Below are 57,671 nucleotides of genomic sequence, written 5' to 3' on the forward strand. Positions count from 1 at the left end.
TTTAATGTCGCCCTAATCAAGCCGATTCAGCATCGGCGGATTTCCCGTGGAGTATCCCATGTCACCCACCCTCTCCCGCTGGTTGCCCGGTTTGCTGCTGACCGCTGCGCTGCCGGTCATCGCTCATGCCGAGAGCCCGGCCTATGGCCCTGAGCTGCAAGGTTTCGAGTACCCCTACACGGTCAAACACTTCGCCTTCGAGTCCCAGGGCCAAACCCTGCAAATGGGCTACATGGACGTCGCCGCCCATGGCAAGGCCAATGGCCGCAGTGTCGTGCTGATGCACGGCAAGAATTTCTGCGGTGCGACCTGGAACACTTCGATCAAAGCCCTGAGCGACGCTGGTTATCGGGTCATTGCCCCCGACCAGATCGGTTTCTGTACCTCCAGCAAGCCCGAGCACTATCAGTACAGTTTCCAGCAACTGGCCAGTAACACCCAGCAATTGCTCAAGGCCCTTGGCATCCAGAAGGCCAGCCTCCTGGGCCACTCGACCGGCGGCATGCTCGCTACCCGCTACGCGCTGCAATACCCCGAACAGGTCGAACAACTGGCACTGGTCAACCCTATTGGCCTGGAAGACTGGAAAGCCCTGGGCGTTCCATGGCGCTCCGTTGACCAGTGGTACGAGCGCGAACTCAAGCTCAGCGCCGACGGTATCCGCACCTATGAACGCAACACCTATTACGCCGGGCGCTGGAAGCCCGAGTTCGACCGCTGGGTGGACATGCTGGCCGGCCTGAACAAAGGCCCGGGGCATACGCAGGTCGCGTGGAATTCGGCCTTGATCTACGACATGATCTTCAGCCAACCGGTGTACTACGAATTCCAGAACCTGAAGATGCCCACCCTGCTGCTGATCGGCACGTCCGACACGACCGCCATCGGCAGCGACATCGCGCCACCCGAGGTCAAGGCTAAAATCGGCCATTACGACGTGCTCGGCAAACAAGTGGCACAGCGGATTGCCCATTCGACATTGATCGAGTTCCCAGGCCTGGGCCACGCGCCGCAGATGGAAGAGCCGGAAAAATTCCACCAGGCATTGCTCGCCTGGCTGAGCAAAACCAACCCCGTGCATTGATGAGGTAAGGCTGATGGCGGTGCAGATTGCGGTAATTGACGATTGGCAGGACGTGGCCCGCAACGTGGTCGATTGGTCGGTGCTGGAAAGCATCGGCCAGGTCAGCTTTATTCATGAATACCCCGCCGACAATGCCACCCTGGCGGGTCGCCTGAGCGAGTTTGACGTGATTTGCGTGATGCGTGAGCGCACGCGCTTCGATGAGGCCCTGCTGCGCCAGTTGCCGAAACTCAAGTTGCTGGTCACCGGTGGTATGCGCAACGCCGCGCTCGATTTGAAGGCAGCCGCCGCGCTGGGTATTCAGGTATGTGGCACCGACAGCTACAAACACGCCGCCCCGGAACTGACCTGGGCGCTGATCATGGCCGCCACCCGCAATCTCGTGGCCGAAGCCAATGCCTTGCGCGCCGGCCAATGGCAGCAAGGGCTGGGCGGCGACCTGCACGGCAAGACCCTGGGGATCCTCGGTTTGGGCAGCATCGGCCAACGGGTTGCGCAATTTGGCCAGGTATTCGGCATGCGCGTCATCGCTTGGAGTGAGAACCTCACCGCTGAACGGGCGGCACAAGTTGGCGTGAGTTATGTCAGCAAGCAGGAACTGTTCGAGCAGGCCGATGTGTTGTCGGTGCATCTGGTACTCAGCGATCGCTCCCGAGGCCTGGTGAACGCCGAGGCGCTGGGCTGGATGAAACCCTCGGCGCTGCTGGTCAACACGGCGCGCGGGCCCATCGTCGACGAGGCGGCCTTGATCAAGGCGCTGCAGAAACGTCAGCTGGCAGGCGCGGCACTGGATGTGTTCGACGTCGAGCCGCTGCCACCGCTTCATCCCTTCAGAACCCTGGACAATGTTTTGGCCACGCCCCATGTCGGGTATGTCAGCCAACAGAATTACCAGCTGTTCTTTTCGCAGATGATCGAAGACATTCAGGCCTGGGCCGCTGGTGCGTCCATTCGCTTGATGAACTGAATGTGTGAGCGTGGCTTACCCGCAATAGCGCCCCAACAGCCTCGTCAATCCGGAGCACTGCCTCCCTATCTCGGGCCAGCCCGCTTCCACAGGTTTTGTGAACACCGCAAATCTCTGCGGAAGCGAGCTTGCTCGCAAAGAAGCCAGATCAAACACCACACTGTCCGATTCTGCACCGCAATGGTGCAAACCAACTGTTCACCCACGCACACTGATGTGACATTTGTGCTTCGTTTTCAGCCATTTTCATCAAAAAAACTGCACTTCGTCGGTGCGTTTGCCCTCCAATCCGGCACATCCGTACCTCGTTAAACCGATTGTCGAACAATTTTGCCATCTGAGCTTTACCGCTCTAAGTTCTGGCCTAGACTCACGTTCGCGGGGGAAAACCGGTCGGTCACAAAGTGGAAAAAAAGTCGAAACTTTTGCCTGCCGTGATCGGTCGACTGAAAGGTAGGTGCGTTACGACTGGTGCAATCTTTGCAACGGCCCATTCACCCATTCTGCTTCTGCGCATTTGGGCAGCACTTGCTCAACGATGTGGAGCGCGTTTGCGCCCGGCCACAGGAATTGGCCACGAAATACCGTTTGCCAGACCTAAGAATTAGATCAACAACACGGGAGATGCATATGATCAGTGCGGCTTTGGATATTCAGGGAGAGCGTGCTCGTCAACAGGTCGGCGAATCGAGCGCCGTGAGCGCCCACAGTGCCCAATCGATCAGTGTTCCCGTCACCAAGACGCTGACACCGGTTGCCAGTCAGAACCCGAACAAGAAAAAAGTATTGTTTGTGACCTCCGAGATCGCCGATCTGGTGAAAACCGGGGGCCTGGGCGACGTGTCGGCGGCACTGCCACGGGCGATGTCGCATCTGCACGATGTGCGGGTGCTGATTCCCGGTTACCCGCAGGTGCTGCACAGTGAGAATCCGATTCATATCATCGGTGAGCTCGGGGGCCATGCCGCCCTGCCACCTTGCAAGATCGGGCGCATGGACATGCCCGACGGCCTGGTCATTTATGTTTTGATCTGCCCCGAGTTGTACGAGCGTGAAGGTTCGCCCTATGGCGCCAACAACGGTCGCGACTGGCCGGACAACCACATTCGCTTCGCCCGCCTGGGCCTGGCGGCTGCCGATATCGCTGCCAACCTGGCACAAATCCACTGGTGCCCGGACCTGGTGCACGCCCACGACTGGCCGGCCGGCCTGGCGCCCGCTTATATGCACTGGCGCGGACAACGCACCCCGACCCTGTTCACCATCCACAATCTGGCGTATCAGGGCGTGACCAGCCTCGGCTCCTGCCCGGAACTGGGTATTCCCCTCCATGCGCTGCAACAGGAAGGCATGGAGTTCTACGGCAAGATGTCGTTCCTCAAGGCCGGCATGGCCTATTCGAGCCACATCACCACGGTCAGCGCGACCTACGCCCAGGAAATCACCACCCCGGCCTTCGGCTGCGGTCTCGACGGATTCCTTGCCGCCAAGACCCAGCAAGGCCTGCTCAGCGGCATTCCCAACGGCATCGATGAGAGCTGGGACGCGGCGACCGACACTCACCTGTTCCGCCCGTTCAGCATTGGCGACTGGGAAGGCAAGGCGGTCAACGCCGCCCACGTGCGCCAACTGTTTGGCCTGGAAGACTCTGAAGGCCCGCTGTTCGCCGTGGTCTCGCGACTGGTCTACCAGAAAGGCCTGGACCTGACCGAAGCGGTCTCCGAATACATCGTCAAGTCCGGTGGCCAGATTGCGATCATCGGCCGTGGCGAACCGGAAGAAGAGCAAGCCATGCGCGAACTGGCCTTGCGCTTTCCCGGGCAAATCGGCGTGCGCATCGGCTTCAACGAAACCGACGCCCGGCGCATGTTTGCCGGCAGCGACTTCCTGCTGATGCCTTCGCGTTACGAGCCTTGCGGCTTGAGCCAGATGTACGCCCAGCGTTTCGGGTCGTTACCGGTGGCGCGTAATACCGGCGGCCTGGCCGACACCATTGAAAACGGCGTGACCGGCTTCCTGTTCGATGAATCGACCGTGGAGAGCTATCAGGAAGCCCTGAGCCGCGCCTTCAAGGTATTTGCTTTTCCCGACCTGCTGCATGCCATGCGTTGCCGGGCCATGGCGGCCCCGTTCAACTGGTGCAAGGCCGTCGAACCCTACGCCGAACTCTACGAACAACTGGTGGCCAAGGCTCTGGGGAAATCACACAAACAATAAAGAGGCTTTGAAATGCCGTTACGGACCCCTGAGACCTGGCCCCACGGCGCAATCATGCTGGACGCGGAACACACGCGATTTGCGTTGTGGGCGCCAGATGCGTTTTACGTCAGTGTCGAACTGGAAAATGGACAATCCTTGCCGTTGTTGCCGCAAGACGACGGCTGGTTCGTTAACAACATCCACTGCCCGGCGGGCACGCGATATCGCTACTGCATCGATGGCGAGCTGGAGGTGCCCGACCCGGCCTCCCGCGCCCAGGCCGGTGACATCGACCAGCACAGCGTGGTGGTCGATCCGCATGCCTACCAGTGGCATCACAGCCCCTGGCGTGGCCGCCCCTGGCACGAGGCGGTGATTTACGAGCTGCACGTGGGTGTGCTCGGCGGGTTTGCGGCAGTCGAGCAACAACTGAAGCGGCTGGTTGAACTGGGCGTGACCGCCATCGAACTGATGCCCCTGGCGCAGTTCCCCGGTGAGCGCAATTGGGGTTACGACGGGGTGCTGCCCTACGCACCCCAGGCCTCTTATGGTTCGCCCGATCAACTCAAGCACCTGATCGACACCGCCCATGGCCACGGTCTGGCGGTGATTCTCGACGTGGTCTACAACCACTTCGGCCCGGACGGCAATTACCTGCATCGCTATGCCAAGGGCTTTTTCCGCGAAGACGTGCACACGCCCTGGGGCGCGGCCATCGACTTTCGCCGGCGCGAAGTGCGGGACTTTTTCATCGAAAATGCTTTGATGTGGTTGCTCGAGTACCGTTTCGACGGCTTGCGCCTGGACGCCGTCCACGCCATCGAAGACCCGCACTTTCTTCAGGAACTGGCTCAACGTGTACGCGAGCAGACCGATGACGCTCGCCATGTCTGGCTGATCGTGGAAAACGAGCACAACCGGGCCAGCCTGCTGGAGCAAGGCTACGACGCGCAGTGGAACGATGACGGCCACAACGCCCTGCACGTACTGCTGACCGGCGAAACCGACGCCTACTACGCCGACTATGCGCAAAACCCTACCGAACAACTGGCGCGCTGCCTGAGCCAGGGTTTCGTCTTCCAGGGGCACGTCGACCGCCGCGGCAAGCCTCGGGGCGAGCCCAGCGGCCACCTTCCACCCAGCGCGTTCGTACTGTTCCTGCAAAATCACGACCAGATCGGCAATCGCGCCTTTGGCGAGCGATTGCATCAACTCGCCCCCGCACAAGCGCTGCAGGCTGCCACCGTGCTGCTGTTGTTGTCGCCGATGATCCCGCTGATGTTCATGGGGGATGAGTTTGCCGCCGAACAACCCTTTCTGTTTTTCACCAGCCACCATGGCGAACTGGCGCAACGGGTCCGTGAAGGACGGCGTAACGAGTTTGCAGCGTTCGCCGCGTTTACTGATCCGTACAAACGCGCGCAAATTCCCGACCCGAACGCGCCACAGACCTTCGAATCATCCCGCCCAGTGCTGACAGCCAATGGATCGTCGCAGATGCACGAGCTGTATCACCGCCTGTTGCAGCTCCGCCAGCAACAGATCATTCCGCGCCTGCCCGGTACCCAGGCGCTGGGAGCCGAAGTGCTGGCGGTCGGTGCGGTCAGTGCGTCGTGGCGAATGGGCGATGGCAATCTGTTGCGCATTGACCTGAACCTTAGCGCAGCACCGGTACTCCACACTGCGTCAGTCGGCAGTTCGTTGTTGTTCGAACATCCGCCACATTCGGCCGAGCGCTTGGAAAAAGGCACTCTGGCTCCGTATTGCGCGCTTGTCAGCCTCACGGCCGCAGCCCCTTTGCAACCCCCGATGGAGAGCGCCAATGAGTGATGCGCAACTGGAAATCCTGGCCAGCCGGGCCGGCCTCGCGGTCGACTGGATCGATGCCAATGGTCGCCCGCAAAAAGTTGCACCCTCGGTCTTGCGCAGCGTTCTGACCGGCCTCGGCCACCCGGCCGGCAGTGCTCAGGAAATCGACGCCAGCCTGCAGCAATTGCAGCAGGCGCAGCAAACCCGACAGCTACCGCCGCTGATTACCGCCGACTTCGGCGTCGGGCTCAATTTGGCCCACCACTTCGAACCGCACACACCCTGCGAGATCCACCTCGAAGATGGTTCGCGACTCACCCTCAAACTGGACGCCGAGGCAATTTTGCCTGGGTTGATTCCGGTGGGTTACCAGCACGTCAGCATCGATGGCCAGTCCTTTACCCTGGCCGTGGCGCCCGAACGCTGCTTCAGCGTGGGCGATGCCGTGGACAGCCCGATACCGCGCACCTGGGGCTTGAGCGTGCAGCTCTATGCCTTGCGGCGTGAGGGCGATGGCGGATTCGGTGATACCCAGGCATTGGAAGACCTGGCCCGGGTCGCCGGTGAGCGTGGCGCCGACGCGCTGGCGATCAGCCCGCTGCATGCCATGTTCGCCAACGACACCCGGCGCTATAGCCCTTATTCGCCCTCCAGCCGGTTGTTCCTTAACAGCCTTTACTGCGCGCCAGGGGCGATCCTTGGTGAGCGAGCCATGCGCGCCGCCATCGATGCCACCGGGCTGGGCGCCGAGCTGAAGGATCTACAGGAGCGTGCCTTGATCGACTGGCCGGCCGCGGCCGAAGCCAAACACCGACTGTTGCAGGCGCTGTACGAAGGTTTCGTTCAGGGCGAACACCCGTTGCATGCCGATTTCAGCAGTTTTCGTCATGCCGGTGGCGAAGCCCTGGAAAATCACTGCCGCTTCGAAGCCATTCAAGAGATCCGCGCCGCCAAGGGTGAAAGCCTTGACTGGCGCGAGTGGCCCGAACAATGGCGCAACCCGCGCAGTGCTGCCCTCACCGAATTCGCCGAAGAAAACGCCGGGCGCATCGGTTTCTTCGCCTTCTGCCAGTGGCTGATCACCCGCTGCCTGGAACGCGCCCAAGCGACAGCCCGCAGCAGCGGCATGCGCATTGGCCTGATTAGCGATCTGGCAGTGGGCGCTGATGGCGGTGGCAGTCAGGCCTGGAGTCGCCAGGACGAATTGCTCGCCTCACTCACCGTCGGCGCGCCACCGGATATTCTCAACCGAACCGGCCAAGGCTGGGGGATCTCCGCATTTTCTCCCGAAGGCCTCGTGCGCAATGGCTTTCGCGCTTTCATCGAAATGCTCAGGGCCAATTTTGCCCACGCCGGCGGCCTGCGGATCGACCACGTCATGGGCCTGCAACGTCTGTGGGTCATCCCCAACGGCGCGCCGCCCGCCGACGGTGCGTACCTGTATTACCCGGTGGACGACCTGCTACGGCTGCTGACCCTGGAATCCCATCGCCACCAGGCGATCGTCCTTGGCGAAGACCTCGGCACCGTGCCCGAAGGTCTGCGGGAAAAGCTCATCGCCCGTTCGATGCTGGGCATGCGGGTGCTGCTGTTCGAACAGGACAACACTCATTTCAAACCGATCCTCGACTGGCCGGACAACGCGCTGGCGACCACCAGCACCCATGATTTGCCAACCCTCAACGGTTGGTGGCATGGCCGCGACATCGACTGGAACGCCCGACTCAACCTCATCGACGCCAACGGTGAAATCGAGTGGCGCCAACACCGCGAACGCGAGCGCGAAGGCTTGCGCCGGGCCTTGAGCCAGGACCCGCAGAACTTTCGCGAAGAGTCCCACGAGACTGATCAGGTGCTCGACGCCAGTGTGCGCTTCCTTGGCCATACCCGTGCGCCGCTGGTGTTGCTGCCACTGGAAGATGCGCTGGGCGTCGAACAGCAGGCCAACTTGCCTGGCACCATCGATGCTCATCCCAACTGGTCCCGACGCCTGCGCGGTAACAGCGAAACCCTGCTCGATGACCCGGACGCCTCGCGACGCCTGGAATTGCTCGCCTGCGCGCGACTTCAGGCGGCCGAGCGTGACCAATGAGCGCTCTGCCAATACAGCCGCTGCGGGCCACCCTGCGGCTGCAGTTTCACAAGGGCTTTACCCTGGACGATGCGGTACCGCTGGTGCCGTACTTCGCCGAGCTCGGCATCAGCCATGTCTACGCCTCGCCGCTGCTCAGCGCCCGCGCCGGGTCGATGCATGGCTATGACGTGGTGGACCCGACCACCATCAACCCGGAGTTGGGCGGCGAAGCGGCGTTGCGCCGTCTGGTCAGCGCGTTGCGCGAGCACAGCATGGGGCTGATCCTCGATATCGTCTCCAATCACATGGCGGTCGGTGGGAGTGACAACCCCTGGTGGCTGGACTTGCTTGAGTGGGGGCGCCTGAGCCCCTATAGCGAGTTCTATGATATCCAGTGGCACTCCGCCGACCCGTTGATGGAGGGGAAACTGCTGCTGCCGTTCCTTGGCAGCGACTATGGGGTTGCCCTGCAGGACGGCACCCTGCCCTTGCGTTTCGATGCGCAGCATGGCGCGTTTTTTGTCGAGCATTACGAACACCACTTTCCGATTTGCCCGATGACCTGCGGTGAGTTGCTCACGTCCGACATCGATCAGCTCAAATCCCTGGCCAACCGGTTCAGTACCCTGAGCTACCAGACCGACGCTCACCGCCTGGCCATTCCCTTGCAGGACGAATTGCGCGAACTGGCCACAGATCCCGCCATGCTGCAGGCCATCGAGCAAAACCTGAAAGCCTACGATTCGCTCACCCGTGAAGGTTTCGAGCGCCTGCATAACCTGTTGGAGCGCCAGAGCTATCGCCTCGCCAGTTGGCGTACGGCCGCGGATGACATCAACTGGCGGCGTTTCTTCGATGTCAATGAACTGGGCGGCCTGCGGGTCGAACGCCCGGCGGTGTTCGAAGCGACCCATGCAAAGATTTTCCAGCTGGTGGCGCAAGGACTGGTCGATGGTCTGCGCGTCGACCACATCGACGGCCTCGCCGACCCTCGGGGTTACTGCCGCAAGCTGCGGCGGCGGGTCGACAGCCTGGTCCCTGGCCGGCACCTGCCGATCTATGTGGAAAAGATCCTCGGCGAAGGCGAAACCCTGCACCGCGACTGGTCGGTGGACGGCACCACCGGCTATGAATTCATGAACCAGGTGTCGTTGTTGCAACACGATCCTCAAGGCGAACAGGCCTTGGGCAGACTCTGGCAGCGGCACAGCGAACGTCCCGCCGATTTCCGTCAGGAAGTGCAACTGGCCCGGCAACAGATCCTCAACGGCTCCCTGGCCGGGGATTTCGAAAGTGTCGCTCAGGCGCTGCTGCAAGTGGCCCGGGAAGACCTGATGACCCGCGACCTGACCCTGGGGGCGATCCGCCGGGCATTGCAGGAACTGATCATCCATTTTCCGGTGTACCGCACCTACATCAGCCCCCTCGGGCGGTCGTCCCAGGACAACGTTTTTTTCCAGCAGGCCATGGACGGCGCCCGGCAGACCCTCGGCGAAGCCGACTGGCCGGTGCTCGATTGCCTGGCCCGCTGGCTGGGCGGCGAGCCGTGGCGCAAGGCCCCGGCCGGACGCGTGCGCAAACGGATCAGGCATGCCTGCGTGCGGTTTCAGCAACTGACCTCTCCGGCTGCGGCGAAGGCCGTGGAAGACACCGCGTTCTATCGTTCGGCAGTGCTGCTGTCGCGCAATGACGTCGGTTTCAGCACCGAGCAGTTCAGCGCGCCGGTCGAGGATTTTCATGCCGCGTGCGCGCAACGCCTCGCCGATTTTCCGGACAACCTGCTGGCCACCGCGACCCACGACCACAAGCGCGGCGAAGACACCCGTGCGCGCCTGGCGGTGTTGAGCGAACGCAGTCAGTGGTACGTCGAGCAGATCGGCCTCTGGCGCGCCCTCGCCCGCCCGTTGCGCGACGATGATCAGCAGCCATCGGCGGGTGATGAACTGATTCTGTATCAAGCAATCCTCGGCAGCTGGCCACTGCACCTGCAGGTTGACGATCAACCGGCACTGGCGGCCTATGCCGAACGCCTCTGGCAATGGCAACGCAAAGCGCTGCGTGAAGCCAAGCTACAAAGCAGCTGGAGCGCGCCCAACGATGCCTACGAACAAGCGGTTGAAAGCTTCATCCGGCGCCTGCTGTTGAGCCCGCAGGGCGACTTTCTGCGCACGGCGCTCGGCAAGGCTGTGCACGCGATTGCCGTGCCCGGCGCACTCAACGGATTGGCGCAAACCTTGCTGCGCATGACCGTGCCGGGCGTGCCGGATCTTTATCAGGGCAACGAGTTCTGGGACTTCAGCCTGGTCGATCCGGACAATCGCCGGCCAGTGGACTACGCCAGCCGCCAACAGGCCTTGCAGCAAGCAGTGAATCTGCCGGATCAGCTGGCGAACTGGCGCGACGGGCGCATCAAGCAAACCTTGATTGCGCAGACCTTGAACTTGCGCACCGAGCACGCCGAGCTGTTCCGGCGAGGGACTTACCAGGCCCTCGAAGTCGTCGGCAGCCAGGCCCATCGAGTGCTGGGATTTGTTCGTGAATGGGAGGGTAAACGCGCCATCGTCATCGTGCCGATCCGTTGCTCGGCGCTGCTGGAAAACAGTGCCGTGCCGCAGGTCAACGCGCTGCAGTGGGGCGATACGCGAATCGATTTACCGTTCGCGATCGCTGACGAAAATCTAAAGGGACTTTTTTCAAGCATCACAGTCACAAAAAACAGGGAGCTGATGATCAGCGCCGCACTGGGGGACTTCCCGGTCAATCTATTTATTCAAACTACCGACACTTGAGTTCAGTTCAGGAGCAATGCGATGAGTACCGACGATAAACGCATCCGTGAATTTGCCTATCAGATCTGGGAGTCCGAAGGGAAACCCGAAGGCCAGGAGAGCCGCCACTGGGAGATGGCACGCAAACTCGCCGAAGCTGAAGCACTGGCGCCGAAAAAACCGGCAAAAGCGCCTGTGAGCAAAACCGCCAATGGCAAGGCGGGAGAAGGCAAAGTGGCCGCGCCAAAAGCCAAAGCCAAAGCCAAACCGGCGTCGGCCTCCGCCTTGATCCCGCCCGGGGAAAAAGCCACCGAGAAAAAGCCTCGCGCAGCGCGTAAACCGCCGGCGAACTGATTGGCTCGCACTTTTTCCTGATTGAACGCGTGGCGAGTCCGCTCGCCACCGAGGGACGCTCACCCTCAACAACCCCCTGTGTGAGCGAGCCTGCTCGCGAGGACGGTTTACCTCGACACATGCATTACCTGACACACCGCAATCGCGAGCAGGCTCGCTCCCACAGATTGCGGCGTCTCTGTACCTCACTTTGCAGGAGCACCTATGCCCAGTCCGAAGAAAACCGCGCCAGCCCCTCAAGTCGAGGCCTCGCGAATTCGTGAAGGCCTGCCCTTTCCACTGGGTGCGACCTGGGACGGTCTTGGGGTCAATTTCGCCTTGTTCTCCGCTCACGCCACCAAAGTCGAACTGTGCATTTTCGATGATGCCGGCGAGGTCGAGCTCGAACGCATCGAACTGCCGGAATACACCGACGAGATCTACCACGGCTACTTGCCCGACGCCCATCCCGGGCTGATCTATGGCTATCGGGTCTACGGTCCCTATGACCCCGCCAACGGCCACCGTTTCAACCACAACAAGCTATTGATCGACCCCTACGCCAAGCAATTGGTTGGCAAATTGAAATGGTCCGAAGCATTGTTTGGCTACACCATCGGCCATCCCGACGCCGACCTCAGTTTCGATGAACGGGACAGCGCGCCCTTCGTCCCCAAATGCAAAGTCATCGACCCCGCGCACACCTGGGGCCACGATCACCGGGTCAGCGTGCCGTGGGACAAAACGATCATTTACGAGACCCACGTGCGCGGCATCAGCATGCGTCACCCTTCCGTCCCCGAGAACGTGCGCGGCACTTTCGCCGGGTTGATGGTCGACGATGTCCTGGAACACATCCGCAAGCTCGGCGTGTCGACCGTGGAGCTGCTGCCGATTCATGCCTTCGTCAACGACCAGCATCTGTTGCACAAGGGCATGACCAACTACTGGGGTTACAACAGCATCGCGTTTTTCGCCCCCGACCCGCGTTACCTGGCCAGCGGCAAGATCGCCGAATTCAAGGAAATGGTCGCGCACCTGCACGAAGCCAACCTCGAAGTGATCCTGGACGTGGTCTACAACCACACCGCCGAGGGCAACGAACAAGGCCCGACCCTGTCGATGCGCGGCATCGACAACGCGTCCTACTACCGCTTGATGCCTGACGACAAGCGCTTCTACATCAACGACTCCGGCACCGGCAACACCCTGGACCTGAGCCATCCGTGCGTCCTGCAAATGGTCACCGACTCCCTGCGCTACTGGGCGACGGAGATGCACGTCGACGGCTTCCGCTTCGACCTGGCGACCATTCTGGGGCGCTACCACGACGGCTTTGACGAGCGTCACAGCTTCCTCGTGGCCTGTCGCCAGGACCCGGTGCTGCGTCAGGTGAAGATGATTGCCGAGCCCTGGGATTGCGGCCCCGGCGGCTATCAGGTCGGCAACTTCCCGCCGGGCTGGGTGGAGTGGAACGACAAGTTTCGCGATACCGTGCGTGCGTTCTGGAAAGGCGACGATGGGCAACTGGCGGACTTCGCCAGTCGCATGACCGCGTCCGGCGAAATGTTCAACCAGCGCGGTCGCCGGCCCTATGCTTCGGTGAATTTCGTCACCGCCCACGACGGCTTCACCCTCAACGACCTGGTGTCCTACAACGACAAGCACAACGAAGCCAACGACGAAGACAATCAGGACGGCAGCAACAACAACCTGTCCTGGAACCATGGAGTGGAGGGTCCTACCGACGACCCGGAAATCAACGCTCTGCGTCAGCGACAGATGCGCAATTTCTTCGCCACCCTGTTGCTGTCCCAAGGCACGCCCATGCTGGTAGCCGGTGACGAATTCGCCCGCACCCAGGACGGTAACAACAATGCTTATTGCCAGGACAGCGAGATCGGTTGGGTCAACTGGGACTTGAGTGAAGACGGCAAAGCCCTGCTCAAATTCGTCAAACGCCTGATCAAGCTGCGCCTGGCCTATCCGATCCTGCGCCGCGGGCGCTTCCTGGTCGGCAATTACAACGAGGATATCGGCGTCAAGGACGTCACCTGGCTGGCCGCGGACGGCAGCGAGATGACCACCAAGCACTGGCATGATGCGCACAATCGTTGCCTGGGCATGCTGCTTGACGGACGTGCGCAGGAAACCGGTATTCGCCGCAAAGGGGCCGACGCCACCCTGCTGCTGGTGGTCAATGCCCATCACGACATCGTCAACTTCACGTTGCCGGAAGTCCCCGATGGCGGCTTCTGGACGTGCATGGTCGATACTAACCAACCGTCGGTTCGCGGCCAGGAACGCTTCGAGTTCGGCCACGAGTATTCGGTGACCGGCCGCTCACTGCTGCTGTTCGAATTGCAGCATGAGGAAGAGGATTGAAATGAACCAAAGACTCGTCGGATAAAAATTGTTTCAAATGCCGACGAACTCGCGTCGATGAGCAATACTGGATGCGCGGCGCCCAAGGGTTCGGAGCGCCGCGCATTGCCATCAACCAGCCCTCACGGGTCAGCCTGGCTTGCCGCCCGCAAGCATTGCGCATGACTGAAGGCGAACGGAACAAGGACGTAACCCCATGAAGTCTGCCTCCATCAGTGAAAGCACCCTGGCGGGACAAATCTGGAACAGCGCCGCGCAACTGGACAATATCCCAGTGATCGGCACCCAGTCGTTGGTCCCGGCCGGCGCACGCGCCGTGGTGATCGCCCCGCATCCCGGCGATGAAGTGGTGACCTGCGGTGGCCTGCTGCAATTGCTCAGCGCCAACGGCCATCCCCTGCAACTGATCTCCGTCACTGACGGCAGCGCCAGCCATCCGGGTTCGCAGCAGTGGTCGGAAAAACGCCTCAGCGTGTTTCGCTCTCAGGAGAGTGTCGAAGCCTTGCGTCGCCTCGGTTTGCCCATGCATAGCCTGAAATGGATTCGTGGCGGCTTTACCGACAACGCCCTGGCCGAGCATGAACTGGAACTGACGCAATTCATTGCACGCTACTTGCGCCCCGGCGATGTGGTGTTCAGTACCTGGGGCGCGGATGGCGTCAGCGACCACGACGCCGTCGGCCGCGCCAGCGCCAATGCCGCGACCCTTGCCGGTGCAACCTTCCATGAAATACCGGTCTGGGCCTGGCATTGGCCAGCGCGTGATTACGCCGCGATCCCCTGGCACCGCGCGCGCAAAATACGCCTGGACAGCTGGACGGTCGCACGCAAAAGCCACGCCACCCATGCCTATGCCAGCCAACTCAATGGCGAACCGGCGATCGGCATTGCACCGATGCTGCCTCGGGTACTGCTTGAGCGGATGCGTCTGCCTTATGAAATCGTGTTTGTCTGACGCGAGAAACAGCCGACAAACAGCCAATGCGTGCGTGGAGGCTATCCTTACTTCACTCAAACTGAACTGCCCGCTTGCGTATCAGTCGCATACATAAGTCACCCGGATTCAGAGGAGTGAAAGTGACCCGTAATTCCAAACGCGACACGATTGAATCAAAGCCATTGAACAACCCACCGGCCATCAATCGATTGCGCGTGCTGACGGTCAATACCCACAAGGGGTTTACCGCCCTCAACCGACGTTTCATCCTTCCGGAACTGCGTGAAGCGGTACGCAGTACATCGGCCGATCTGGTGTTTCTGCAAGAAGTGGTCGGCGAACACGAGCGTCACTCCTCGCGCTACCACCAATGGCCGCAAACCTCACAATACGAATTCCTCGCCGACAGCATGTGGAGCGATTTTGCCTACGGGCGCAATGCGGTGTACCCCGATGGCCATCACGGCAACGCCCTGCTGTCGAAATACCCGATTCGCGAACACCGCAACCTCGACGTTTCCATCACCGGACCGGAACGTCGTGGTCTGCTGCATTGCATCCTTGATGTGCCGGGCCACGCCGAAGTGCATGCGATCTGCGTTCATCTGAGCTTGTTGGAAAGCCATCGCCAACTGCAGCTGCAGCTGCTCTGTCAGTTGCTTGAGTCCCTGCCTGACGACGCGCCAGTGATCATTGCCGGCGACTTCAACGATTGGCAGTTACAGGGCAACGTCGCCCTCGCCCGGCGTGACGACTTGCACGAAGCCTTCGAACGTCACCTCGGGCGCCCCGCAAAAACCTATCCGGCGCGGTTCCCCCTGCTGCGCCTGGACCGCATCTACCTGCGCAATGCCAGTAGCCATGATCCGAAAATCCTCGGAAACAAACCCTGGACGCACCTGTCGGATCACCTGCCGTTGGCCGTGGAAGTGCATCTCTGAAGCCTTGTTCCCCCGGAAAAAACCGTTGAGTCAAAGTAAATTCCCCGTCATTTCTGGTATTTCTGACAGTAGAAACCGCTAAACGCTGCTGCTACGTTGCCCATGTCCGTGGGGCTGGCCCTGAGGACCTGCGAACACCGTAGCCGTCGTTGCCGAAGGTTCTGGATGACGGGAGATTGCCTTCCGATGCTGTCTCGCAACTCGCGCTGCCGAGAGTGACTGATGCCTGGCCAATGTTGACGCCGTGGCGGGTCAGTCGCCGATCCCGATGCGGAGACGAGCATGAATCCATGGTCAGAGCTACCCAAGTACCGTTTCAGCGCCTGTGTATTTGCCCTTTGGCTGTGTTCAGCCTGGTCTCCTCCCCTCCACGCCGCCTGCACCCTCATCCCCACCGCCGGTAACGATAACTTCGTGTGTGACAGCGCCAACAATGGACCGCTGACCGATCTGGCCGGCAACAACACCCTGACGTTTCCCGCCAATGGCACCGGTACGATCAATGGCAATGTGACGTTTGGCGCCGGCAACGATACCGTCAACCTGAACTCGGGGCGCATTGTCGGTTCGCTCGATCAGGGGGGCGGCGCCGACACCCTGAACATCAGCGCTGGCCAGATCACCGGGGCCGTCGACCAGGGCAATGGCGTCGACAACTTCACCATAAGCGGCGGGACCATCCAGTCCCTGGCCCAGGGCGACAGTCGCGATTTTTTCCTGATGACCGGCGGCACCATCGTCGGCGCCTTCGAGGATGGCGATACCGCCAAAATGACCGACGGCACCATTGGCCGGGTCGACATGAAGCTCGATAACAATCTGTTCGATCTCTCGGGCGGACAGATCCTGGGCAATCTGGTCACCGGCTTCGACACCGACACCATCATCGTTTCCGGCGGCAGGATTGGCGGCAATATCAGCGTCAGCGGTGGCAACGACAGCATCACCGTGACAGGCGGCGAGGTCGTCGGCGAAATCCGCGCCAGTACGGGTAATGACACCTTTCTATGGGACGGCGGCGGCATTATCCGATCGGCGATCCTGATGGGCGATGACAATGACAAGGCCATTTTGCGCAACCTGACTGAAACCACCCTCGCCCTGACCCCAAGCCTCGACGGTGGCCCGGGCACCGATCAGTTGACCTTTGATCACACCACATCCGCCGGCGCCGCCCGTTACATCAACTGGGAAACCGTTAACCTCAACAACGGTTCGCGGTTCGACCTCACCGGCAACTTCGTGCTCGGCGACAGCGGCAGCCGCACGGGTGTATTCAACATCGATGGCAGCAGCGTACTGACGTCCAGCCAGGGCAGCATCGTGCCCTTCATCCCGGGGCAGCGCGCGACCCTGAATAACGCCGGGGTAATTGACCTGAGCAGCGGTAATACGCGCACCAACGATGTGCTTGCCGTGCAGGGCAATTATTCGGGCAACAACGGGCAACTGTTTTTGCAAAGCGCACTGGGCGACGACAATTCGCCGAGTGACAAGCTGGTGGTCATCGATGGCGCCTTGACCGGCAGCACCTCGATCAGCATCAGTAACCTCGGTGGCGCTGGCGCGTTGACCCAGCAGAATGGCATTCAGGTTGTTCAGGCCCAGGGGGCGGCGATCAGCGACAACGGCGCCTTTACCCTGAAAACCCCAGTGTCGGCGGGCGCCTTCGATTACGTCCTGTACAAGGGCGGTATCACAGCCGGCAGCGAAAACAGTTGGTACCTGCGCTCTTCTGTCGTCGCGGCGCCACTGGTTGCTGTGCCTAATCCCGACCCGGCCCTGCCGCCGATTCTTGTGCCTCTGGTGGCCACGCCGGTCGCCGCTGCCGGTAGTCCGCCGCTGCCCATTGCCCAGCCCGGTGCCGCCGCGATTCCCCTGTACCGCGCGGAAGTCCCGGTCTGGTCCGTATTGCCACCGGCCGCTGCGCAACTGACCCTGACCGCCCTTGGTACATTCCACGATCGCCAGGGCGATCAGCGTCTACTGAACGAAACCCGGGCCTTCGGCGCAGGCTGGGGTCGGGTCTATGGCAAGGATGTAAACCAGACCTGGGCCGGCACCGTCACGCCACGGCTCGATGGCTCGCTGGACGGCTTCCAGGTGGGCAACGACTTGTACAGCTCGCTGACGTCCGGGGGGCATGCCCAACGCAGCGGATTCTTCGTCGGGCATAGCCGCTTGAAGGGCGACGTCGACGGTCTCAACGAAGGGTTCGAAGGCAAGCGTGCGGGCAAGGTTGAATTGCGAGGGGACAGTCTTGGCGCTTACTGGACCCTGACCGACGCCAGAGGCTGGTACGTCGACACGGTGGCGATGTACACCTGGCTCGACGGCGACAGTCATTCCGATCGCGGCCTTAAGCTCGATAACAAAGGACATGTGCTGACGCTGTCGGCAGAGGCCGGTTACCCGTTCCTGCTGGCAAGCCGTTGGGTGATCGAACCCCAGGCGCAGGTGATCCATCAGAACCTTGCCCTCGACACTCAGGACGACGGCATCTCCCGGGTGACGTTCGATTCCGATCCGGCCTGGACCGGTCGGCTCGGTGCCCGGCTCAAGGGCCGTTATCAGGTCAGTGGCCTGCCGCTCGAACCTTACCTGCGCGCTAACCTGTGGCACACGCTTTCGGGCACCGATACGGTCAGATTTGCCGGTGTCACCGATATCGACACGCAACAGAAATCCTCATGGGCCGACCTCGGCGTCGGCGCCATCCTGACGCTCGCCCCCGGCGTCAGTGTGTACGCCAGTGCCGATTACTCCTGCAACATCGACAGTCAGCAACTGCGGGGAATGATCGGTAATGCCGGTATCCGGGTGAGCTGGTAAATACCGAGCAATGGCTCTATTTCAGGGCTTTTTCCTTGTTTTTTCCATTTAACAAGAACTTAGAGAGACGACAAAAATCAGTCACTTATAACCCCTAAAATACCCATACCACTTATCGGCCATTTTCTTGACGCAGTGGCAGGGGTCTCCTTGAATTCACGTTACTACCCCCGGAACCACAATCAGGGGCAAGCCCCCAAGTCACCCGCGAACACGGGCGGGCACCGGCTTGCCCCCATCCATCGGTCGCCCCTCACTCGGGGTAGGAGAGACGGCAAAGCGAGAATGGCATGCGATTGCAAGGTAGACCCCCATGAAAACTTCACTCACCCAACAAGAGATCAAAATCACTTTTTGCACAGTCTCGAGCTCACTCCTGCTGTGCTCTTCCATGGAAGTACAGGCCTCGCCTGTCGAGGAAGATATTTCGCCCTGGTATCGCCAGGACGTCCCGATGCTCTCCATGCCCGCACAAGTCTCCACGTATCCCGGCCGTTTCAGCGCCATGCCCGATCTGCGAAGTTCGCACCTGACGACCGAAGATGCCTCGCCTGCCGCCTGGGATCAGGTGTATGGACAGGCCTCGCGCCAGGCACAAAACGACGTTCTAGCCGAAGGCATCTCCACTTCCGCTGCCGGTGAAGTGAAAGGCCCGGCGATCATGACCCTGGAAAGCGGCAGTGGCCGTACTCAGCGGGTTGGCCTGATCGGTGGCACCAGCCTGATCCAGGGCAACAGCACTGGCTTGTTCACCAATCGCGTCCAATCAGACTCCAACAGCGACACCTTCAGCCTGCAAGGCCAAAACCTCGGCGCCTACTGGAGCCTGATCGGGGCACAAGGCTGGCACGTGGACTTGACGGCCAGCGGCGGCCGGATCAATGGCTATACCCGCAACGAACAGGGTGTGCGGCAAGCCGCCGAGGGCAGCGCGATGACGGTGTCGATGGAAGGTGGCTTCCCCATCAGCCTTGGCGAACACTGGGTGGTTGAACCCCAGGCGCAATTGATCAACCAACGGATCACCCTGGACACCCCTTACGCAGGCTCGGGCACTGCCTCTTCCACTGACTTGTCGTCGTGGAGCGGCCGGGTCGGCGCCAAACTGAAAGGGAGTTACGACTTCAATGGCCTGCCCGTGGAGCCCTATGTGCGGACCAACTTGTGGCACACGGTGAACACCGGCAATACCGTGACCCTGGATCAGGTCGACAAGATCAGCAGCAGCCGGAATTCTTCGACGGTAGAGCTGGGATTGGGCCTGGTGGCCAGAATGACCCCGACAGTAAGCCTTTACGTCAGCGCCGATTACAGCAGTGACGTCGACCAGAATGATTTGAACGGGTTGATCGCCAGCCTGGGTGTGCGGATGCGGTGGTGAGGATCAGACCTCGAAAAGACTGCTGAGCGGGCGACGCCATCGCGAGCAACGCGCTCCAAAAGGGTCACATGGACCCTGTCGAAGCGAGTTCACTCGCGATCTGGCGAGGCCTCTTCGGATCAACCTTCGGGGCGCAACATCAAAACGGCCAACGGCGGCAGATTCAGCACCAATGACAACGCCTGTCCATGACTGGGCGCCTCCTCGGTGTATGCCCCGCCACTGTTGCCGTAATTGGAGCCGGCATAGGTCGCCGAATCACTGTTCATCAACTCGGTCCAGCGCCCGGCAAACGGAACACCGATGCGATAAGACTCACGCGGCACGGGGGTGAAGTTCGCCACCACCAGCACCGGCCTGCCGTCCTTGCTCCAGCGCAACCAGGCATACACGCTGTTGATCGCATCATCGCCAATCAGCCACTGGAAACCTTGCGGTACATCGTCCTGCTCGTACAGCGCCGGCTCTTCGCGGTACAGCCGATTGAGGTCGCTCACCAGTTTCTGAACACCTTTGTGCTCGGAGTACTGCAGCAAGTACCAATCCAGTTGCTGGTCGTGGTTCCACTCGCGCCACTGGCCGAACTCACAGCCCATGAACAACAGTTTCTTGCCCGGATGCGCCCACATGAAGCTCAGGTAAGCCCGCAGGTTGGCAAATTTCTGCCAGCGGTCACCGGGCATCTTGTCGATGAGCGAATGCTTGCCGTGCACCACTTCGTCGTGGGAGATCGGCAGGATGAACCGCTCGGACCAGGCGTAGACCAGGCCGAAACTCAGCTCGTTGTGATGATGGGCGCGGTACACCGGGTCCTGCTGGATGTAATGCAATGAATCGTGCATCCAGCCCATGTTCCATTTGTAAGCGAAGCCCAGGCCACCCTGTTGCGTACTCTGACTGACGCCTGGCCATGCGGTGGACTCCTCGGCGATCACCAGGGCACCCGGTGCTTCCAGAGCCACGACGTCGTTGAGGTGACGCAGGAAGTCGATGGCTTCGAGGTTTTCTCGACCACCATGGCGATTCGGCACCCATTCGCCGGCCTTGCGCGAGTAATCGCGATAGAGCATCGACGCCACGGCATCGACCCGCAGGCCGTCGACGTGGAAATGCTTGAGCCAGTGCAACGCCGACGCCAGCATGTAGCCATGCACTTCGGTGCGACCAAGGTTATAGATCAGCGTGTCCCAATCCTGATGAAAGCCTTCCTGTGGGTTGCCGTACTCGTACAGCGCAGTGCCGTCGAATTGCGCCAGGCCGTGGGTATCAGTCGGGAAATGCGCCGGCACCCAGTCGAGGATCACCCCGATGTCGGCCTGGTGGCAGGCATTGACGAACGCCGCGAACTCATCCCCGGTGCCGTAGCGGGCGCTGGTGGCGAATTGCGAGAGCAGTTGATAGCCCCACGATCCGCCAAACGGGTGCTCCATGATCGGCATCAGTTCGATGTGGGTGAAACCCAGCTCCTTCACATACGGAATCAGCCGTTCGGCCAGTTCCGGCCAGGTGTACTGGCGAGCCACTTCGCCCAGATCATCCAGCTCGCATTGCCACGAGCCGGCGTGCAGTTCGTAAATGGACAACGGCGCGGTCGGGCGCTGACGCTCGCCACGGGACTGCATCCATTCCTGGTCCTGCCAGTCGATCTTCAGCGGTGAGGCCACTTTCGAGGCCGTGTCTGGCGGCAGCGACGTGGCGAGGGCCATGGGGTCGGCCTTCAGCGGTAGTATCCCGTCCTTGCCAAGAATTTCGTACTTGTACGCTTCCCCCGCCTGCAGGCGCGGGATGAACAGCTCCCAGACTCCGGTGGGATGACGCAAACGCATCGGATGGCGGCGACCATCCCAGACGTTGAAATCACCGACCACTGACACCCGCCTGGCATTCGGCGCCCACACGGCGAAACGCACGCCATCGACACCGTCGACCGTCATCAGCTGCGCACCCAAGCAACTGCTCAGGTCGCGGTGATTGCCCTCGGCGAACAGGTAGAGATCCATTTCACCGAGCAGCGGACCGAAACTGTACGGGTCTTCGGCGATCTGTTCGCCGCCAGCCCAGCGAGTGCGCAGCAGATAAGGTTGCGCCCGGTCGAAATGCCCGACAAACAGTCCCGGTGTCTGAGTCAACTCCAGGTGACCGAGTTCTTCTCCCGACTCCTTCGCCACTACCTGCACGCTCAAGGCGTCCGGTAGATAAGCCCGAATGAATTGTCCACCGGCACCATCGCCGTGGGGACCGAGAATTGCAAAAGGGTCGTGATGCTCGGCGCGCACCAGCGCATCGATGTCCCGCGCCCTGGGTAGCAGTGCTTCTTCATACTGACCCTGTTCCTTGTTCGAGAAACCCATGACTACTCTCCACCAAGATCGGAAAAGGGTTTAAGCCCATTCAATAACCCGTACAAACCGTGCAACGGCACGGACAGCCAAGTGGGGCGATTCTCTGCCTCGTAGGCCACTTCGTACGCTGCCTTCTCCAGACCGAACAACGCCAGCGCGGCGTCCTCGCCTTCAGGATCTTGCCATGCATGGCCAAGACTAGCTGCCGCCAGCCGATAAGCGTCAACAAATGCTTGCCGCGCTTCGCTCAAGTAGCGATCGGAAACCCGTTGGCGAGCCGCACGGGCTTCGGCAGTGTTATCAACGTTATGCACGTTGATGGCCATGGCCGCAGCGTAGTCGAAAGATCGCAAAACGCCGCTCACATCTTTAAATGGACTGTGTTTGCCACGACGTTCATGCAACGGTCGCGCCGGTTCGCCTTCGAAGTCGATCAGATACGCATCACCCTTGATCACCAGTACCTGCCCCAGATGCAAGTCGCCATGCACGCGAATCTTCAGTCCTCCCACGGATTTTTTGCCCAGTGCCTGCACATGACTGAGGATGGCTTTTTTGTAGTCCAGTAAACGGCTGACCAGGCCTTTGTCCGCCGGGTTCAGTTCGGTTTGATGGTCTTTAAGCAACTTCAACGCATGCTCGATTTGTGCCACGACATCCTTGGCCGAAGCCTGTGCCTCTTTTTGCGTAGTGACGTGCGGAGCGAAATCCGGATTGTCGCTAGGCGCCGCCAGCACCTGGTGCATTTCCCCCAGGCGCTGCCCCAGCATGGCAGCGAAATCTTTCAATTCACCGAGCGCGTTGTAGTGTTGCTCCTGCTCGGACATGGCGTCCGCCAACTCATCGCGCAGCGCTCGCTCCAGGTTGTTCTGCGTCCACTCCCAGGCGTCGCCCTGATTGCTCAAATAGCCTTGGGCAATCATCAGCAAGTTGTCCTCGCCCCTGGCGTCCTGGCGCACCACGGCACCCAGCAACGGCGAAATATTGCGGAAACCGGCGCGTGTCAGATAGGCACTCATCTCCAGTTCCGGGTGCACACCGGCGGCGACTTTGCGGATCAGCTTCAACACCAGGCTGTTGCCGATCACCACTGAACTGTTCGATTGCTCGGCAGACAGGTAACGCACTTCCGATTCAGCCGTCAGCCCCAGCTTGGCCAGTTCGGCGGTTGGCTCGAAGCGGATCTCGCCACCGTCTGACGGCAGCACCAGATGGTCCTGCATGCCCTGCAGCACGGTGTGGATGAAATTCTCGAGACTGAAGGCATCGGTGATCAAGCCGACCTGCGGCCCTCGACGAACCCGTGACAGTGCCAGCTGCTGCGGCAGTGCCGTCCCGACCTGGTCTTCAGCAATGAAGCCGAACGGCAGTTGGTAACGGCTGGTCTGGCCGCCGCTGGAGACTTCGATTTCACTCAACAGCACCGGGTGCGTGGCATCACCAAAACGCACACCATAGGCCAGGTGGACCTGCTCGATGGCCGCGTCCTTGCCGGCGAACCAGCGGCGGTTTTGCAACCAGTTGGGCAAAATGTCCTGTTCAAGCGTGTCGCGCGCCGGGGCTTCGAGCAGTTCTTCCATGCGTTTTTTCAGGACCAGCGTGGTGAAGTCCGGCAAGCTTTGGGCCGGTTCCACGTGCCAGCTCGGCATCTGGTTTTCCGTGGCCAATACGAACCAGTAGAAGCCGTAAGGCGCCAGGGTCAGGAGAAAATTCAGCTGGCCGATCGGCGGAAACGCGTTACCGCCGAGCATCTCCACCGGCACCATGCCGACGTAGGCCGACAGGTCCAGCTCCGCCGCCTGCGCACTGCGCGACACGTTGGCCACACACAGAATGATTTCGTGCCTGCCGTCCGCCCCGGTGAATTCGCGGGTATAGGCCAGGATCCTGCGGTTGCTCGGCGCAAGCATTTTCAAGGTGCCGCGCCCGAACGCCTTGGATTGCTTGCGCACCGCGAGCATGCGCCGGGTCCAGTTCAACAGCGAATGCGGGTCGCCGGCCTGGGTTTCGACGTTGACCGAGAGATAGCCGTATTGCGGGTCCATGATCGGCGGCAGCACCAGGCTCGCCGGGTCGGCGCGGGAAAAGCCGCCGTTACGGTCGATCGACCATTGCATCGGCGTGCGTACGCCATCGCGGTCGCCCAGGTAAATGTTGTCGCCCATGCCGATTTCATCGCCGTAATACAGCGTCGGCGTGCCGGGCATCGACAGCAGCAGGCTGTTGAGCAACTCCACCCGCCGTCGATCACGCTCCATCAAGGGTGCCAGGCGCCGGCGAATCCCCAGGTTGATACGCGCACGACGATCAGCCGCGTAGTAGTTCCACAGGTAATCGCGCTCCTTGTCGGTGACCATCTCCAGGGTCAGCTCATCGTGATTGCGCAGGAAAATCGCCCACTGGCAATTGGCAGGGATTTCCGGGGTCTGGCGCAGGATGTCGGTAATCGGGAAGCGGTCTTCCTGGGCCAGCGCCATGTACATGCGCGGCATCAGCGGAAAGTGAAAGGCCATGTGGCATTCATCGCCGTTGAGGCCCTGTTTGTCGGTGTCGCCGAAATACAACTGCGTGTCTTCGGGCCATTGATTGGCCTCGGCCAGCAACATGCGGTCCGGGTAATTGGCGTCGATTTCTGCACGGATCTGCTTGAGGACGTCGTGGGTCTCGGGCAGGTTTTCGTTGTTGGTGCCGTCGCGCTCGATCAAGTACGGGATCGCGTCGAGGCGCAGACCATCAATGCCCATGTCGAGCCAGTAACGCATCACTGACAGGACCGCTTTCATGACTTGCGGGTTATCGAAGTTCAGGTCCGGCTGGTGCGAATAAAAGCGGTGCCAGAAGTACTGGCCGGCGACCGGGTCCCAGGTCCAGTTGGACTTTTCGGTGTCGAGAAAAATGATGCGCGTACCGTCGTACTTTTGATCGTCATCGGACCACACGTAGAAATCCCGCGCCGCTGAACCTTTCTTGGCCTTGCGTGCGCGCTGGAACCAGGCGTGCTGGTCGGAGGTATGGTTGATGACTAGTTCGGTGATCACCCGCAAGCCGCGTTTGTGCGCCTCGGCAATAAAGCGCTTGGCGTCGGCCATGGTGCCGTAGTCGCTGTGGACGCCGCGATATTCGGCGATGTCATAGCCATCGTCGCGCCGTGGCGAGGGGTAGAACGGCAAGAGCCAGATGGTGTTGACGCCGAGGTCGGCAATGTAATCGAGCTTGGCGATCAGGCCGGGAAAATCGCCAATCCCATCATTGTTGGAGTCGAAAAACGATTTGACGTGAACCTGATAGATCACCGCATCCTTGTACCAGAGCGGGTCCTTGATGAAAGTGGCTGCCTTGGGTTTCTTCGCCATTGGGAACTCCTTTCGCATTCGAACTAACCTCTGAGCCGATCACCCATTCAAATGTGGTTATTACCTGTGGTGGACTCAGGGCGCGGTAATCCGCCAGATCCCGAACGGCTGATGCGCCGGGTCGATCCGCATGAACTGGTACTTGCCGTACCAGGTCCAGCGATGACCGTTCATCAAGTCTTCGCCGTGGGTAGTGGCATCGTCGGGCAAGCCCATTTCCCACAGCGGCAATTCGAAATTCGCCTCCTGCGGGTGATGCGGGTCGAGGTTGACGGCCACCAGGATGAAATTGCTGCCATCGACGCTGCGTTTGCCGAAATACAGAATGTTGTCGTTCCAGGCGTTGTAGACCTTCAGGCCCAAATGCGTGTGCAGCGCAGGGTTTTGCCGGCGGATGCGATTGAGCTGGGCAATCTCCGCAATGATGTTGCCCGGCGCGGTGAAGTCCCGCGGGCGGATCTCGTACTTCTCGGAATCCAGGTATTCCTCCTTGCCCGGAATCGCTGCCGACTCACACAACTCAAACCCGGAATACATGCCCCACAACCCCGAGCCCATGGTCGCCAGTGCCGCGCGAATCAGAAACCCGGGGCGGCCGGAATCGTGCAGGAACGCCGGATTGATGTCCGGCGTGTTGACGAAGAAGTTTGGCCGGAAGCATTCACGCCATGGCGACTCGTTCAGCTCGGTGAAATAGGTCGCCAGTTCCTGTTTGGTATTGCGCCAGGTGAAATAGGTGTAGCTCTGGGAGTAACCGACCTTGCCCAGCCGCGCCATCATGGCCGGCGTGGTAAAAGCCTCGGCAAGGAAAATCACCTCGGGATACAACGCACGCACATCGGCGATCAGCCACTGCCAGAACGGCAACGGTTTGGTGTGCGGGTTGTCGACGCGAAAGAGCTTCACGCCCTCCTCGACCCAGCCCACCACGATATCGCGCAATTCAACCCACAAGCTGGGAATCGCCTCGGCGGAGTAGAAATCGACGTTGACGATGTCCTGGTATTTTTTCGGCGGGTTCTCGGCGTATTTGATCGTACCGTCAGGGCGCCAGTTGAACCAACCGGGATGCTGCTGTAGCCATGGATGGTCCTGGGAGCACTGAATGGCGAAGTCGAGGGCGATTTCCAGTCCGTATTCAGACGCGGCCACCACCAGTCGGCGGAAGTCTTCACGGGTGCCCAGTTGCGAATGAATCGCCTCATGGCCGCCCTCTTCGCTACCGATGGCGTAGGGGCTGCCGGGGTCGTTAGGCCCGGCGGTCAGGGAATTGTTCGGGCCTTTGCGATAGCTGCGACCGATCGGGTGAATCGGCGGGAAATAGAGCACGTCGAAGCCCATGTCCTGAATCATCGGCAAGCGCGAATGCACGTCATTGAAGGTGCCATGGCGAGCCGGATCATCGGTGATCGAACGTGGGAACAATTCATACCAACTGGCGAACTGCGCCAGTTCGCGTTCGACATCAACCGGAAACTCGGGGCTCAGACTCAGGTAAGCACGGTGATCGGCCTGGGCCATCAACCCGGCGCTACGGTGGTGCAGGAACAACGCGACCTGCTCGGTTTCGAGCAACCCGCACAATTCATGGTGCAGCGCCGCCAGTTGCTCGCTCAGTTGCCCCTCGGTGCGCTCGGCCGCTTGCTGAACGTGAAGGCGACCTTCCTGCAACTCCAGGCTGACGGGGACGGAGGCCATGTGCTTTTTTTCCAGCTCATGAAGGAAACTGGCGAATTGATCGATCCAGGCCTCGATACAGAACACATAACGCCCCTGGTCTTCGACGCGGAAGCGGCCTTGCCAGCCATTGTTGCCCAGGGCGGTCATGACTTCGCTGTGCCAGACCTCATCGCCCTCGGTGCGCCAACGTACCCGTACCGCGAGCCGGTCATGGCCGTCGGCATACACTTTACTGGTGACCACCACGTCCTGACCCACCACCGCCTTGACAGCGAATTGCCCGCCGTCGAGGGTCGGCATGGTGTTTTCAATCACGATCCGTGGCAGCAATAGAGCCTGCGACAGCGGCATGTGCGGGTTGTAGCTCAATTCTGTCGGTTTTTCAGTCGTCATCGAGCATCTCTCCGTTACGCCCCATGGACGCTCTTGTGTCTGGTTGTCATCCCGATTAACTCACTTAGGTTCCGAGCGCCGGGCGCCCGGAAAAGTTCATCGATAATTGGCCGGAATCAAATCCGTAGCGTGGCGGTCAATCAACTTAAGCACGACTCACGCCATGTGCCACTGGAGGCTAGACCATGACCAATCCATTCCCGGGCGAAACACCCGATCCGAACATCGACAATCCGGTAATCCCACCGACCGACCCACAACCGGTGCCCGAGCAGGAACCACCCGGCACCACGCCTCCACGGGAAGAACCGCCTGACACCATGCCGCCGGTGATTGTGACGCCGGAATGACCATAGGCTGACGATCTTTCACCGTTGTACCTGTAGGAGCGAGCCCGAATGCAATGGAATATCGAGCACCGCTGAGTACCTGGTTGCCCGCGTCATCGTTAACGACCTTTGCGAGCAGGCTCGCTCCTACAGGTGGTCGTTCTTCCTTTCGAGCATGTTCAAGATCCTCGGCACCACACTGAAAATCACCAACGCCAACGCCGTACTGAACACCGCCGTCGCCTCCCTGCCCAACCCGGCGGAGACGCCGATGGCGGCGGTCATCCATAAGCCGGCGGCGGTGGTCAGGCCTTTTACGTGGCCTTCGTCGCCTTCCTGGTTTTTCAGGATGGTGCCGGCGCCGAGGAAGCCGATGCCGGCGATGACGCCCTGCACGACCCGGCTCATGGCATCGGCCTGGGAACCGGACATCTGTGGCACCAGCACAAACAGCGCCGCGCCGAGTGCCACCAGCATGTGGGTACGTACGCCTGCGGCCTTGCCCTTGCTCTCGCGTTCGAAGCCGAGAATGCCGCCCAGGGACGCGGCGATCAGCAGGCGCACGGTGATGCGCGTCAGTTGGGAAGCGTCGCCGATGTCAGCGAATTCGGCCTGCAGGGTCACCCAGACTTCATGCCACCAGGCGTTCATGGCGCTGTCCTTGAGAAGGTCATGGAAGGTGGACAGCGACGACCATTAATCGGTTGCATAGAACGATGACCGCCGGGTGTGCCCTAAGACTGTAGATCCCGCTGAAAAGAAGGACACTCCCATGACCGTGCGCATTGAAAACCAGACCTGCTTCTTTACCACCGAAAACGGCGAAGAAATTCGTCTGTGTCCCGACGTCACCATTGTCACCGACGGGGAAAAAGCCATGTCCGCGGTAGACATCAATGGCAATCGCATTTACATCACCGAAGCAGAAGCCGACGCATTGACCGTAGCAGGCGCGGTGGACGGTCGCCGGCATCTGAAGGCGACTGACAGTGATTCGGTGATTTGACTGACCCGAATCAACATTGGCTGCAAACACCTGATATAGCCAACTGCGTGCCGCCGAGGCAGGTGCTTCAACTTGTCGCAGGATCGCATGCGAACCCCATCTGATCCGGTTTTTATTGCGATACCTGAGTCTGTTATGCAAACAGATGGCCGCTCATAGTGCTCATGCCTGATGGAGGCTGATGAGCGAAAGACCATGAGCGAGAGAATCCCCGTCCGAACCGTAGAAAGTGCCCCAATCGTAAAAACCCATGAACCTTCACGCCCCAAGATGAAGGTCAAGACCAGCGACAACCTGATCCACACCCGCAGCTTCACCGGTGTGTTCCGCACCCTGCGCATGAGCGGTGCGGGATTTCTGTTTCTGCTGTTCTTCGGCACCGTGTGGTTGAACTGGGGTGGGCGCCAAGCAGTGCTCTGGGACCTGTCCGAAAGCAAGTTCCACATCTTCGGCGCGACGTTCTGGCCACAGGATTTCATCCTGCTCTCGGCCCTGCTGATCATTGCCGCGTTCGGCCTGTTTGCGATCACCGTGTTCGCCGGGCGGGTCTGGTGTGGCTATACCTGCCCGCAAAGTTCCTGGACCTGGATCTTCATGTGGTGCGAGAAAATCACCGAGGGCGAACGTTACCAGCGCATCAAACTGCAAGCCGCGCCCTGGGGCTTGAACAAGCTCATGCGCCGCTCGGCCAAGCACACGCTGTGGCTGGCGATCAGCCTGCTGACCGGCCTGACCTTCGTCGGTTACTTCACGCCGATCCGGCCGCTGGCCGAAGAACTGCTGACCTTGCAGTTGAGTGGCGTCAGCCTGTTCTGGGTGCTGTTCTTCACCGGCGCCACCTACATCAATGCCGGTTGGCTGCGTGAAGCGGTGTGCATGCACATGTGCCCCTATGCGCGGTTCCAGAGCGTGATGTTCGACAAGGACACCCTGACCATTTCCTACGACGTCGCCCGGGGCGAAAGCCGTGGCCCGCGCAAACGCGAGGTCAAACCGGCCGAAGTCGGGCTGGGTGATTGCATTGATTGCCAACTGTGCGTGCAGGTATGCCCGACCGGCATCGACATCCGCGATGGCTTGCAGATGGAATGCATCGGCTGCGCCGCGTGCATCGACGCCTGTGATTCGATCATGGACAAAATGGGCTACGCTCGCGGGCTGATCAGCTACACCTCGGAGCACCAACTGCAAGGCGGCAAGACTCATCTGTTGCGTCCACGACTGATCGGCTACACCGCCGTGCTGCTGGTGATGATCGGCGCCTTGGTACTGGCCTTGGTCGAACGGCCAATGGTGTCGCTGGACGTCAGCAAGGACCGCGGCCTATTCCGCGAGAACAGCCAGGGGCAGATCGAAAACATCTACAGCCTGAAGATCATCAACAAGACCCAGCAGCGTCAGGACTACCGCCTGGCATTGGTCGACGGCGAAGGTTTCCAGTTGCAGGGCAAGACTGAACTGAGCCTGGCACCCGGCGAAATTGTCGATGTGCCGGTGTCGGTGGCAATGACCACGGACCGTCCGGCCAGCAGCTCGCAAAGCATCGCCTTCAAAATCGTCGACAGCGACGAACCCGGCATCTATAGCGTGGCCAAGAGCCGCTTTGTAGCGCCAATGAACCGCTGAGCCTTTAAGATGCACAGCTTTGTGGCGAGGGAAATTGCACCCTCGCCACCGTTATTCGATTCCATTGCGGGATACCGATGAAACGCTACGAAAAATTCGCCGACGACATCGCAGAACTGATCCGCTCCGGTGTCCTGGGCCCCGGACAGCGCGTGCCATCGGTGCGCTACGCCAGCCAGACCTACGGCGTCAGCCCCTCCACCGTGTTCCAGGCGTATTACCTGCTGGAGCGCCGCGGCTTGATCCGCGCCCGGCCGCGATCCGGCTACTTCGTCAATGCCCATGCACCGCGACCGTTTTCCGAGCCGGAAATCAGCAGCCAGGTCAACGAATCGACTGAAGTCGACGTCAGCGAACTGGTGTTCTCGGTCCTCGACTCGATCAAGGACCCGAACACTGTGCCCTTCGGCTCGGCGTTCCCCAGCCCGACCCTGTTTCCGCTGCAACGGCTGTCGCGATCGCTGGCCAGTGCCAGCCGCGAGATGGACCCGCGCATGGTCGTGACCGATATGTCGCCGGGCAACCCGCAATTGCGTCGGCAAATCGCCCTGCGCTACATGGTCGGCGGGCTGATGCTGCCCATGGAAGAACTGCTGATCACCAACGGTGCACTGGAAGCGCTGAATCTGTGCCTGCAAGCCGTGACCCAACCCGGCGACCTGGTGGCCATCGAAGCCCCGGCGTTCTATGCCTGCCTGCAAATCCTCGAGCGGCTGAAAATCAAAGCCGTGGAAATTCCGGTGCACCCGCGCGACGGCATCGACCTCGGCGTCCTCGCGCAAACCCTGGACCGCCACCCGATCAAGGCCTGCTGGTGCATGACCAGCTTCCAGAATCCCATGGGCGCCACCATGCCCGAGGCGAAGAAACAGGAACTGGTGGAGCTGCTGCGCCGTCACCAGGTACCGCTGATCGAAGACGATGTCTACGCCGAGTTGTATTACGGACAACAGGCACCGAAACCGGCCAAGGCGTTTGATACCGAAGGCCTGGTCATGCATTGCGGCTCCTTCGCCAAAAGCCTTGCGCCCGGTTATCGCATTGGCTGGGTGGCCGCAGGTCGTTACGCGCAGAAAATCGAACGCCTCAAACTCATGACGTCTCTGTGCGCCTCGATGCCGGCTCAGGCCGCCATTGCCGATTACCTGCAGCACGGCGGTTACGATCGGCATCTGCGCAAACTGCGCTATGCCCTGGAAGAACAACAAAGCGCGATGCTCGCGGCCATCGCTCGCTACTTTCCGGCTCAGACTCGCGTCAGTCAGCCAGCAGGCGGGTACTTTTTATGGCTGGAATTGCCGGAGCAGATGGATTCGTTGAAGTTGTTTCAAATGGCCCTGGCCCAGGGCATCAGTATTGCGCCGGGGCCGATATTCTCGCCGACCCAAAGATTCAGGAATTGCATTCGCTTGAATTACGGGAGCCCGTGGGATGAGGCGGCGGAAAAGGCGATGGAGACGTTGGGGCGGATTATTCGATCGTTCTGACGTTCAGATGTCGCTTGAAAGAACGCAATCGCGAGCAGGCTCGCTCCCACAGGGGTACACGGTCAACCTTGGGAGCGAGCTTGCTCCCAAAGGGTACACGGTCAATTGTGGGAGCGAGCCTGCTCGCGAAGAGGCCAGACCTGACAGCGACCATCCAGAGGTCTAACGTCCACCCCCCAAATCAACGAAGGTCCCGGTCGCGTACGAAGCCTTGTCCGACAGCAACCAGACTATCGCCTCGGCCACTTCATCCGGACGCCCGCCCCGGGCCATGGGTATCGCCGACTCCAGTTTGCTGACCCGATCAGGGTCGCCGCTCAGTGCGTGGAAATCGGTATAGATATAGCCGGGGCGTACGGCGTTGACGCGGATGCCTTCGCCGGCCACTTCCTTGGACAGGCCAATGGTGAAGGTGTCGAGTGCGCCCTTGGAGGCGGCGTAGTCGACGTATTCGTTGGGTGCACCCAGACGGGCGGCGACCGAGGACACATTGACGATGCTGCCGCCCTGCCCGCCGTGCTTGGGCGACATGCGCAGAATCGCATGCTTGGCGCACAGGACGGGCGCCAGCACATTGGTCTTGAGGGTTCTGAGGATACGAAATTCGGACATTTCGTCGACACGGGACTTGTGTCCCACGGTACCGGCGTTGTTCACCAGCGCGGTGACCCGGCCAAGTTCGGTATCAACCCGGTGAAACAGCGCGATCACTTCGTCTTCGATGCTGACATCGGCCCGTACGGCGATGGCCTGGGCACCCAGCGCGCGGACTTTCTCCAGCACGCCCTGCGCCGCTTGTTCATCGGCCTGATAGTTGATGCAGATCCGGTAACCTTGTTCGGCGGCCAACAGGGCTGTGGCGGCACCGATGCCGCGACTGCCGCCGGTGATGATAATGACTTTGTCCATGCAGGCTTTCCCCGTTTCAAGCGTAAGCGTTCCGGGGGCAAGAATAACCGTCCTCGTCGGTTTTTGCATGAACCTGTCGCCAGCTCCCGGATCACAAACGCCTGTCAAACCACCGCCAATTGCTCCGAACGATGGATCTCCACCATGAAACGCTCGGCGGGCAATGGATGCCCGAGCAAGTAACCCTGCAACGAGTAGCACCCGAGTTGGGTCAGGAAGTCCTGTTGCGACCCGGTTTCCACGCCTTCGGCGACGATCCGCAAACCCAGTGCCTGGCCCAGGGCGACGATGGCGGAAACAATCGCGGCATCGTCGCTGTCGCGCTCCAGGTCACGCACAAACCCTCGGTCGATTTTCAGTTCGTTGGCCGGCAGCCGCTTGAGATACATCAAACTGGAATAGCCGGTACCGAAATCATCGATGGACAGGTCAACGCCCATGTCCGACAGCGCCTGAAGTACCGTCATGCTCGCATCGGCATCGCTCATGGCGGTGGTTTCAGTGATTTCCAGGGTCAGGCTGTTGGCCGGCAGATGATGCGTGGCCAGCGCCTTGGCGACACTCTGTACCAGGCCGACATGGCAGAACTGCAAGGCGGAAAGATTCACCGCGATACGCCAGTCGGTGTAGCCAAGCACGTACCACTCGCGCATCTGGCGGCAGGCTTCATTGAGCACCCAGTCACCAATCGGAATGATCAGCCCGGTCTTTTCCGCGAGATCGATGAACTTGTCCGGCAGCAACATGCCCTGCGTCGGATGCTCCCAGCGCAACAACGCCTCGGCACCGACCGGCCGGCCGTTACCGGCGTCGAACTTGGGCTGGTAGTGAAGGCTGAACTCGTTGTGGTCCAGGGCGTTGCGCAGGTCCTGCAGCAGTTGCAGCTGTTTTCGCGCGTTGCTGTTCATCGAGGCATCGAAGAAGCTGTAACCGTTTTTGCCGGCGCCCTTGGCGTGATACATCGCCGCATCGGCATTCATCAGCAATTCGTGGGCGCTCTGGCCATTGCCCGGATACAGCGCAATACCGACGCTGGCAGAGATCTGCAAGTCATGTTCGGCGACCCGGAACGAACGGGCGATCAACCCGACCTGGCGCGCCGCGAGGCCCATGGCATCGTTTTGCTCACTCAACTGCACCAGCAACACGAACTCATCGCCGCCAATGCGCGCCAAGGTGTCCTGGCTGCGCAGGTCTTCGCGCAAACGCAGGCTGACCTCGCGCAACAGCAAGTCACCCATATGGTGACCGAAGGCGTCATTGACCGGCTTGAAGCCGTCCAGATCGATGAACATCAACGCAAAACACCCACCTTCGGCGTCCACCCTGGACATCGCCTGGTCGATGCGGTCGGCCAGCAACACCCGATTCGGCAAACCGGTCAGGGTGTCGTGCAGGGCCAGTTGGGTGAGTTCGCGGTTGGCTTCGGTCAGTGATTGGGCAAGGCTGGCGGTGCGGGCCTCCAGGCGCGCGTCGAGGATCGACGTCAACAAGGCGATGCTCAACACCGCCAGGGTGGTGATCAGCACGAGATTGTCCAGGCCTTTGCCATTCAGGCCATTGACCGCCGCGCCGCAAAAGCTGCCATCGGGAAAACGCGCAGCCGCCATGCCGGTGTAATGCATGCCGACAATGGCAATCCCCATGATGACTGCCGCACCGCCGCGGATCAGGCGCACATAAGGCGTGTGCTGACGCAAACGGAAGGCAATCCATAGCGCCGCCCCGGAGGCGCCTACCGCGATCAGCAGCGACGCGCTGAACAGCGTCGGATCGTAATCGATACCCGGCTGCATGCGCATGGCCGCCATGCCGGTGTAATGCATGGCGCTGATCCCGGCGCCCATGGCCAGCGCGCCGACAGCCAATTGCCACGCCGGCAGTTGCGGCTGACTGACCAGCCACAGGGCAAAGCCGCAAGACAGGACGCCGATCAACAGCGACAGCAGTGTCAAGGTGATGTCATAGCCCAGATCGATGGGCAATTTGAACGCGAGCATGCCGATGAAATGCATCGACCATACGCCGATGCCCATGGCGAAAGCGCCACCCGCCGTCCATAAATGCACGGCCCGCCCCTTGGCCGTGGCAATGCGTCCAGTCAGGTCGAGAGCCGTGTATGAAGCGAGAATCGCCACACAGAGCGAAATGATAACCAGGGTGGGGGAATAGCTACCGATGAGCATGAGACTTCTCGCGAGCGCCCCCCTGGATGACGATCATGCCTGGCGGGGCAAATCCGGCGATTGTACTGATTCCAAATGAGAACGCACTCACAAAATTAGCAAAAGGCCAGCAGTCCGATGAAACGCTTGTTTTAAGGTTTCACATTAACTGGACGAGTGGTTTTTAACGATCAATGTGGGGGCGGAAATAACTGCCGTTTGGCATCGTAACAAGCGTAAGTTCGCCAATTTTGCAGGTGCTGGAAAGCCAGCGCCTACAAATTGCCGCTGACCTGCAGTTGGCCATCCCACCCGCCACCCAATGCCGCAATCAACTGCACGCTGGCAATCAAGCGACTTTGCAGCAGGCTCAGGTTGCTGCGTTCATTGTTCAGGGCAGCGGCCTGGGTCACTACCACATCGATGTAGGCGATCAGACCGGCCTTGTACTGGTTCTGGGTCAAGCGCAAAGACTCACGGGCCGCATCCAGTGCCTGCTGGCGTACGACCGCTTCGTCTTGCAGCACCTTGAGCTGAACCAGGTAATTTTCCACTTCACGGAAACCATCGAGCACGGTCTGGCGGTATTTGGCCACGGTTTCATCGTAGGCCGCTTCGCTGCGGTCCACTTCCGCCGAACGTTGACCACCGTCGAACAAGGTCATGGCCAGTTGCGGCCCGACCGACCAGAAGCGGTTAGGCAAGCTGATCCAGTTGGCATACGTGCTGCTGCTGTAACCGCCATTCAGGCTCAGCGTCAGGTCCGGGTAATAGGCAGCCTTGGCTACACCGATGTTAGCGTTGGCGGCCATGACCGAACGTTCGGCGGAGGCAATGTCCGGGCGCCGTTCCAGCAGTTGCGAAGGCAGGCTCAGTGGCACTTGCGGCAATGCCGGGATGCTGTTGATTTCCGCCAGGTTGAACTCGGCGGGCGGCAAACCGATGAGTACGGCGATGGCGTTTTCGAACTGGGCGCGCTGCCAGATCAAATCGACCATATCCGCCTCGGTGCTCTTGAGTTGAGTCTGCGCCTGGGCCACCGCATCCTTGCCGGAGACCCCGGCGCGGTATTGGTTTTCGGTCATTTTCAACGAACGCTGATAGGCCTCGACCGTCGCCTCCAGCAGGCGTTTCTGCTCATCGATCACGCGCAATTGCAGGTAGTTCTGCACCAGTTCCGACTGCTGGCTCAGGCGCATCGCCGCCAGGTCGGCAAAACTGGCCTCGGCATTGGCGGTGTCGGCTTCCAGGCCGCGACGCAGTTTGCCCCAGACATCGGCCTCCCAACTCACGCCGGCCTGGGCCGTATAGGTGTCACGAATGCCGCTGGAAGAACTGGTCAGGCTGGAATTGCTGCTGCCGGTGCCCTGGCTGGAGCGGTTCTTGCCGACGGTCAGGTCCACCGTCGGGAAAAACGCGCCTCGGGCGCTGCGCACAAGGGCCTGGGCCTGGCGATACTGGGCTTCGGACTGCGCCACGGTCTGGTTGGACGCATTGAGTTTCTCGACCAGACCATTGAGTTGCTGATCACCATACAACTCCCACCACGCGCCGCGGGCCAGGGAATCGCTCGGATTGGCCTGACGCCAGCCGGCCGCTTCCTTGTACTGCGCCGGCGTGGCGGTTTGCGGGCGCTGGTAATCGGGGCCGACGGCACAGGCACTGAGCATCACCACGCACAGCGACAGGCTCAACAAACGCGAGCCTCGAGCCGCGATCATCGGTGCAGCCAGGTTGTAAAGCGAACGGTCAGTCATAGCGGAGTTTCCAGAGCAGCATCGGTACGCACCCCACGCCAATGGTTGAAACGATGGCGCAGCTTGTCGAGATAGAGGTAAACCACCGGGGTTGTGTAAAGGGTCAACACTTGGCTGAAGATCAGCCCGCCGATAATGGTCAGGCCCAGTGGCTGGCGCATTTCCGCCCCTTCTGCACGGCTGAGCAACAATGGCAAGGCGCCGAGAATCGCCGCCAGGGTGGTCATAAGAATCGGCCGCAAACGTTGCAAACAGGCGTTGCGGATCGACTCCAGCGGCGCCATGCCTTGCTGGCGTTCGAGTTGCAGGGCCAGGTCGATCATCAGGATGGCGTTTTTCTTGACCACGCCGATCAGCAGGAACAGGCCCAGCAACGAGATCAGGCTGAACTCCCCGCCCAAGGCATAGATGGACAGCAAGGCGCCGACACCGGCCGAGGGCAAGGTCGACAGAATGGTCAGCGGGTGGATGTAGCTTTCATACAGCACACCCAATACCAGGTACACCGCCACCAGCGCGCCAAGGATCATGAACGGCTGACTCTTCTGGGTGGCGGCAAAGGCATCGGCGGTGCCGGCCATTTTCACGATCACGTCTTCCGGCATGCCCAGCCTGGCAATCGCCCGCTCGATAGCCGCCGTGCCCTGCTCCACCGTGACCCCTTCGGCCATGTCGAAGGAAATGCTTTCGGAAGCGAACTGGCCTTCGTGGCTGACCCGGTCATCTTCCAGGCTGTTTTCATAGTGAGCGATGGTCGACAGCGGAATCCGCTCACCCGCAGCGGTAATCACCTGAACCTGCTTGAGGGTGATCGGGTCCTGGGCGTATTTCGGGTTGACCTCCATCACCACCTGGTACTGGTTGAGGCTGTCGTAGATGGTGGAAATCTGCCGCTGACTGTAGGCGTTGTTCAGCACCGCCGTGACCATGTCCATGTCGACCCCGAGGCGCTTGGCCTGGTCGCGGTCGACAATCAAGGTCACCTGTTGGGCACCACGGCCTTCACGGGCGTCAATCGCGGTCAGCTCCGGCAAAGCCCTCAGCGCGGTGACGACTTTCGGGTACCACTCGCGCAACTCGCCAAGATCAGCGCTTTGCAAAATGTAGGAATACTGCGATGTGGTCTGTTCACGGCCACCACCGAATTGCAGGTCCTGGTCGGCCATCAGCATCAGTTGCGCCCCGGCGACCTTGGGCATTTCCTTGCGTAGACGTTCGATGACCTTCTGCGCCGAGATATTGCGTTCCTTGATCGGTTTCAACCGCACCAGCATGAAGGTGTTATTGGTGCCGTTGGTGCCACCGATGAAACCGGCGACGCTTTCCACGGCTTCGTCCTTGAGCACGGCGCGGCGGAAGGTCTCCATTTTCGGCTGCATCACGCTGAACGACAGGCCGTCGTCGCCGCGCACAAAACCGATCAACTGGCCGGTGTCCTGTTGCGGCATAAAGGTTTTCGGCACGACCACGTACAGGGCAACGTTGACGCCAACGGTCACCAGCAGACTCAACAAGGTCAGCCGCCGATGGCGCAACACCCAGTCGAGGCTCGTCGCGTATTTAGCGACCAGCCATTCGTTGGCCTGGCGGCTCCAGCGTTGCAAGCGGTTTTCCTGGCCCGGCACATGGGGCTTGAGCCAACGCGCGCAAAGCATCGGCGTGAGTGTCAGCGAGACCACCAGCGACACCACGATCGACGCCGCCAGGGTGATCGAAAACTCACGAAACAGACTTTCAATGATCCCGCCCATGAACAGGATCGACAGGAACACCGCCACCAGTGACACGTTCATTGACAGCAGCGTGAAGCCGACTTCCCGGGCGCCGAGGTAGGCCGCCTTCATTGGCCGTACACCTTCGTCGATGTGCCGGGAAATGTTCTCCAGCACGACGATGGCATCGTCCACCACCAGCCCGGTGGCCAGAATCAGCGCCATCAGCGACAGGTTGTTCAGCGAGAAGCCATAGAGGTACATCACCGCAAAGGTGCCGACCAGCGACACCGGCACCGCCAGGGTCGGAATCAGCGACGCACGGAAGTTACCGAGAAACAGGAACACCACCAGAATCACCAGGGCCACGGCGATCAGCAGGGTCATCTCCGCTTCGTGCAGCGTGGCCTTGATCACCGGCGAGCGGTCCATGGCCAGGTTCAGTTTGACGCTGGCCGGCAGCACCGCCTGCAACGCCGGCAGCTGCGCCTTGATCTCGTTGACCGTCTCAATGATGTTGGCGCCGGCTTGCCGGTTGATGACCAGCAATACCGCCGAATCGTTGTTGAAGAATCCGCTGTTGTAACGGTCCTCGACGCCGTCGCTGACCTTGGCCACATCCTTAAGGCGCAGGGCTGCACCGTCGGCGTAGTGAATGATCAGCGACTCATAGTCCTTGGCTTTTTCCAGTTGGTCGTTGGCCTGGACTTGCCACAAGCGCTGGCTGTCCTCCACCGAGCCCTTGGGCCGGCGCACGTTGGCATTGGCGATGGTGTTGCGCACATCGTCCAGCGCCACGCCGTACTGATTGAGCGCCTGGGGTTCGAGCTCGATGCGCACCGCCGGCAGCGAACTGCCACCGATCTGTACCTCACCGACACCCTGCACCTGGGACAGGCTCTGGGACAGGATGGTCGACGCCAGGTCGTAGAGCTGGCCTTTTTCAAGTACGTCCGAGGTCAGCGACAGCACCATGATCGGCGCCTGGGACGGGTTGACCTTCTTGTACGTTGGCATGCTGCGCATGCCGCTGGGCAACAGGTTACGCGAGGCGTTGATCGCCGCCTGCACTTCCCGCGCCGCGCCGTTGATGTCGCGGTCGAGGTCGAATTGCAGGATCACCCGGGTCGAGCCCTGGCTGGAGCGGCTGCTCATGGTATTGACCCCGGCGATGGCGCCGAAGGAACGCTCCAGCGGCGTGGCCACGGTGGACGCCATGACCTCCGGGCTTGCGCCTGGCAGGCTGGCCTGCACCACGATCACCGGAAAGTCCATTTGGGGCAGCGGCGACACCGGCAACAGGCCGAAACTGACACCGCCCAGCAACATGATCGCCAGGCTCAGCAACATGGTCGCGACCGGGCGCCTGATGAAAGGACCGGAGAGGTTCATGGCTGCTCTACCGCTTCCACCGGCTCAGGCTTGCGACCCCAGCGCCGACCGAGGCGATCGAAGTAGAGATAGATAACCGGCGTAGTGAACAGCGTCAGCACCTGACTGACCAACAAGCCGCCGACCATCACCAGACCCAGCGGTTGACGCAATTCCGCCCCGGAACCGGTGGCCAACATCAGGGGCACCGCGCCAAACAGGGCCGCCAGGGTGGTCATCAGGATTGGCCGGAAACGCAGCAAGGCCGCCTGGTAGATGGCCGTTTCAGGGGCCATGCCCTGATTGCGCTCGGCGTCGAGGGCGAAGTCGATCATCATGATGGCGTTCTTCTTCACGATCCCGATCAACAGGATGATGCCGATGATCGCGATCATGCCCAGGTCATTGCCGCTGAGGATCAACGCCAGCAACGCACCGACTGCCGCCGAGGGCAGGGTCGAGAGAATGGTGATCGGGTGAATGTAGCTTTCGTACAGCACGCCCAACACGATGTACATGGTCACCACCGCCGCCAGGATCAGCAGCAGGGTACTCGACAGCGACGCCTGGAAAGCCTCGGCCGCGCCCTGGAACTGGGTCTGCACGCCAATCGGCATGCCGATGTCCTTCTGTACCTGTTCGATGATCTGCACCGCATGCCCCAGCGCCACGCCGGGCGCGAGGTTGAACGACATCATCACCGCCGGGAACTGGCCGATATGGGTGATCGCCAGTTGCGCCTGGCGCTCTTCGATGTGCGCCAGGCTGGACAGACGCACCTGACCGCCATCGGTGGTCTTGACGTGGATCTGCTCCAGCGCCTGCGGGCCGATCTTCTCCCCGGACTGTGATTGCAGCACCACGCGGTATTGGCTGGCCTGGGTGTAAATGGTGGAAATCTGCCGCTGGCCGAAGGCGTCATACAGCGCATCGGTGATGTTCGACACCGACACCCCGACCCGCGACGCGGCATCCCGGTCGATCACCAGATAGACCTGCAACCCCTTGTCCTGCAGGTCGCTGGCGACGTCGGTCAGTTCCGGCCGTTGCGCCAGGGCCTCGACCAGCCGCCCGCTCCACAGGCTGAGCAATTCGGAGTCCGGCGACGACATGCTGAACTGATATTGCGTACGGCTGACACGGTCCTCGATGGTCAAATCCTGCACCGGCTGCATGAACAGGCGAATGCCGACCAGTTTGTCCAGCTCCGGTTGCAACCGGGCAATCACTGCCGTAGCACTCAGGTCGCGCTCGCTGTGGGATTTGAGATTGATCAGCAACCGACCGCTGTTGAGCGTGGAGTTGTCGCCATCGACACCGATGTAGGACGACAGGCTTTCAACCGCCGGATCGGCCAGGATCACCTTGGCGAGTTCCTGCTGGCGTTCGCTCATCGCGGCGAAGGAAATCGACTGCGGCGCCTCGGAAATGCCCTGGATCACCCCGGTGTCCTGTACCGGGAAGAAGCCCTTGGGCACGGCGATGTACAGCAATACCGTCAGCGCCAGGGTGCCGATGGCCACCAACAGGGTCAGCGGTTGGTGCTTGAGCACCCACTGCAATTTGCGCCCGTAGGCCGTGATCATCCAATCGATGAACGCGCCACTGGCCCGATAGAAACGGCCTTGTTCTTCTTCCTTGGGTTCTCGCTTGAGCAGCCGCGCGCACATCATCGGCGTCAGGGTCAGGGACACCACCAGGGAGATCAGGATCGCCACCGACAGGGTGATGGCGAATTCGCGGAACAACCGCCCCACCACGTCCGCCATGAACAGCAGCGGGATCAACACCGCGATCAGCGACAGGGTCAGGGAAATCAGGGTGAAGCCGATCTGCTTGGCGCCCTTGAGTGCCGCATTCAAAGGGCTGTCGCCCTCTTCGATGAATCGGGCAATGTTTTCCAGCATGACGATCGCGTCGTCCACCACGAAACCGGTGGCGATGGTCAGGGCCATCAAGGTGAGGTTGTTGACCGAGAAGCCCGCGAGGTACATCACGCCAAAGGTGCCGATCAGCGACAGCGGCACGGCCACCGACGGAATGATCGTGGCGCTTGCCCGACGCAGAAACAGGAACGTCACCATCACCACCAGCGCGATGGCGATCAGCAACTCGTGCTGCACGTCCTTGACCGAGGCGCGGATGGTCTGGGTGCGGTCAGTCAGCACCGTCACGTCGAGGCCGGCCGGCAGGTTGTCGGTGATGCTCGGCAGCAAGGCCTTGATCCGGTCGACCACCTCGATGACGTTGGCCCCGGGCTGGCGCTGGATATTCAGCAACACCGCCTGGTTTTCGTTGGCCCACGCCGCCAGACGCTCGTTCTCGGCGCCGTCGACGATTTCGGCCACGTCCTTGAGACGCAACGGTGCGCCGTTGGCGTATGCCAGGATCAGGTTGGCGTAGTCCTTGGGCGACGTCAGTTGATCGTTTGCATCGAGCATCGAGACCCGCGTCGGGCCATCGAAGTTGCCCTTGGGCTGGTTGACGTTGGAGGCGCCAATCAGCGTGCGCACGTCCGACAGGTTCAGGCCGTTGGCCGCCAGGGCCTCGGGATTGACCTTGATCCGCACCGCCTGACGCTGACCACCGGCGATGCTGACCATGCCAACGCCGCTGATCTGGGCGATTTTCTGTGCCATGCGGGTGTCGACCAGGTCGTTGAGCTTGGGCAGCAGCATGGTCTTGGACGTGATGGCCAGGGTCAGCACCGGCGTATCGGCCGGGTTGACCTTGTTGTACACCGGCGGCGCCGGCAGGTCCTTGGGCAGCAGGTTGGTCGCGGCGTTGATCGCGGCTTGCACCTGCTGCTCGGCGACGTCCATGTTGATGTCGAGGCTGAAACGCAGGGTCAGCACCGAGGCGCCACCGGAGCTGGTGGACGCCATTTGCGTCAGGCCGGGCATCTGCCCGAACTGCCGTTCGAGCGGAGCGGTGACGGCGCTGGTCATGACGTCCGGGCTGGCGCCGGGGTAAAGGGTCATGACGCGGATGGTCGGGTAATCGACCTGAGGCAACGCCGAGACCGGCAACAGCCGATAAGCGATCACGCCGGCCAGAACGATGGCCAGCATGCTCAGGGTGGTCGCTACCGGGCGAAGGATGAACAGCCGCGAGAGATTCATGCGCCGCCCTTTTTCGCCTTGTCGGTGGTCTGTTCAGTCGTACTGGCCGCCGATTTGCCTTGCAGGTGGCCAGCCGGACTGGCCGGCACGTCCTCGGGGGTGTTGACCACTTCCACGTCGCTGCCGTCCTTGAGACGGTCGGTGCCCTCCAGCACCACGCGATCACCCGCGGAAAGGCCTTCGGTGACCACGGTGTTTTCACCGTCGCTGGCGCCGATTTTCAACTGGCGAATCTTGACCTTCTTGTCGCCGTCCAGGGCATAGACGAACGTGCCGTTTGTACCGAACTGGATGGCCGCAGAAGGTGCGAGCACCACGTCTTTGAGGGTGTCGGCCAACAGGCGCACATTGACGAACTGGTTGGGGAACAGCGACTGATCGCGGTTTTCGTAGCGCGCCTTGAATTTCAGGGTCCCGGTGGTGACGTTGATCTGGTTGTCCAGACTCTGCAACACGCCGGTGGCCTGCAGCTTGGTATCACCACGATCCCAGGCTTCGGCCGGCAGCCTCGCGCCACTGCGATAGCGGGCCAGCACGACGTCAAGGCTGCTTTCCGGCAGGGTGAAGGCTACGCTGATCGGTTGGATCTGGGTGATGACTGCCAGTGCCGTCGTATCGTTGGCCGCGACCAGGTTGCCGATGTCCAGTTGCCGCAAACCGATGCGTCCGGCGATCGGTGCACGGATCCGGGTGAATTCGAGATTGAGCTTGGCGTCGTTGACCGCCGCCTGATTGGTCTTGACCGTGCCTTGGAACTGTCCCACCAGTGCTTCGGCGGTGTCCAGGGTTTGCTTGGCGATGCTGTCTTCACGGTACAGGCCGCGATAACGCTCGACGTCCACCTGGGCGTTTTTCAGCTGTGCCTGGTTCTGCAGCAAGGTGCCTTCGGCCTGAAGCAAGGCGTTCTGGTACGGACGTGGATCAATCTCGGCCAGCAGATCGCCAGCTTTGACCATCTGCCCTTCTTCGAAGTAGATCTTGACCAGTTCACCGCCGACGCGGCTGCGCACGTTGATGGTATTCAGCGCCGTGACGGTGCCCAAAGCCTTGTAGTACAGCGGGAAGTCACCCTTGACCGCCGGCGCCACTCGCACCGGAACCGGCCCTGTCGCACCGCCGAAGCCGGGACGCATCGCGCCCGACCTGCCCGTGTGTCCGGCAACGGCTTTTTGCCCCGCAGCGTCTTTCGGCACCGCGCTGCCAGGCCAGAACTTCCAGCACAGACCAGCGATGACCAAGAGTACGAGCAGGCCAAACAGCCAGCGACGGGGACTACGGGGGGTGGAGGATTGCATTGAGTGATCAACCATTAGGCGCGTGGGCTTCTTTTTTACATGAGGCTGAACGATAAGCACTGGCGGGTATTAAGCAAAGCGCCTTTACCGGCAATTTACCTTCGGCTTACGTAACAGAAGACTTATCTAAGACACTGAAGCACAAATGAAAACGGCCTGGGGAGGGCCAGGCCGTTAAACTTTGTAAAGGTATGCTTATTTCAGTACAGCAAGTGCCGCTTCGTAGTTCGGTTCTTCAGCGATTTCCTTGACCAGTTCGCTGTGCAGCACGTTGTCGTTCTCGTCCAGTACCACCACGGCGCGGGCGGTCAGGCCTTTGAGCGGGCCGTCAGCGATGGCCACGCCGTAGTTCTGGATGAATTCGGCACCGCGCAGGGTCGACAGGTTCTGGACGTTTTCCAGACCTTCCGCGCCGCAGAAACGGGCCTGGGCGAACGGCAGGTCAGCGGAGATGCACAGCACCACGGTGTTGGCCACGTCGTTGGCCTGGGCGTTGAACTTGCGCACGGAGGTGGCGCAGGTCGGGGTGTCGACGCTTGGGAAGATGTTCAGCACTTTGCGCTTGCCGGCGAAGTCTTTCAGGGTGACGTCGGACAGATTGCCGGCAACCAGGGAAAAGGCTGGCGCCTTGGAACCGGCTTGAGGCAGTTGGCCGTTGACTTGAACCGGGTTGCCTTTAAGAGTGACTTGAGCCATGAACGGAGTCCTTCTGAACGTTTGTGGTAGAGAATTTTGAAGAGGTCGAAGTTAACCACGAAATTGTCCGACGACCTACTCTGGATACAAATTGTGACCAGTCGTCGAGCAATCTGAAACCCGGTGTTTGCACAATCACCACAAGACCCTGTGGAAGCCGGGCTTGTCCGACCCATTAGGCAATCGCCCTCCCCAGCCGCCTCCCGGCGCTCATCACGAAAGCCCCGCATCGACCTCGTTGGTGAATTTTTTTGCAACAGTGTCGATTAGGCCCTCCGCCGTACGACTATAAATTGAAGCACTCTAATCCAGCGGAGATTAAAACCATGCGATTCATGATCATCATCAAAGCCAGCCAGGACTCCGAAGCCGGTGTCATGCCCAGCAACGAACTGCTGACCGCCATGGGCAACTACAACGAAGAACTGGCCAAGGCCGGCATCCTCGTCGCGGGCGAAGGCCTGCACCCCAGCAGCAAAGGCGCCCGCGTGCGCTTCTCGGGCGACAAGCGCACGGTGATCGACGGCCCGTTCGCCGAAACCAAGGAACTGATTGCCGGCTACTGGCTGTGGCAGGTGAAGTCCAGGGAGGAAGCCATCGAGTGGGTCAAGCGCTGCCCCAACCCGATGCCGGGTACCGAGGCCGAGATCGAAATCCGCCAGGTGTTCGAGATGGAGGATTTTGGCGAAGAATTCACGCCGGAACTGCGCGAGCAGGAACAGCGGGCGTTTGGGCAGAAGAAGTGCTGAGCAACGAGTCAGGACAGTGGCGGGCTCGCCCCCCGACATCGACAACCGGACCCTGCTCGAATACACCTGTGAATTGCTGGCTTCGGGTGCGCGGACGCCCCGCAATCGTCGATCCGTTTTCTCGATAAATCGCGTCTACCCCGTTGAGGGGTCGCTCCACTGCCCAACAGGGGAAAGTCCCTCGCCATGGATCCTTGAAACCCGCCTTTTGTGTTCTCACAGACGGCGGGTTCCCTCGTTTCAATACGCGCGCTCACGTCCAACCCACTGAATCGCATTAACTTTCTAGTACACGAAAAAGGTGAGATTTTGCACACAAAACCAAAGAATTAATCCCTTCGACTGGCTAAACGGTGGTGAGCTGCTAGCGTCAACAAGACGTGTCCTACAGGCTGGATAGCAAAGAGACTACGTCGTAACGGCCGCCAAGTGCCGAGTTGTCTATATGAGCCACCAAGGAACCGGGGAATCATGGCGAATAAAAAGGGGATGCACGTCTGTCTTTTGGCGACTTTGCCTGTGCCTGGCTTTTACGCCCAGGTGGACAACACCGAGACTGCCGACACCATCAACAACCTGCAGTACCTTGCGCCCGCTCCCCACCTGCTGGACCAATGCGCCCTGAAGCTGCATACAGCCACCCACTTCCCGGCCAACGCCCGATTCGATCTACATCGCAGTGACTTTCGCTCAAACGCCAACTGGGTGTTCGACATTCAAAATCACCCTCACGCCCCCTCGGTTTGGGGGGCGGCAAAACCTGCAAACCCCGGCCTAATACCATTAATGCCTTCTTCGAACCGCATGGACCGTGAATAACGGTCAGCAAGGAGCTTTTATGCACGGTGCCATTCGCGTAGCCGGTTTCAGCCTGATGACGATGTTCGTCAGTTGTGGTGTCGGTGCTCAGGACCTCGACACCCGAATCGGCAAAATTGCCATGGAGGGCGAGCTGCCAGCCCACGAATCCATTGCCAAACTGTATGCCGAACTGGATTTCCAGCAGGCCACCCAAAGTTACCTCTGGGCCTTGCCGCTGGTGTCTTACGCCCAATGGCAGGCAGAATTCCGCGACAAACTGGGTGCCCGCAGCGGCGACCTGATGGTGCTCAACAGCTACGAAGACAAGCTCGGTGTGATCACCGCCAACGCCACCACACCGTACATCCTCGGTTTCGTCGATCTCAATGAAACCGGCCCGCTGGTCATCGAATTGCCGCCCGGCCCGACCGCAGGGGGCGTCGGTGATTTCTGGCAGCGCGCAATCATCGACATGGGCCAGACCGGCCCCGACAAGGGCCAGGGCGGCAAATACCTGGTGCTGCCACCAGGCGTCGAACCGCCGGCCGATGCCGGCAAGTATTACCTGGCCAAATCGGAAACCATGAACGTGCTGGTAGGTTTTCGCGTGCTCGATCCGGACCCGGCCAAAGGCACGGCACTGGTCGAACAGTTCAAGATGTATCCCTACGCCAAACGCGCCGATCCGGCAAAGACCAAACTGCTCTCTCCTGGTGGCAAAGCCTGGTCCGGCACCCAGCCACGCGGCCTGGCGTATTGGCAGCGCCTGCACCAGATCATCCAGAAAGAACCGGTCAACGAACGTGACCGCTTCTACATGGCCATGCTCGCCAGCCTTGGCATCGAGAAAGACAAACCGTTCAACCCGACCGAAGCCCAACACAAGGCCCTGGAGCAAGGAGCCCTGGTGGGTGAACTGATCGCCAAGGCCAACACGTTCGCCAAACGTTTCCCCGGCGCACAGTACTGGCCGGACCGGCGATGGGACACCGTGCTGAACATCGCCGAGCCGTCGCAGCGCGTGGCCTATTACGACCAGTTGTGGGAACGCAGTGCCTGGTTTTACGAAGCGGTCACCAACACCAAAGGCATGGTTTCCAAAACCCCGGGCCTGGGCCAGACCTACCTCGGCGCTTACACCGACGACAAGGGCAACTGGCTCGACGGCGGCAAGCACTATCGCCTCCACGTCGGCGCCAACCCGCCAGCCAAGCAGTTCTGGTCGTTGACCGTGTACGACACCGACAGCCGTTGCCTGATTGATAACCCACAACGCAAAGCCGACCTGTCGTCACGCCAGGACCTGAAAAAGAACACCGATGGCTCAGTGGACCTGTACTTCGGCCCGACCGCGCCAAAAGGCTTCGAGAACAACTGGGTGCAAACCCTGCCGGGCAAACACTGGTTCAGCTACTTCCGCCTGTATGCCCCGACTGAAGCCTATTTCAACAAGACCTGGAAACTCGACGACATCACAGCCGTGAAATGACGGGCAGGATTTCAACAAGGACCCACCATGAATAAGCGCAATTTACTGTTGAGCGGTCTGGCCCTGGCCCTGAGCACCAGCGCCTCGGCCAACTTCACCGCCACCCCGGAAGAAGCCCGGAGCATTGCCAAGGAAGCCTATCTATATGGTTTCCCCGTAGTGGAGATGTACAAGACGCTGTACACCCAGGCCGTGGACAAGAAGAGCCCGAACTTCAAGGCACCGTTCAACCAGATCGGCAACACCGCCAAGGCGTTTACCGCCAGGGACACCGCGTTCGTCACGCCAAATGCCGACACGCCCTATTCCTTCGTCTGGATGGATCTGCGCGCCGAGCCCCTGGTGCTGACCTTGCCGCCCATCGAAGAGCACCGTTACTACTCGGTGCAATTGATCGACGCCTACACGCAGAACTTCGCCTACCTGGGAACCCGCAGCACCGGCAACAATGGCGGCCACTACATGATCGCCGGGCCCAACTGGCAGGGTCAGCAACCGCTGAACATCGACCGCCTGCTGCGTAGCGAAAGCAACATCGCCTACGCGCTGTATCGCACCCAGTTGTTCGATGACAAGGACCTGGCCAAGGTCAAGCAGATCCAGAAGGGTTACAAGGTCGAAACCCTGAGCCACTACGACAAGCAAAAGGCGCCACCGGCTGCGCCGAAGATCGACTGGCCGAAACCCACACCGACCATGAGCGACACCCCGGACATCTTCCGTTACCTGAACTTCATGCTGTCCTTCGCACCCTCCCAGGACGTGGAAAAGGACCTGCTGGGGCGATTCGCGAAAATCGGCATCGAAGCCGGCAAGCCGTTCAACGTCAACACCCTCAGCCCGGACCAGCGCAAGGCCCTGGAGGACGGCATCAGCGACGCCAAGGCCGAGTTCGCCGAATTCAAGAAAACCAAAGTCGACACCCACGAAGTCTCCAGCGGTGACGTGTTCGGCACCCGCGACCACCTCAAGGGCAATTACCTGTACCGCTACGCCGGCGCCAACATGGGGATTTTCGGCAACTCCGCCGAAGAAGCGGATTACATCGGCTATTTCGTCGACAAGGACGGGCAACCGGTCGATGCCTCGAAACACGATTACACCCTGCACTTCGACAAAGACGCCCTGCCCCCGGCCGACGCGTTCTGGTCGCTGACGATGTACGACGGCCAGAACAAACTCCTGGTGGCCAACCCGCTCAATCGCTACCTGATCAACTCGCGCATGCTGCCTGACCTCAAACGCGATACCGACGGTGGCCTGACCCTCTATGTACAGCACCAGGCGCCGGCCAAAGACCTGCAAAGCAACTGGCTGCCGGCACCGAACGGTCCGTTCTACGGCGTACTGCGCCTCTACCTGCCCAAACCGGAAGTCACCAATGGCCAATGGAATATGCCGTTGCTGACCCCTGTAGACCAAAAAGACAAATAAGCGGAGTCAGTGATGATCAGGCCTTCAGTAGTGCGCCCTTTGTTGGCGCTGTGCATGGTTGGGGGTAGCCCGCTGGTGCTGGCAGCCGAGGGCGGCGTTGGCCGGCCGATCACCGGTCAGCAGGTATTTTCCAATGCGGGGGTTATTCCGCCGGCACCGGGCTGGGTGATGTCCCTGACCAGCATCTGGTACGACGGCGATCTCAAGGGCAACACCCAAGTGCCGATTGTCGGTGCCTTGAGTACCGGGGTGGACATGAAGGTGTCCTACACCATGGCCAACTTCACCCGTATCTGGGACACCGGCAAGGGAAGCTGGAACTATGCCTCGGCCATTGGCGTGCCGGTGCAATACACCGACGTCACCGCGAGCATCAGCGGCCCCCGTGGCCGCACGCTGGGCAATGAAGACACCGGCACCCAGTTCGCCGACATGCTGGTGACACCGATTGCCGCCGGCTACCACTTCGACGAGGTCAACCACCTCTCCTTGTCCCTGCCGATCTACGTGCCGACCGGTGCCTACAACGACAATCGCCTGGCCAACCCCGGACAGAACACCTACACCTTCATGCCCACCGTGGCGTTTACCCACGCGGACGGCAAGGGCGGCGAGTTCACGTTGTCGGGCGGGCTGGAGTTCTATACCGAAAACAATGCCACCGATTATAAAAACGGCGACATCTTCACCCTCGACGCCCTGTGGACCCATGGTTTCGGCAACGGCTGGAACGCCGGTCTGGTTGCCGGTTACATCCAGCAGATCACCGATGACTCCGGCAGTGGCTCTACCACTGGCTTTCGCGGACGTTCGGTGGGGGCCGGCCCTTCCGTGGGCTGGAGCGGCAAGTTCGCCGATGCCCAGGCCAGCGTCAGCGCCCGCTGGGTGCCCGAGTTCGACACCAAGAACCGGCCGGAAGGCAATGGTTTCAACATCAACCTGACCCTCGCGTTTTTCTAGGAGATCGCCAGGGATGATCATCAGCGCCCGCTGGAAATTCCGCCCGTCTTCCACCCCGGTCATTCCGACCTTTATGTTTTGAGCGAGGAGTAACCCATGACCGCACTCAATGACCTCAACGCCCTTCAAGCCAGCATCGCCGAAGCCGTACTGGGCCAGGACCAGGTGATTCGGCAGATCCTCCTGGGCCTGCTGGCCAATGGGCACTTGCTCCTGGAAAGCCTGCCGGGGCTGGCCAAGACTCGCACGGTGAAGGCACTGGCCAAACACCTGGACGCGAAGATGAGCCGCATCCAGTTCACCCCGGACTTGCTGCCGTCGGACATCACCGGCGCCGAGGTGCTGCATCAGGTCGAGGGCAAAAACGAGATCCGCTTCCAGCCGGGCCCGCTGTTCGGCAACCTGATCCTGGCCGACGAAATCAACCGCGCCCCGGCCAAGGTCCAGGCGGCGTTGCTCGAAGCCATGGAAGAGCGGCAAATCACCGTGGCCGGCAACAGTCATGCGCTACCGGAACTGTTCATCGTTGTCGCGACACAGAATCCCATCGAACAGGAAGGCACCTACCCGCTGCCCGAAGCGCAGATGGACCGCTTTCTGATGAAAGTCCTGCTGGATTACCCCAGCGCGACAAACGAGAGCCAGGTGCTGCGCTTGTTGCGCGAGGAGGAACAGGCACTCGGCGCCAAGACTGCTCCAGTGCAGGGCTTCGCCCTGGCCCAGGACGTGATCTTCGCCGCGCGCCGGGAAGTCAGCGCGGTGCACGTCTCCCCGGCCATCGACCGCTACTTGATCGACATCATCAATGCCACCCGCCATCCGGCCGATTACGACGCCGACCTCGGGCGCTGGATCAATATCGGTGCCAGTCCTCGCGGCGGTATCGGCCTGGACCGCTGCGCCCGCGCCGACGCCTGGTTGCAGGGCCAGGACTTCGTCTCACCGGATAACGTGCGCGCCGTGGTGCACCCGGTACTGCGCCATCGCCTGCAACTGAGTTATGACGCGGTGGCCGATGGCGTAACGGCTGATCAGGTGCTCGATCGGTTGCTCGATAAAGTGGCAATTCCCGCATGAACGCCGACGGCCTGGTCTATGTCTCTCTGGCGCAATTGATGGCGCTGGAATTCAAGGCCCGTGACTTGAGTTTTCTTGCGCGTCAGCCCCGGGGCAGCATCCTGGCCGGCAACCATGCGTCGCGCCTGCGGGGCCGTGGCCTGAACTTCGATGAATTGCGCCGTTACCAGCCCGGGGACGATTTGCGTCACCTCGACTGGCGTGCGTCGTTGCGCACCGGCAAACCGGTGGTGCGCACCTTCACCGAAGAGCGGGACCGTCCGGCGTTGATTGTCGTGGATCAGCGCATGTCGATGTTTTTCGGCTCGCAACGCAGCTTCAAATCCGCCGTCGCCGCTGAACTCGGCGCCCTGGCGGCGTGGATGGTGTTCAACGCCGGGGACCGGGTCGGTGGGCTGGTGTTCAACGACCAACGCATCGACCGCATCGCGCCGTTGCGCAGCCGCAAGCGGATCGAAGCGTTGTGCAGCCGTATCGCCCAGCAAAACCAGGCACTGAATGCGGCCAACCCGGATGCCGAAGGCGAAGAGCAACTCGACAAGGTGTTGCAGCAGTGCCTGGCCCTGGCGGGGCACGATCACCTGATCTGCATCGTCAGCGACTTTGCCGGGGCCGGTGAACGAACCTTGCAGCTGATGCGCCAATTGGCCACGCACAACGATGTGATCGCCATGCAGGTCTACGATCCGCTGGCCCTGAACCTGCCGAAAAACGGCCGCTTGCTGATCACCCAAGGTGAGTTGCAGGTAGAGCTGGCGGTGGAGCGCCGTCAGGTGAACCAGCCTTTGGGAGACTTTCTCAGTGGCCGGCTGAAGGACGTTGCAACGCTGTTGCGGCGCAGTCGGGTGCCTTTGATGATGTTCAGCACCGCCACCGAGGCACAGCAACAATTGCGCGCCGAGCTGGGCAAACTGGCGGGAGCGCGGCGATGAATCCGAACGTTCCGAGCATTGACCAACTCCAGGAAATTGCCCTGCCAGCGGCGGTCAGCTACGCACCGCAAACGTGGGGTTGGTGGGCATTGTTGGCGCTATTGACAGTGACGGTGTTGCTGGTCAGCGCGCGGCGTTACTGGCAATGGCGGCGCGATCGTTATCGGCGTGAGGCGCTGCTGCGCCTGGCGCAGTTGCAAAAGCGCAGTGATGACCTGAATGCGTTGCGCGAACTTCCAGAACTTCTAAAACGTACCGCCCTCTCAATGCCCGCCGCACAACCTGTGGGAGCGAGCCTGCTCGTGATGGCGGCTCAACATCCAACGACGAAGGTGGTTGACAGTCCGCTATCACGAGCAGGCTCGCTCCCACAGTCGCCGGCAGCACTTGGAAAAGATGATTGGCAGGCGTTTTTGCAGCGCCACTGCAAGCAGCCGTTGCCCGCCAACTTCAGCCAACAACTGTCGCTACTTGCATATGCCCCCGATGCGGCTTTGCGTGCACTGCCCAATGAGCAACGCCAGCAGCTGTTCGACACCTGCAAAACCTGGGTGGAGCATCATCATGTGGCAGCTTGATTACCCCTGGCTGTTGCTGTTGCTGCCATTGCCATGGTTCGGTTATCGCTACCTGCCTGACTACCGTGAGGCGCGCAGCGCCGTGCGCGTGCCGTTTTTTACCGCCATGAGCCGTGCCGTCGGCCAGGCTCCCAGTCAGGCCGGCACCCGCAGCAACCGCTGGCAATTGCTGTTGAACCTGCTGGTGTGGGCACTGTTGCTGCTGGCGGCGGCCCGGCCGGTGTACGTGGAAAAACCCATCGAGCGTCAGCAACCGGTACGCGACCTGATGCTGGCCATCGACCTTTCACAGTCCATGGAAACCACCGATTTCACCGACGCCAATGGCCAGAAAATCAATCGCCTGGACGCCGTCAAAGCGGTAGTGCATAGCTTCATCGACAAGCGCAAAGAGGATCGTCTCGGCCTGATCGTGTTCGGCAGCGGCGCTTACCCGCAGGCCCCCTTGACCCTCGATCACGCCAGCCTGTCGCTGTTGCTGGACGACACCGGCATTGGCATGGCCGGCCCCAATACAGCGATTGGCGACGCCATCGGCTTGAGCCTGAAACTGCTCGACCAGGCCCGCGAACAAGAAAAAGTGCTGATCCTGCTCACCGACGGCAACGACACCAGCAGCGCCATCACTCCGGATCACGCGGCGGCCATGGCGGCGGCCAAGGGTGTGGTGATTCACACCATCGGCATCGGCGATCCTGACGCCTCCGGTGAAGCCAAGGTCAACCTGCAGGGCTTGCAGCAGATTGCCGCCGCCACCGGAGGCAAGTTCTTCCGCGCCGAAGACCGCGATGCGCTGGATCAGGTCTACAGCACCCTCGATACCCTCACGCCGCATCAAGTGAAGACCCTCAGTCATCAACCCAAACGTGATCTGTTCTGGTGGCCGCTCGGGGCGTCGATCGCCTTGCTCGCGCTCTATCACCTGGGCGCCCTGCTGTGGCCACGCCTGTCCATTGCCCGTCAGCGGCAGGAGGTTTGAGATGGACATCAACCTCAGCGACTTCCATTTCCTGCGTCCACTGTGGTTGTTACTGCTGCCCTTCGCCGCCGTTCTGCCGTGGCTCTGGCGCCGCAGCCGCGACTTGCAGCGGCGATTGCGCAGCAACATTGCCGAGCATTTGCTGCCGCACCTCCTGATTGCCCCGCAGGATCAACAGTGGCTGCGCCCGGTGCATCTGGTTTGCGCGCTGTTGGCGCTCGGCGCGCTGGCCGCCGCCGGACCGACCTGGGAGCAGGATCGCCCTGATTTTTTGCAAAACCGGGCGCCGTTGATCATCGCCCTCGACCTGTCGCCGTCCATGGACGCCAACGATGTGCAACCGACACGCCTGGAAGCGGCCAAACACAAGTTGCATGACCTGATCCAGCGTCGCGCCGGCGCCCGCAACGCGCTGATCGCCTATGCCGGCAGTGCGCACCTGGTGTTGCCGCCCACGGATGACCCGGCCCTGCTCGATACCTTTATCCAGGCACTGGGCACCGATCTGATCGGCAAACCGGGGAAAAATGTCGGAGCAGTCATCGATCAGGCCAAGCGTTTGCTGAGTGCCGAAAAAGCGCCGGGGACGCTCTTGTTGATCACCGACGGTGCCGACACATCGGCGCTGGCGGGTCTAGACAAACAGCTGGACGACAGCGCGCTGCAAGTGCTGATCCTGGCCGTTGGCAACGAGGACGGCGGCATCATCCACACTGCCGACGGCCAGCCGCGCACCGACAGCAACGGTCGCCCGGCGCTGGGTAGCTTCGATCAGGCCGCCCTCAAGCAGCTCGCCTCAACGCTGGATGCACCACTGGGCAGCCTGACCCTCAATAACGACGATCTGGACTGGATCGAACTGCACGCCCAGCAGCATTTCCAGAGTGCCAGCGACGAACAGCGCGAACTGCACTGGAAAGACGCCGGATACTGGCTGTGCTGGCCGTTGCTGTTGATCGCGTTCTTCAGCGTGCGCAAGGGTTGGAGCCTGAACTGGATGGCCGGCTTTTTACTGGCCATGGGTATTGGCTTGCAACCGTCACCCGCACAGGCCAACGCACTGACCGACGCGTTTCTTACCCCGGACCAGCAAGGCCGATGGGCATTCGAGCACGGGCACTTCCCACAAGCCGCAGCACATTTCGTTGACCCGTACTGGAAAGGCATTGCTGCGTACAACGCCGCTGATTTCGACCTGGCCCTGGCCAGTTTCGCCCGCCTGGAAACGCCCCAGGCGTATTTCTACCTGGGCAACATTTACGTGCGCCGCTTCAAATTCGACGAGGCCATCGCCGCCTACACCCAGGCGCTGAAATTGCAGCCGCAGTTCCCTGAAGCCACGGCCAACCTGGCCTTGGCCATGGCCTTGCAGAAAGACACCGAAAGCGCCGAAAAAAACGCCCCCAAAGTCAAACCGGACGCCATCAAGATGGACAAGGCACCCGGCAAGGGCCAGAGCAGAACAGTGCAAACCGATCGGGCAGCCTCGGATGAACAGTGGCTGCAGAACCTCACGACATCGCCAGCGAAATTCTTGAAGCAAAAATTCAGTTTGCAGGATCAGGCAGGAGTGAAGCCATGATCAGTCTGCGAGACCCAGTCACTCCCATCGCCGGCAAGCCTGCTCCCACAGGGATCGTTGCCGTCCCCAAACGACATGAACGGCGCGCAACCTCTGGGAGCGGGCTTGCCCGCGAAGGCTCCTGCCCGGGCAACACAATACTCGGCACCTTGCTCCTGTGCCTGATCAGCACCACCGCTCTCGCCGCCGAACCCGAACTGCGTGTCCAGACCAGCCTGCAACCGGCCGACACCGCCATGGTCGGCAGCCTGGTCGAATTGCACCTCGATATCCTCACCGACACCTGGTTCACCAACGCCCCTACCCTGCCCGAGTTCACGTTGCCCGGCGCGCTGGTGATGCCGCCGGACGGCCACGCCGAGCACCTGAACCAGACGCTCGACGGCCAGTCATTCAACGGCATGCGCTACAGCTACCTGATCACACCGAATGTGGCGCAGGGCTTCGACATTCCCGCCTTGAGCGTGCGCGCCACCCCGGGTCAGGCCAGCGTCGAACTGAGCGCCCAGAGCCAGCCGCTGCACTTCACGGCGGCGCAACCAGCGGGTTTCGCGCCCGGCGAACCGGTGCTGGTCGCCCAGGGACTGCGTTTCACCCAGCAAATCATCAATTCCGCGACTCCGCTGAAGGTCGGCGACAGCGTCACCCGGCAACTGACACTGCAAGCGGACGGCGCCCTGGCCATGTCATTGCCGACGCCTTCGCTAGGGGATGTCACCGGCCTCAGTCGATACGCCAAGAACCCGCAGGTCGCTACCCTGGACGACGGCCGCGGCCACTTCACCGGCGGCCAGCGTATCGACAGCGTGACCTACCGCATCGACACCGAAGGCCCTCACACCTTGCCGGCCATCAAGCTGAAATGGTGGGACGCCAGCAGCCAGCAAACCCGCACCGCACAAGTGCCCGCCGTGAACTTCGACGCCGCCGCCAACAGTGCCTATCGGCCGGTGTTTTCGATCAGCGAAGACCTGAAGCAACTCGGTCAGCCCCATCGCCTGCACCTTTCGGGCTTTGCTTTCAGCCTGTTGGCGTTGCTGTCGAGCGTGGCGCTACTTGCCTGGTTTGCCCGCCCCTTCGTCCATCGCGCGTACCTCAGGGCCAAGGCCCGGCGTCAGGCGCGGCATAGTGCCTGGATGGCCTCTGCCGACTACGCCTGGCGGCAAATCCCGGTGCAGCTTGAAGCCGAACCGCCACAATTGAGCGCCCTGTACCTGTGGACCCGACGTAGCCAAACGGGCTTGAAGCTGACGGGTTTCGGCCCGCGCCTGCAAGCCTTTCTACGCGCCTGCTACGGCCGCGAGCCCACCAAAGATCAGGCGCTGCACCAACTCAAGGAATCCTTGACTACGCTGCATAGTCAGGCCGAACACAACAAAGAATCAGTCGCTCCCGCATTGCGACCACTCAACCCCGGGCACGAGAAGGAATTCCCATGACGAACCCGATAGCGCACCGTCATTTCCACGGGCTGAAGTTGCTCTTGGCCCTGGCTTTGAGCCTGCCCCTAATGGCTCAGGCCGCCGAACCCCTGCCCTCCTGGAACGACGGCCCGGCGAAAAAACACATCATCGAGTTCGTGCAGGCGGTGACCGATCAAGGCAGCAAGGACTTCGTCAACCCCGAGGATCGCATCGCCGTGTTCGATAACGACGGCACCTTGTGGAGCGAGCAACCGATGTACTTCGAGCTGCTGTTTGCCCTGGAAGAGGTCAAGCGCACCGCGCCCCAACACCCGGAGTGGAAAACCACCCAACCGTTCCAGGCGGTGCTGGAAAACGATCACAAAGCGCTGGCGGCCACCGGCCTGGACGGCATGATGAAGATCTTCGGTGCGACCCACACCGGGATGACCACCGAGGCCTTCGACGACTACGCCAAGACCTGGCTGAGCCAGGCGCGCCATCCGAAAACCGGCAAGCCGTACACCGAGATGATCTTCCAGCCAATGCTGGAAATGCTCGACTACCTGCGCAGTGAAGACTTCAAGACCTACATCGTCTCCGGTGGCGACACCGGTTTCATGCGCGCCTTCGCCGAGAAGGTCTACGGCATCCCGCCCGAGCGGGTGATCGGCACCACTTTCGTCACGGCGTTTCAGTACAAGGATGGCCAGGCGTCGATCCTGCGCACGCGA

General features: G+C 60.9%; 39 protein-coding genes (1 of these 39 running past the window's edge). 28 read left to right on the forward strand and 11 right to left on the reverse strand.

The window, feature by feature from the left end:
- The first annotated feature begins 58 nt into the window (after window positions 1–58).
- The 12 genes from F7R06_RS06750 (at window position 59) to F7R06_RS06805 (ending at window position 19,710) form a co-directional block, all read left to right on the forward strand.
- On the forward strand, window positions 59–1,084 hold the full coding sequence (locus tag F7R06_RS06750) for an alpha/beta fold hydrolase (RefSeq protein ID WP_090321107.1): 1,026 nt from the start codon (window positions 59–61) through the stop codon (window positions 1,082–1,084).
- A 13-nt stretch (window positions 1,085–1,097) separates the two neighbouring features.
- Window positions 1,098–2,051, forward strand: coding sequence for a D-2-hydroxyacid dehydrogenase family protein (locus tag F7R06_RS06755; protein ID WP_090321104.1), 954 nt, complete (start codon window positions 1,098–1,100; stop codon window positions 2,049–2,051).
- A 630-nt stretch (window positions 2,052–2,681) separates the two neighbouring features.
- Complete coding sequence (gene glgA / locus F7R06_RS06760) at window positions 2,682–4,268, forward strand: glycogen synthase GlgA (protein ID WP_090321100.1); 1,587 nt, start codon at window positions 2,682–2,684, stop codon at window positions 4,266–4,268.
- A 12-nt stretch (window positions 4,269–4,280) separates the two neighbouring features.
- Window positions 4,281–6,080, forward strand: coding sequence for a malto-oligosyltrehalose trehalohydrolase (treZ, locus tag F7R06_RS06765; protein ID WP_090321097.1), 1,800 nt, complete (start codon window positions 4,281–4,283; stop codon window positions 6,078–6,080).
- Window positions 6,073–8,151 (forward strand): 4-alpha-glucanotransferase, encoded by a 2,079-nt coding sequence (malQ, locus tag F7R06_RS06770; RefSeq protein ID WP_090321094.1) that lies wholly within the window; start codon window positions 6,073–6,075, stop codon window positions 8,149–8,151. Before treZ ends, malQ begins: the two co-directional genes overlap by 8 nt.
- Window positions 8,148–10,922, forward strand: a complete 2,775-nt coding sequence (locus F7R06_RS06775; RefSeq protein WP_090321091.1) for a malto-oligosyltrehalose synthase — start codon at window positions 8,148–8,150, stop codon at window positions 10,920–10,922. Before malQ ends, F7R06_RS06775 begins: the two co-directional genes overlap by 4 nt.
- Window positions 10,923–10,943: 21 nt before the next feature.
- The gene (locus tag F7R06_RS06780) at window positions 10,944–11,255 is read left to right on the forward strand and encodes a DUF2934 domain-containing protein (protein WP_090321088.1); all 312 of its coding nucleotides are present in this window, start codon (window positions 10,944–10,946) and stop codon (window positions 11,253–11,255) included.
- Between the two features lie 204 nt (window positions 11,256–11,459).
- Complete coding sequence (gene glgX / locus F7R06_RS06785; protein WP_090321085.1) at window positions 11,460–13,619, forward strand: glycogen debranching protein GlgX; 2,160 nt, start codon at window positions 11,460–11,462, stop codon at window positions 13,617–13,619.
- Between the two features lie 196 nt (window positions 13,620–13,815).
- Complete coding sequence (locus F7R06_RS06790) at window positions 13,816–14,574, forward strand: PIG-L deacetylase family protein (protein WP_090321082.1); 759 nt, start codon at window positions 13,816–13,818, stop codon at window positions 14,572–14,574.
- A 122-nt stretch (window positions 14,575–14,696) separates the two neighbouring features.
- The gene (locus F7R06_RS06795; RefSeq protein ID WP_090327286.1) at window positions 14,697–15,497 is read left to right on the forward strand and encodes an endonuclease/exonuclease/phosphatase family protein; all 801 of its coding nucleotides are present in this window, start codon (window positions 14,697–14,699) and stop codon (window positions 15,495–15,497) included.
- Between the two features lie 282 nt (window positions 15,498–15,779).
- Window positions 15,780–18,329, forward strand: a complete 2,550-nt coding sequence (locus F7R06_RS06800; RefSeq protein WP_090321078.1) for an autotransporter family protein — start codon at window positions 15,780–15,782, stop codon at window positions 18,327–18,329.
- 313 nt (window positions 18,330–18,642) lie between these two features.
- Window positions 18,643–19,710: an autotransporter domain-containing protein gene (locus F7R06_RS06805; protein ID WP_090321075.1), complete on the forward strand. Its 1,068-nt coding sequence runs from the start codon at window positions 18,643–18,645 to the stop codon at window positions 19,708–19,710.
- 119 nt (window positions 19,711–19,829) lie between these two features.
- Here F7R06_RS06805 and glgB read toward each other — a convergent pair whose 3' ends face one another.
- The 3 genes from glgB to F7R06_RS06820 form a co-directional block, all read right to left on the reverse strand.
- On the reverse strand, window positions 19,830–22,061 hold the full coding sequence (glgB, locus tag F7R06_RS06810; RefSeq protein ID WP_090321072.1) for a 1,4-alpha-glucan branching protein GlgB: 2,232 nt from the start codon (window positions 22,059–22,061) through the stop codon (window positions 19,830–19,832).
- Window positions 22,062–22,063: 2 nt separating this feature from the next.
- Window positions 22,064–25,405 carry a maltose alpha-D-glucosyltransferase gene (gene treS, locus F7R06_RS06815; RefSeq protein WP_151149655.1) on the reverse strand — a complete coding sequence of 1,114 codons (3,342 nt, stop codon included), beginning with the start codon at window positions 25,403–25,405 and terminating at the stop codon, window positions 22,064–22,066.
- Window positions 25,406–25,480: 75 nt separating this feature from the next.
- Complete coding sequence (locus tag F7R06_RS06820; protein ID WP_090321069.1) at window positions 25,481–27,478, reverse strand: alpha-1,4-glucan--maltose-1-phosphate maltosyltransferase; 1,998 nt, start codon at window positions 27,476–27,478, stop codon at window positions 25,481–25,483.
- A 185-nt stretch (window positions 27,479–27,663) separates the two neighbouring features.
- On the opposite strand from F7R06_RS06820, the gene F7R06_RS30720 reads away from it, so the two are divergent.
- Entirely contained in the window at window positions 27,664–27,828 is a 165-nt protein-coding gene (locus F7R06_RS30720; protein ID WP_162842371.1) for a hypothetical protein, read from the forward strand.
- 126 nt (window positions 27,829–27,954) lie between these two features.
- Here F7R06_RS30720 and F7R06_RS06825 read toward each other — a convergent pair whose 3' ends face one another.
- On the reverse strand, window positions 27,955–28,458 hold the full coding sequence (locus F7R06_RS06825; RefSeq protein ID WP_090321067.1) for an MgtC/SapB family protein: 504 nt from the start codon (window positions 28,456–28,458) through the stop codon (window positions 27,955–27,957).
- 121 nt (window positions 28,459–28,579) lie between these two features.
- Here F7R06_RS06825 and F7R06_RS06830 point away from each other — a divergent pair, with 121 nt between their 5' ends.
- The 3 genes from F7R06_RS06830 (at window position 28,580) to mapR (ending at window position 31,926) form a co-directional block, all read left to right on the forward strand.
- Window positions 28,580–28,813, forward strand: a complete 234-nt coding sequence (locus tag F7R06_RS06830) for a DUF3203 family protein (RefSeq protein ID WP_090321064.1) — start codon at window positions 28,580–28,582, stop codon at window positions 28,811–28,813.
- 195 nt (window positions 28,814–29,008) lie between these two features.
- Entirely contained in the window at window positions 29,009–30,439 is a 1,431-nt protein-coding gene (ccoG, locus tag F7R06_RS06835) for a cytochrome c oxidase accessory protein CcoG (RefSeq protein ID WP_090321061.1), read from the forward strand.
- Window positions 30,440–30,516: 77 nt separating this feature from the next.
- Window positions 30,517–31,926, forward strand: a complete 1,410-nt coding sequence (gene mapR / locus F7R06_RS06840) for a GntR family transcriptional regulator MpaR (protein WP_090321058.1) — start codon at window positions 30,517–30,519, stop codon at window positions 31,924–31,926.
- Window positions 31,927–32,088: 162 nt separating this feature from the next.
- Here mapR and F7R06_RS06845 read toward each other — a convergent pair whose 3' ends face one another.
- The 7 genes from F7R06_RS06845 to tpx form a co-directional block, all read right to left on the reverse strand.
- Window positions 32,089–32,835 (reverse strand): SDR family oxidoreductase, encoded by a 747-nt coding sequence (locus tag F7R06_RS06845; RefSeq protein ID WP_090321056.1) that lies wholly within the window; start codon window positions 32,833–32,835, stop codon window positions 32,089–32,091.
- Between the two features lie 104 nt (window positions 32,836–32,939).
- Window positions 32,940–35,021 (reverse strand): putative bifunctional diguanylate cyclase/phosphodiesterase, encoded by a 2,082-nt coding sequence (locus tag F7R06_RS06850; protein ID WP_090321053.1) that lies wholly within the window; start codon window positions 35,019–35,021, stop codon window positions 32,940–32,942.
- Window positions 35,022–35,275: 254 nt separating this feature from the next.
- Entirely contained in the window at window positions 35,276–36,757 is a 1,482-nt protein-coding gene (locus F7R06_RS06855) for an efflux transporter outer membrane subunit (RefSeq protein ID WP_090321050.1), read from the reverse strand.
- Window positions 36,754–39,861 carry an efflux RND transporter permease subunit gene (locus F7R06_RS06860; protein ID WP_090321047.1) on the reverse strand — a complete coding sequence of 1,036 codons (3,108 nt, stop codon included), beginning with the start codon at window positions 39,859–39,861 and terminating at the stop codon, window positions 36,754–36,756. Before F7R06_RS06860 ends, F7R06_RS06855 begins: the two co-directional genes overlap by 4 nt.
- Window positions 39,858–42,962, reverse strand: a complete 3,105-nt coding sequence (locus F7R06_RS06865; protein ID WP_090321044.1) for an MdtB/MuxB family multidrug efflux RND transporter permease subunit — start codon at window positions 42,960–42,962, stop codon at window positions 39,858–39,860. The genes F7R06_RS06860 and F7R06_RS06865 overlap by 4 nt, the downstream gene beginning before the upstream one ends.
- Entirely contained in the window at window positions 42,959–44,272 is a 1,314-nt protein-coding gene (locus F7R06_RS06870) for an MdtA/MuxA family multidrug efflux RND transporter periplasmic adaptor subunit (RefSeq protein ID WP_090321041.1), read from the reverse strand. Before F7R06_RS06870 ends, F7R06_RS06865 begins: the two co-directional genes overlap by 4 nt.
- A 180-nt stretch (window positions 44,273–44,452) precedes the next feature.
- Entirely contained in the window at window positions 44,453–44,953 is a 501-nt protein-coding gene (gene tpx, locus F7R06_RS06875) for a thiol peroxidase (protein WP_090321038.1), read from the reverse strand.
- A 326-nt stretch (window positions 44,954–45,279) separates the two neighbouring features.
- Between tpx and F7R06_RS06880 the strand changes: the two genes are divergently transcribed.
- The 12 genes from F7R06_RS06880 to F7R06_RS06935 form a co-directional block, all read left to right on the forward strand.
- Window positions 45,280–45,702, forward strand: coding sequence for a YciI family protein (locus tag F7R06_RS06880; protein ID WP_090321034.1), 423 nt, complete (start codon window positions 45,280–45,282; stop codon window positions 45,700–45,702).
- Between the two features lie 471 nt (window positions 45,703–46,173).
- The gene (locus F7R06_RS06885; protein WP_090321031.1) at window positions 46,174–46,521 is read left to right on the forward strand and encodes a hypothetical protein; all 348 of its coding nucleotides are present in this window, start codon (window positions 46,174–46,176) and stop codon (window positions 46,519–46,521) included.
- Window positions 46,522–46,540: 19 nt separating this feature from the next.
- Window positions 46,541–47,992 carry a DUF1254 domain-containing protein gene (locus tag F7R06_RS06890; RefSeq protein WP_090321028.1) on the forward strand — a complete coding sequence of 484 codons (1,452 nt, stop codon included), beginning with the start codon at window positions 46,541–46,543 and terminating at the stop codon, window positions 47,990–47,992.
- Window positions 47,993–48,019: 27 nt separating this feature from the next.
- Entirely contained in the window at window positions 48,020–49,426 is a 1,407-nt protein-coding gene (locus F7R06_RS06895) for a DUF1254 domain-containing protein (protein WP_090321025.1), read from the forward strand.
- Window positions 49,427–49,438: 12 nt separating this feature from the next.
- Window positions 49,439–50,386 carry a SphA family protein gene (locus tag F7R06_RS06900; protein ID WP_090321018.1) on the forward strand — a complete coding sequence of 316 codons (948 nt, stop codon included), beginning with the start codon at window positions 49,439–49,441 and terminating at the stop codon, window positions 50,384–50,386.
- Window positions 50,387–50,482: 96 nt separating this feature from the next.
- Entirely contained in the window at window positions 50,483–51,463 is a 981-nt protein-coding gene (locus F7R06_RS06905; protein WP_090321016.1) for an AAA family ATPase, read from the forward strand.
- Window positions 51,460–52,395 (forward strand): DUF58 domain-containing protein, encoded by a 936-nt coding sequence (locus F7R06_RS06910; protein ID WP_090321013.1) that lies wholly within the window; start codon window positions 51,460–51,462, stop codon window positions 52,393–52,395. Before F7R06_RS06905 ends, F7R06_RS06910 begins: the two co-directional genes overlap by 4 nt.
- Window positions 52,392–52,973, forward strand: coding sequence for a DUF4381 domain-containing protein (locus tag F7R06_RS06915; RefSeq protein ID WP_090321009.1), 582 nt, complete (start codon window positions 52,392–52,394; stop codon window positions 52,971–52,973). Before F7R06_RS06910 ends, F7R06_RS06915 begins: the two co-directional genes overlap by 4 nt.
- Window positions 52,960–53,952: a vWA domain-containing protein gene (locus F7R06_RS06920; RefSeq protein WP_090321006.1), complete on the forward strand. Its 993-nt coding sequence runs from the start codon at window positions 52,960–52,962 to the stop codon at window positions 53,950–53,952. Before F7R06_RS06915 ends, F7R06_RS06920 begins: the two co-directional genes overlap by 14 nt.
- 1 nt (window position 53,953) lies before the next feature.
- On the forward strand, window positions 53,954–55,534 hold the full coding sequence (locus tag F7R06_RS06925; protein WP_090321003.1) for a VWA domain-containing protein: 1,581 nt from the start codon (window positions 53,954–53,956) through the stop codon (window positions 55,532–55,534).
- Window positions 55,531–56,973 (forward strand): BatD family protein, encoded by a 1,443-nt coding sequence (locus F7R06_RS06930; RefSeq protein WP_090321001.1) that lies wholly within the window; start codon window positions 55,531–55,533, stop codon window positions 56,971–56,973. Before F7R06_RS06925 ends, F7R06_RS06930 begins: the two co-directional genes overlap by 4 nt.
- Window positions 56,970–57,671, forward strand: partial view of an HAD family hydrolase gene (locus tag F7R06_RS06935; protein WP_090320998.1) — the 5' portion only. The gene runs 327 nt beyond the window's last position; only the first 702 of its 1,029 coding nucleotides appear in the window; its start codon is at window positions 56,970–56,972; its stop codon lies beyond the right edge, outside the window. The genes F7R06_RS06930 and F7R06_RS06935 overlap by 4 nt, the downstream gene beginning before the upstream one ends.

It is taken from the genome of Pseudomonas moorei (genome assembly GCF_008801475.1).
Taxonomy (GTDB): domain Bacteria; phylum Pseudomonadota; class Gammaproteobacteria; order Pseudomonadales; family Pseudomonadaceae; genus Aquipseudomonas; species Aquipseudomonas moorei.

Excerpts from the sequence above, each read along its gene's own strand:
- F7R06_RS06920 (WP_090321006.1), top strand. The coding sequence starts at position 52,960 with ATGTGGCAGCTTGATTACCCCTGGCTGTTGCTGTTGCTGCCATTGCCA.
- F7R06_RS06855 (WP_090321050.1), bottom strand. The coding sequence starts at position 36,757 with ATGACTGACCGTTCGCTTTACAACCTGGCTGCACCGATGATCGCGGCT.
- F7R06_RS06755 (WP_090321104.1), top strand. The coding sequence starts at position 1,098 with ATGGCGGTGCAGATTGCGGTAATTGACGATTGGCAGGACGTGGCCCGC.
- F7R06_RS06915 (WP_090321009.1), top strand. The coding sequence starts at position 52,392 with ATGAATCCGAACGTTCCGAGCATTGACCAACTCCAGGAAATTGCCCTG.
- F7R06_RS06895 (WP_090321025.1), top strand. The coding sequence starts at position 48,020 with ATGAATAAGCGCAATTTACTGTTGAGCGGTCTGGCCCTGGCCCTGAGC.
- treS (WP_151149655.1), bottom strand. The coding sequence starts at position 25,405 with ATGGCGAAGAAACCCAAGGCAGCCACTTTCATCAAGGACCCGCTCTGG.
- F7R06_RS06890 (WP_090321028.1), top strand. The coding sequence starts at position 46,541 with ATGCACGGTGCCATTCGCGTAGCCGGTTTCAGCCTGATGACGATGTTC.
- F7R06_RS06850 (WP_090321053.1), bottom strand. The coding sequence starts at position 35,021 with ATGCTCATCGGTAGCTATTCCCCCACCCTGGTTATCATTTCGCTCTGT.
- F7R06_RS06910 (WP_090321013.1), top strand. The coding sequence starts at position 51,460 with ATGAACGCCGACGGCCTGGTCTATGTCTCTCTGGCGCAATTGATGGCG.
- F7R06_RS06805 (WP_090321075.1), top strand. The coding sequence starts at position 18,643 with ATGAAAACTTCACTCACCCAACAAGAGATCAAAATCACTTTTTGCACA.
- F7R06_RS06880 (WP_090321034.1), top strand. The coding sequence starts at position 45,280 with ATGCGATTCATGATCATCATCAAAGCCAGCCAGGACTCCGAAGCCGGT.
- F7R06_RS06750 (WP_090321107.1), top strand. The coding sequence starts at position 59 with ATGTCACCCACCCTCTCCCGCTGGTTGCCCGGTTTGCTGCTGACCGCT.
- F7R06_RS06790 (WP_090321082.1), top strand. The coding sequence starts at position 13,816 with ATGAAGTCTGCCTCCATCAGTGAAAGCACCCTGGCGGGACAAATCTGG.
- F7R06_RS06845 (WP_090321056.1), bottom strand. The coding sequence starts at position 32,835 with ATGGACAAAGTCATTATCATCACCGGCGGCAGTCGCGGCATCGGTGCC.
- malQ (WP_090321094.1), top strand. The coding sequence starts at position 6,073 with ATGAGTGATGCGCAACTGGAAATCCTGGCCAGCCGGGCCGGCCTCGCG.
- F7R06_RS06925 (WP_090321003.1), top strand. The coding sequence starts at position 53,954 with ATGGACATCAACCTCAGCGACTTCCATTTCCTGCGTCCACTGTGGTTG.
- glgB (WP_090321072.1), bottom strand. The coding sequence starts at position 22,061 with ATGGGTTTCTCGAACAAGGAACAGGGTCAGTATGAAGAAGCACTGCTA.
- F7R06_RS06830 (WP_090321064.1), top strand. The coding sequence starts at position 28,580 with ATGACCGTGCGCATTGAAAACCAGACCTGCTTCTTTACCACCGAAAAC.
- F7R06_RS06820 (WP_090321069.1), bottom strand. The coding sequence starts at position 27,478 with ATGACGACTGAAAAACCGACAGAATTGAGCTACAACCCGCACATGCCG.
- F7R06_RS06825 (WP_090321067.1), bottom strand. The coding sequence starts at position 28,458 with ATGAACGCCTGGTGGCATGAAGTCTGGGTGACCCTGCAGGCCGAATTC.
- F7R06_RS06870 (WP_090321041.1), bottom strand. The coding sequence starts at position 44,272 with ATGGTTGATCACTCAATGCAATCCTCCACCCCCCGTAGTCCCCGTCGC.
- ccoG (WP_090321061.1), top strand. The coding sequence starts at position 29,009 with ATGAGCGAGAGAATCCCCGTCCGAACCGTAGAAAGTGCCCCAATCGTA.
- F7R06_RS06930 (WP_090321001.1), top strand. The coding sequence starts at position 55,531 with ATGATCAGTCTGCGAGACCCAGTCACTCCCATCGCCGGCAAGCCTGCT.
- F7R06_RS06900 (WP_090321018.1), top strand. The coding sequence starts at position 49,439 with ATGATCAGGCCTTCAGTAGTGCGCCCTTTGTTGGCGCTGTGCATGGTT.
- F7R06_RS06885 (WP_090321031.1), top strand. The coding sequence starts at position 46,174 with ATGGCGAATAAAAAGGGGATGCACGTCTGTCTTTTGGCGACTTTGCCT.
- mapR (WP_090321058.1), top strand. The coding sequence starts at position 30,517 with ATGAAACGCTACGAAAAATTCGCCGACGACATCGCAGAACTGATCCGC.
- F7R06_RS06780 (WP_090321088.1), top strand. The coding sequence starts at position 10,944 with ATGAGTACCGACGATAAACGCATCCGTGAATTTGCCTATCAGATCTGG.
- glgA (WP_090321100.1), top strand. The coding sequence starts at position 2,682 with ATGATCAGTGCGGCTTTGGATATTCAGGGAGAGCGTGCTCGTCAACAG.
- F7R06_RS06775 (WP_090321091.1), top strand. The coding sequence starts at position 8,148 with ATGAGCGCTCTGCCAATACAGCCGCTGCGGGCCACCCTGCGGCTGCAG.
- tpx (WP_090321038.1), bottom strand. The coding sequence starts at position 44,953 with ATGGCTCAAGTCACTCTTAAAGGCAACCCGGTTCAAGTCAACGGCCAA.
- F7R06_RS06860 (WP_090321047.1), bottom strand. The coding sequence starts at position 39,861 with ATGAACCTCTCCGGTCCTTTCATCAGGCGCCCGGTCGCGACCATGTTG.
- F7R06_RS30720 (WP_162842371.1), top strand. The coding sequence starts at position 27,664 with ATGACCAATCCATTCCCGGGCGAAACACCCGATCCGAACATCGACAAT.
- glgX (WP_090321085.1), top strand. The coding sequence starts at position 11,460 with ATGCCCAGTCCGAAGAAAACCGCGCCAGCCCCTCAAGTCGAGGCCTCG.
- F7R06_RS06865 (WP_090321044.1), bottom strand. The coding sequence starts at position 42,962 with ATGAATCTCTCGCGGCTGTTCATCCTTCGCCCGGTAGCGACCACCCTG.
- F7R06_RS06905 (WP_090321016.1), top strand. The coding sequence starts at position 50,483 with ATGACCGCACTCAATGACCTCAACGCCCTTCAAGCCAGCATCGCCGAA.
- F7R06_RS06800 (WP_090321078.1), top strand. The coding sequence starts at position 15,780 with ATGAATCCATGGTCAGAGCTACCCAAGTACCGTTTCAGCGCCTGTGTA.
- treZ (WP_090321097.1), top strand. The coding sequence starts at position 4,281 with ATGCCGTTACGGACCCCTGAGACCTGGCCCCACGGCGCAATCATGCTG.